General features: G+C 31.7%; 41 protein-coding genes, 1 tRNA gene and 1 other RNA gene. 9 read left to right on the top strand and 34 right to left on the bottom strand.

Annotation, left to right across the window (positions count from 1 at the left end; all coding sequences use genetic code 11):
- The first annotated feature begins 141 nt into the window (after nt 1-141).
- Nucleotides 142-1,638, top strand: a complete 1,497-nt coding sequence (locus Q0409_RS07135) for an acetyl-CoA carboxylase biotin carboxylase subunit (RefSeq protein ID WP_298536443.1) — start codon at nt 142-144, stop codon at nt 1,636-1,638.
- A gap of 102 nt (nt 1,639-1,740) precedes the next feature.
- Nucleotides 1,741-2,655, top strand: a complete 915-nt coding sequence (locus tag Q0409_RS07130; protein WP_298536441.1) for a biotin--[acetyl-CoA-carboxylase] ligase — start codon at nt 1,741-1,743, stop codon at nt 2,653-2,655.
- 187 nt (nt 2,656-2,842) lie between these two features.
- On the opposite strand, the gene Q0409_RS07125 is transcribed toward Q0409_RS07130, so the two are convergent.
- The 3 genes from Q0409_RS07125 to Q0409_RS07115 all read right to left on the bottom strand — a co-directional run bounded on the left by Q0409_RS07125 (nt 2,843) and on the right by Q0409_RS07115 (nt 5,232).
- Nucleotides 2,843-4,003 carry a TIGR03576 family pyridoxal phosphate-dependent enzyme gene (locus Q0409_RS07125; protein ID WP_298536439.1) on the bottom strand — a complete coding sequence of 387 codons (1,161 nt, stop codon included), beginning with the start codon at nt 4,001-4,003 and terminating at the stop codon, nt 2,843-2,845.
- 129 nt (nt 4,004-4,132) lie between these two features.
- Nucleotides 4,133-4,450 carry a hypothetical protein gene (locus Q0409_RS07120; RefSeq protein ID WP_292788048.1) on the bottom strand — a complete coding sequence of 106 codons (318 nt, stop codon included), beginning with the start codon at nt 4,448-4,450 and terminating at the stop codon, nt 4,133-4,135.
- Nucleotides 4,451-4,695: 245 nt separating this feature from the next.
- Nucleotides 4,696-5,232 carry a FumA C-terminus/TtdB family hydratase beta subunit gene (locus tag Q0409_RS07115; protein WP_298536438.1) on the bottom strand — a complete coding sequence of 179 codons (537 nt, stop codon included), beginning with the start codon at nt 5,230-5,232 and terminating at the stop codon, nt 4,696-4,698.
- A gap of 211 nt (nt 5,233-5,443) precedes the next feature.
- Here Q0409_RS07115 and Q0409_RS07110 point away from each other — a divergent pair, with 211 nt between their 5' ends.
- Both Q0409_RS07110 and Q0409_RS07105 read left to right on the top strand, forming a co-directional pair.
- Nucleotides 5,444-7,261: a DUF2070 family protein gene (locus Q0409_RS07110; RefSeq protein ID WP_298536436.1), complete on the top strand. Its 1,818-nt coding sequence runs from the start codon at nt 5,444-5,446 to the stop codon at nt 7,259-7,261.
- Between the two features lie 27 nt (nt 7,262-7,288).
- Nucleotides 7,289-7,414: a hypothetical protein gene (locus Q0409_RS07105; RefSeq protein WP_292788053.1), complete on the top strand. Its 126-nt coding sequence runs from the start codon at nt 7,289-7,291 to the stop codon at nt 7,412-7,414.
- Nucleotides 7,415-7,695: 281 nt separating this feature from the next.
- Here the strand turns inward: Q0409_RS07105 and Q0409_RS07100 are convergent, their stop codons facing one another.
- On the bottom strand, nt 7,696-7,968 hold the full coding sequence (locus tag Q0409_RS07100) for a hypothetical protein (protein WP_298536435.1): 273 nt from the start codon (nt 7,966-7,968) through the stop codon (nt 7,696-7,698).
- 275 nt (nt 7,969-8,243) lie between these two features.
- Between Q0409_RS07100 and rqcH the strand changes: the two genes are divergently transcribed.
- On the top strand, nt 8,244-10,256 hold the full coding sequence (gene rqcH, locus Q0409_RS07095; RefSeq protein ID WP_298536434.1) for a ribosome rescue protein RqcH: 2,013 nt from the start codon (nt 8,244-8,246) through the stop codon (nt 10,254-10,256).
- A 188-nt stretch (nt 10,257-10,444) separates the two neighbouring features.
- On the opposite strand, the gene Q0409_RS07090 is transcribed toward rqcH, so the two are convergent.
- Together Q0409_RS07090 and Q0409_RS07085 are read right to left on the bottom strand one after the other, a co-directional pair.
- Nucleotides 10,445-11,161 (bottom strand): metal-dependent hydrolase, encoded by a 717-nt coding sequence (locus Q0409_RS07090; protein ID WP_298536433.1) that lies wholly within the window; start codon nt 11,159-11,161, stop codon nt 10,445-10,447.
- A gap of 50 nt (nt 11,162-11,211) precedes the next feature.
- A complete protein-coding gene (locus Q0409_RS07085) occupies nt 11,212-13,002 on the bottom strand; it encodes a hypothetical protein (RefSeq protein ID WP_298536431.1) in 1,791 nt (596 codons plus the stop codon).
- 534 nt (nt 13,003-13,536) lie between these two features.
- On the opposite strand from Q0409_RS07085, the gene Q0409_RS07080 reads away from it, so the two are divergent.
- Nucleotides 13,537-13,722, top strand: coding sequence for a class III signal peptide-containing protein (locus Q0409_RS07080; RefSeq protein WP_298536448.1), 186 nt, complete (start codon nt 13,537-13,539; stop codon nt 13,720-13,722).
- 41 nt (nt 13,723-13,763) lie between these two features.
- A complete protein-coding gene (locus Q0409_RS07075) occupies nt 13,764-13,958 on the top strand; it encodes a class III signal peptide-containing protein (RefSeq protein ID WP_298536429.1) in 195 nt (64 codons plus the stop codon).
- Nucleotides 13,959-14,231: 273 nt separating this feature from the next.
- Here Q0409_RS07075 and fwdF read toward each other — a convergent pair whose 3' ends face one another.
- The 6 genes from fwdF to Q0409_RS07045 form a co-directional block, all read right to left on the bottom strand.
- Nucleotides 14,232-15,200 (bottom strand): tungsten-dependent formylmethanofuran dehydrogenase subunit FwdF, encoded by a 969-nt coding sequence (gene fwdF, locus Q0409_RS07070; RefSeq protein ID WP_298536427.1) that lies wholly within the window; start codon nt 15,198-15,200, stop codon nt 14,232-14,234.
- 341 nt (nt 15,201-15,541) lie between these two features.
- Nucleotides 15,542-16,003, bottom strand: a complete 462-nt coding sequence (locus Q0409_RS07065) for a phosphopantetheine adenylyltransferase (RefSeq protein ID WP_298536446.1) — start codon at nt 16,001-16,003, stop codon at nt 15,542-15,544.
- Nucleotides 16,004-16,280: 277 nt separating this feature from the next.
- On the bottom strand, nt 16,281-18,650 hold the full coding sequence (locus Q0409_RS07060; protein ID WP_298536425.1) for a transglutaminase domain-containing protein: 2,370 nt from the start codon (nt 18,648-18,650) through the stop codon (nt 16,281-16,283).
- A gap of 957 nt (nt 18,651-19,607) precedes the next feature.
- Nucleotides 19,608-20,525, bottom strand: coding sequence for a cation diffusion facilitator family transporter (locus tag Q0409_RS07055; RefSeq protein WP_298536423.1), 918 nt, complete (start codon nt 20,523-20,525; stop codon nt 19,608-19,610).
- A 324-nt stretch (nt 20,526-20,849) separates the two neighbouring features.
- Nucleotides 20,850-21,965 carry a pyridoxal phosphate-dependent aminotransferase gene (locus Q0409_RS07050; RefSeq protein WP_298536422.1) on the bottom strand — a complete coding sequence of 372 codons (1,116 nt, stop codon included), beginning with the start codon at nt 21,963-21,965 and terminating at the stop codon, nt 20,850-20,852.
- Between the two features lie 156 nt (nt 21,966-22,121).
- On the bottom strand, nt 22,122-23,891 hold the full coding sequence (locus Q0409_RS07045; protein WP_298536420.1) for a radical SAM protein: 1,770 nt from the start codon (nt 23,889-23,891) through the stop codon (nt 22,122-22,124).
- A gap of 372 nt (nt 23,892-24,263) precedes the next feature.
- On the opposite strand from Q0409_RS07045, the gene Q0409_RS07040 reads away from it, so the two are divergent.
- Nucleotides 24,264-25,877 carry a transglutaminase domain-containing protein gene (locus Q0409_RS07040; protein WP_298536418.1) on the top strand — a complete coding sequence of 538 codons (1,614 nt, stop codon included), beginning with the start codon at nt 24,264-24,266 and terminating at the stop codon, nt 25,875-25,877.
- 138 nt (nt 25,878-26,015) lie between these two features.
- On the opposite strand, the gene Q0409_RS07035 is transcribed toward Q0409_RS07040, so the two are convergent.
- The 10 genes from Q0409_RS07035 to Q0409_RS06990 all read right to left on the bottom strand — a co-directional run bounded on the left by Q0409_RS07035 (nt 26,016) and on the right by Q0409_RS06990 (nt 32,963).
- A tRNA-Ser gene (locus tag Q0409_RS07035) sits at nt 26,016-26,099 on the bottom strand.
- Between the two features lie 146 nt (nt 26,100-26,245).
- Nucleotides 26,246-26,559, bottom strand: an RNA gene (gene ffs, locus Q0409_RS07030) — signal recognition particle sRNA.
- A 247-nt stretch (nt 26,560-26,806) separates the two neighbouring features.
- On the bottom strand, nt 26,807-27,211 hold the full coding sequence (locus Q0409_RS07025) for a CBS domain-containing protein (RefSeq protein ID WP_298536445.1): 405 nt from the start codon (nt 27,209-27,211) through the stop codon (nt 26,807-26,809).
- A complete protein-coding gene (locus Q0409_RS07020) occupies nt 27,186-28,103 on the bottom strand; it encodes a 2-phosphoglycerate kinase (RefSeq protein WP_298536416.1) in 918 nt (305 codons plus the stop codon). Before Q0409_RS07020 ends, Q0409_RS07025 begins: the two co-directional genes overlap by 26 nt.
- A gap of 307 nt (nt 28,104-28,410) precedes the next feature.
- Nucleotides 28,411-29,130 carry a metallophosphoesterase gene (locus Q0409_RS07015; RefSeq protein WP_298536414.1) on the bottom strand — a complete coding sequence of 240 codons (720 nt, stop codon included), beginning with the start codon at nt 29,128-29,130 and terminating at the stop codon, nt 28,411-28,413.
- A gap of 88 nt (nt 29,131-29,218) precedes the next feature.
- Nucleotides 29,219-29,746 (bottom strand): DUF2096 domain-containing protein, encoded by a 528-nt coding sequence (locus Q0409_RS07010; RefSeq protein WP_298536412.1) that lies wholly within the window; start codon nt 29,744-29,746, stop codon nt 29,219-29,221.
- Complete coding sequence (locus Q0409_RS07005; protein WP_298536411.1) at nt 29,743-30,012, bottom strand: DUF749 domain-containing protein; 270 nt, start codon at nt 30,010-30,012, stop codon at nt 29,743-29,745. The genes Q0409_RS07010 and Q0409_RS07005 overlap by 4 nt, the downstream gene beginning before the upstream one ends.
- Before the next feature lie 349 nt (nt 30,013-30,361).
- Entirely contained in the window at nt 30,362-31,246 is an 885-nt protein-coding gene (gene hdrB, locus Q0409_RS07000) for a CoB--CoM heterodisulfide reductase subunit B (protein WP_298536410.1), read from the bottom strand.
- Between the two features lie 21 nt (nt 31,247-31,267).
- Nucleotides 31,268-32,221, bottom strand: a complete 954-nt coding sequence (gene hdrC / locus Q0409_RS06995) for a CoB--CoM heterodisulfide reductase subunit C (protein ID WP_298536409.1) — start codon at nt 32,219-32,221, stop codon at nt 31,268-31,270.
- Between the two features lie 298 nt (nt 32,222-32,519).
- A complete protein-coding gene (locus tag Q0409_RS06990; RefSeq protein ID WP_298536408.1) occupies nt 32,520-32,963 on the bottom strand; it encodes a MarR family winged helix-turn-helix transcriptional regulator in 444 nt (147 codons plus the stop codon).
- A gap of 268 nt (nt 32,964-33,231) precedes the next feature.
- On the opposite strand from Q0409_RS06990, the gene Q0409_RS06985 reads away from it, so the two are divergent.
- Complete coding sequence (locus tag Q0409_RS06985) at nt 33,232-33,966, top strand: archaeosine tRNA-ribosyltransferase (RefSeq protein WP_298536407.1); 735 nt, start codon at nt 33,232-33,234, stop codon at nt 33,964-33,966.
- Between the two features lie 74 nt (nt 33,967-34,040).
- Here Q0409_RS06985 and xseB read toward each other — a convergent pair whose 3' ends face one another.
- The 12 genes from xseB to fabZ form a co-directional block, all read right to left on the bottom strand.
- Complete coding sequence (xseB, locus tag Q0409_RS06980) at nt 34,041-34,271, bottom strand: exodeoxyribonuclease VII small subunit (RefSeq protein ID WP_298536406.1); 231 nt, start codon at nt 34,269-34,271, stop codon at nt 34,041-34,043.
- A 43-nt stretch (nt 34,272-34,314) separates the two neighbouring features.
- Nucleotides 34,315-35,571, bottom strand: coding sequence for an exodeoxyribonuclease VII large subunit (xseA, locus tag Q0409_RS06975; RefSeq protein WP_298536404.1), 1,257 nt, complete (start codon nt 35,569-35,571; stop codon nt 34,315-34,317).
- 685 nt (nt 35,572-36,256) lie between these two features.
- The gene (locus Q0409_RS06970; protein ID WP_298536402.1) at nt 36,257-36,820 is read right to left on the bottom strand and encodes a hypothetical protein; all 564 of its coding nucleotides are present in this window, start codon (nt 36,818-36,820) and stop codon (nt 36,257-36,259) included.
- A gap of 144 nt (nt 36,821-36,964) precedes the next feature.
- Nucleotides 36,965-37,216, bottom strand: a complete 252-nt coding sequence (locus tag Q0409_RS06965; RefSeq protein WP_298536401.1) for a hypothetical protein — start codon at nt 37,214-37,216, stop codon at nt 36,965-36,967.
- 223 nt (nt 37,217-37,439) lie between these two features.
- Nucleotides 37,440-38,345 (bottom strand): hypothetical protein, encoded by a 906-nt coding sequence (locus tag Q0409_RS06960; protein ID WP_298536399.1) that lies wholly within the window; start codon nt 38,343-38,345, stop codon nt 37,440-37,442.
- A gap of 308 nt (nt 38,346-38,653) precedes the next feature.
- Nucleotides 38,654-39,124 carry a hypothetical protein gene (locus tag Q0409_RS06955; protein WP_298536397.1) on the bottom strand — a complete coding sequence of 157 codons (471 nt, stop codon included), beginning with the start codon at nt 39,122-39,124 and terminating at the stop codon, nt 38,654-38,656.
- Nucleotides 39,124-39,306 carry a zinc ribbon domain-containing protein gene (locus Q0409_RS06950; protein WP_298536395.1) on the bottom strand — a complete coding sequence of 61 codons (183 nt, stop codon included), beginning with the start codon at nt 39,304-39,306 and terminating at the stop codon, nt 39,124-39,126. The genes Q0409_RS06955 and Q0409_RS06950 overlap by 1 nt, the downstream gene beginning before the upstream one ends.
- A 1-nt stretch (nt 39,307) precedes the next feature.
- Nucleotides 39,308-39,460, bottom strand: a complete 153-nt coding sequence (locus tag Q0409_RS06945; protein ID WP_298536393.1) for a zinc ribbon domain-containing protein — start codon at nt 39,458-39,460, stop codon at nt 39,308-39,310.
- Nucleotides 39,461-39,595: 135 nt separating this feature from the next.
- Nucleotides 39,596-40,243: a zinc ribbon domain-containing protein gene (locus Q0409_RS06940; RefSeq protein WP_298536391.1), complete on the bottom strand. Its 648-nt coding sequence runs from the start codon at nt 40,241-40,243 to the stop codon at nt 39,596-39,598.
- A 56-nt stretch (nt 40,244-40,299) separates the two neighbouring features.
- A complete protein-coding gene (locus Q0409_RS06935) occupies nt 40,300-41,217 on the bottom strand; it encodes a zinc-ribbon domain-containing protein (protein ID WP_298536389.1) in 918 nt (305 codons plus the stop codon).
- A 25-nt stretch (nt 41,218-41,242) separates the two neighbouring features.
- Nucleotides 41,243-41,572: a hypothetical protein gene (locus Q0409_RS06930; RefSeq protein ID WP_298536387.1), complete on the bottom strand. Its 330-nt coding sequence runs from the start codon at nt 41,570-41,572 to the stop codon at nt 41,243-41,245.
- A gap of 206 nt (nt 41,573-41,778) precedes the next feature.
- Complete coding sequence (gene fabZ, locus Q0409_RS06925) at nt 41,779-42,096, bottom strand: 3-hydroxyacyl-ACP dehydratase FabZ (RefSeq protein WP_366940084.1); 318 nt, start codon at nt 42,094-42,096, stop codon at nt 41,779-41,781.
- Nucleotides 42,097-42,116: the final 20 nt, after the last annotated feature.

Below are 42,116 nucleotides of genomic sequence, written 5' to 3'. Positions count from 1 at the left end.
AATTTAATATTAATATTAATCATATATAATATTATAATGATTGATAAATAATATATAATTACAAACATAATGATAAAATCATAATCATATATTTTTTATCATAATTTTTAAGATAATTTAAATTGAAAAAAGAGGTAAAACATGTTTGAAAAAGTACTTATTGCAAATAGAGGAGAAATTGCTATACGTGTTATGAGAGCATGTCGTGAATTGGACATGAAAAGTGTAGCAGTATACTCAGATGCTGATAAAACTTCTCTTTATACTAATTATGCAGATGAAAGCGTTCCTTTAGGAAACCCTTCTCCAAGCCAGTCTTATTTAAACATTGAAAAGATCATTAATGCTGCAATTGAAACTGGAGCAGATGCAATTCACCCAGGATACGGATTCTTAGCTGAAAATCCGGAACTTGGAAGACAATGTGAAAAGAATGGAATCAAACTTATTGGCCCTAAAGGAGAGCATATTGAAAAAATGGGAGATAAAATCACTTCCAAACAATTAATGAAAGATGCAGGTGTCCCTGTTATTGAAGGTACTCCTGATGGAATCACTGATGTTGAAGAGGCAAAGGAAATTGCTGAAGCAATCGGATACCCTGTAATCATCAAGGCATCAGCTGGTGGTGGAGGAATCGGTATGCGTGCAGTTTATGAAGAGGACGAACTTGTACGTGCACTTGAAGCAACCCAATCAGTAGCTTTGAAAAACTTTGGAGATGCAACCGTATTCATTGAAAAATACCTTGAAAAACCAAGACACATTGAATTCCAGGTTTTAGCTGACGAACATGGAAACACAATCCATGTAGGAGACAGGGAATGTTCCATCCAAAGAAGACACCAAAAGCTATTGGAGGAGGCACCTTCCCCAATCATGACTGAAGAGTTAAGAGAAAGAATGGGTGAAAGTGCAGTTAAAGCTGCTGAATCCATTGGATACAACAGTGCAGGAACTGTAGAATTCTTGTATGAGAATGGAGAATACTACTTCCTTGAAATGAACACACGTATTCAAGTGGAACACCCAATCACCGAAATTGTAACCAATACTGATTTAATCAAGGAGCAAATCAAAATCGCTTGCGGTGAGGAATTGGAATACGAGCAAAAGGACATTCAGATAAGTGGACATGCTATTGAATGCCGTATCAATGCTGAAAACCCACTTGCTGACTTTGCACCAAACCCTGGTAAGATTACTGGTTACAGATCACCTGGTGGGCCTGGTGTACGTTTAGACAGTGGAGTCTACATGAATTATACAATTCCAACTTTCTATGACTCAATGATTTCCAAATTGGTCACAAGCGGCCGTACAAGAAACGATGCAGTCAATAGAATGAAAAGAGCATTGAGCGAATACATTATCTTAGGTGTAAAAACCACTATTCCATTCCATAAGGCAATCCTCAGAAATGAATCATTCCTTGCAGGTGACTTGCACACCCACTTTGTAGATGAGCATAAGAAATGGATTGACGCTGAAATGGAAAAAGTAATTGCAGAAGATTTGGAAAGGGTAAATCGTATGAAATCCACATTTATGCCTGGAAAGAAAATAGCTGCAATCTCTGGAGCAGTTGGAACTTACTTCAATGCTGCTCAAGCGCAACAGCTTAAAAAACAAAAATAAACTGCAAAAATAAAATAAATTTTAATAAAATGAAATTTATAAAATAAAAGACTAAACTCATAAACTAAACTTATAAATTAAACTCATATTTAAGTGATTATTATGAAAAAAGAAATGATAAAGCTTTTACTAAGCCATAATGTAATTTCAGAAGAGGAAGCTAAACGTTTAGACTCAATAAACGATGAAGCTATTGAAGAATCCATCAAGGAATTAGGATTCGGAAAAACTGAACACATTACAAAAGATAAAATTTGCGAAAACCTCGAAACTGAAGAAATCGCTAAGGAAATCCTTTGTTTCAGAAAAGTGTTTTCCACTAATTCAATAGCTAAATTTTTAGCTAATCACGATGCTAAAGAAGGTACCGTGTTGATTTCTGAAATTCAGACTAACGCAAGAGGAAGATTAGGAAAGAAATGGGAAGCTCCTGAAGGCGGAGTATGGATGTCCCTTATCTTAAGACCTCAAGTTCCTCCTGCAAGAATTGGTTTAATCACCTTGGCAACTGGTGTAGCAATAGCTAAATCAATCAGATCTTTAGGTGTTGATGCAAGAATCAAATGGCCTAATGATGTCTTGATTTACGGAAAAAAGATATCTGGAGTATTAACTGAAGTCAATGCAACTTTCAATGAAATCGACTGGATTGTTGTAGGTATTGGAATTGACAGCAACCTCAAATTAGAGGATTTCTCTGAAGACATTAGAATAGGCACAACCACATTAACTGAAGAATTGCCTACTAAAGTCGATGAGAATGAACTCATTGCAATTTTCCTAAATGAATTTGAAAAGGTTTACGAATTATATAAAGATGGTGAGATAGAAACCATTCTTAAGGATTGGAGAGACCTTGCAGATACCATTGGAAAATACGTAAACATTACCCAAACCGGTGGAAAAATCACCCAAGGTTATGTTGTTGGAATCAACAACGAAGGTAGTTTAATCATTGAAAGACAAGACGGCACATTAGAGAAGATCATCTCCGGTGAACTTAGAACCGTTGAATAAAATTAAAAACTATTATTTCAAATTTATTTTAAATTGAAATCAAACAAAAATAGTACTTTAAATAAATAGAATAAAATGAAATTAATTTTTCATTTTATTACCTCTTTTTCTAAAAAATAAATTAAAAAAATAAAAAGACCTAAAATAAAAAGGTCTAAAATAAAAAAAACTCTTTTTTTAACTAATTTTAATAGAAAATCAATTCTTTTGACTTTTCAACATCTTGGGATAAATCCAAGAATCTCTCAAAGGACTGATCTACTTTTTCATATAACTCATTTAAATCGATATCAATTACATCCTGAGTAGATAAATCAATACGAATTGTAGCAGAGGCACCAGGCATGCCAACTGCAGGTATTGTAATTATGCCAAAGTCCTTCAATAAAACCATAGCCCATAAGAAACAGCAGTCCTTTTTTGAAAGCTCTGTTTTAACATTTAGCTTTTCTAATTGGTTTTTCAATGCATCTTCACTTACCATAACACCAGTTGGTGTCTTTTCAAACATCTCGTACTTTTCACTTAATAATTCATAGAACTCTTCTTTTCTGGAAATTGCTTTAACCAAGTTCTCTTCAGTGTAATTCTTGATTCCGTTTACCATAGCTAAAATCAATGGAGGTTGAGCTTCAAGACCAAATTGATTTGCCTTAACCTTTATCTCATCAATCAATTCTTCTCTTCCAGCCATTAATCCGCCTCTTGGTCCTGGCATTAACTTATCTGTACTGGTAACAACCAAATCCGCTCCAAGTTCTGTAGCTTTCGCTTGATTGAAAACAGCAGTTCTGAGCCTTGCACCTGAAGCATCATCAACAAGAACAGGAATATCCTTTTCATGAGCCATATCAATGACTTTCTTAAAGAGTTCCTCATCAATGACCTTATGATCCATTGTTGAGCCGGTTACAACAACCAATGAAGTGTTTTCAGGAATAGTGAACTTATCGATGTCAACGAATTCATCATAGCTTGCCCCTACAATTGCACAAGACCTTGGAATAGATGGGTGAGCTGGAAATTCAGCCAGGAAATGACTTACATGGTCACCTTCATTAACCAATGCCAAAATACTTGCCAAGATCCCGGAACTTGTCCTGTTAACTGCCAAGACCTTTTCTCCTCCAAGATGTTCTTTTCCCACAATTTGGAGCTCATCTTCAAAAATAGCTGGACCTACATAAGTTTCCAAGAGATCCAATTCATCATCATTTGCTATAAAGCCACCGGAAAGTCCAGTAACATCATATAATGAATCCCTTCCATTATCGTTAATGATTTCCTTAATGATTTTCAATGCAGATTCCCTTTTCTTAACTTCATCCAATGAATTATTGACAATCATGATAAAACCTTAAAAAATTCTAAAAACATAAAAATTAACTAAAAAAAGTGAATTAAATTATAAATTAAATTAAAAAATAGATAAATAATTCCAATAATGGAATTATAAAGAAAAAGAATTAAAAAGAAATTAGTCTAAAAGACTTAATTCGAAATCAGAGAATGATTCAATGATTACTTTTAAATCCTTTTCACTGATGTCCATTTGAGTAAACTCTTCACCTTCAGAATAAGCGTATTCTGCATGAACGATGTTTCCATCTGGACTAGTGTATAACATGACGAAGTCTTCTTGCTTTTCAGGATTTTTAGTAGGTAAACTGATTGTGAAAGAAAGACCTAATTGATTGAAGAATTTTTCTTTTTCCTCTTCATCCTTATTGCATTTTTTTAATTTTCTAATTCTTGACTTTAATTTCTTTTCAGCTGCTTCTGCAATATCTGCCATTATATCACCAAAATAATCATAAATTCTTTAAATAATTAATCTGATAAAAATTAAATTAAACTAATATGATAAACTAATAAAATAAAATTAATATAGATTATTATGATATTTAAAATAATTAGTATATAAATATTTACTTATTGATATTTGCATTACTATTTGAAAACAATATTAGTCATAAAGATTAGTCAAAATATTAGTCATAAAGATAAGTCAAAATATTAGTCAAAATATTAGTCAAAATATTAGTCATAAAGACTGTTTCCTTCACTGTCCATCGCTACAATCAATGGGCCGAATGAATCAACATCCAAATCCCAAATGGCTTCAGGCATTCCAAGGTCAAGCCAATTTACTCCTTTTATTTCATTGACCTTATCAACATACAATGCTGCACAGCCACCAGTTGCCACTACATAAACTGCATTGTTTCTCTTTAGAGCTTCCCTGACAGAATCGTCCATTCCACCTTTACCAATGATGATCTTAGCGCCCATATCCAAAACATCCGCTTCATACGGATTCATTCTCATGGAAGTTGTAGGGCCTACAGCAACCATCTTATATTTTGGTTCTGAATCATCTTTGTTTTCTTCTTCCTGAATAATAGGTCCTGCATGGAATAAGACTGCTCCTTCAATGTCAATTGGAGCTCCCTCTTCCAAGATTCTTTTATGAGCTTGATCTCTTGCAGTCAATATTTGACCGGAGATTGCAATAACATCTCCAGCTTTTAATTTGTTAATATCCTCATCAGTAATTGGGGTTTTTAATTCTATCATGAATTCACCAAATAAATTTTATAAATTTTGAAACCTTAAAACATACCCTTAAGAATTTCAAAAATAAATAGAATAAGTTTTATATAAAAAATTTCATATATTATATATTATATTATTTAATTTATTTATTTAGATATATAAAAATAATCTAAATCCAAATAATTTAAATTAAATTAATTTTAATTAATTGAAGAGTAAAGGTTGATTATTAATGTCCAGTATGAGTAATGTAGCAGGATTATCAAAATGGATTAGAACATTGCCTAATGCTAAAAGTTCAGTGCTAATGATAATTATACTAAGTTTTATTATAGGAGTTCTCCTATTTTTATTACAGCCGGTTAGTGTAGGAAACGGATTGGAAGACTTCTTCTACGGAGGGGCATTCGGTTTTGTTGTATTCGGATTGCCTGCAATCATAACCGGTTCCACTGATCAATTATGGGTAGAATCCCTTAATGGAATCAACCTTAAGGCTAAGCACTCCATGTTCTTAGCATTGGTCTCAATGTCCCTTGCAGGAATTGTAGGTATCATTGGAACAGGAGTAGGTCTTATTTTCAATATGAATTTATTCTTTAACTCCATCCTATTCGGTTGTGTTATTGCATTTGGGTTCAATATTCTTGTTATATTAGCCACAACCAGAATAAAGCTCTTCAATTCATTTATCATTGCAATTATCCAACCATTGCTTATGATTGGAATGCTCATTATCACAAGTTTCCTAAACAATATTGATTACATATTCTCACTAGGATATATTACTACAATATTTAAAGTGATTATAGCAAGTGTAATCTTCCTGATTGCAATCTATGCATTCATCAGTGTTGTAGAGTCTCCTATGAAAAAGAATTTAGGATTTGGAGCAATGGAAATCCTAAGTTATTTCATTTTACATATGAATGAGGGAACAAATACAATTGAACAATTGTTTGACAATGCTGGAGAAGCTATTGATACTCTTGTAGGTGTTGCAAGCTTTAGAAGGCTTGACGGAAGCATTAAAGCATTGTTTTTAAGTCCTTGCGTTCACCCAGGACCTCTTGGAGACATTGGAGGTTCCAATATGCCAACAATATTGGCAAATAGCTTTGATGCATTCACTATGGTTGCACATGGTCCATCAACCCACGACTTCAACCCAGTATCAAGCGATGAAATCGTTAAGATAGAAGATGCTGTAAGAAAAGCCTTAGACAATATGGAATACTCTCCAAAGGCAAGTGAATTCATTAGGTATTCCTATAAAAAAGCAAATGTCGGGGTTCAATTCTTCAAGAATGGAACCATTATGCTTTCTACATTAGCCCCATCAGGCAGTGATGACATAGAATATGCTGTAGGGCTTGCAGCAATGATAGAAAGCCAGAAAGAATTAGGAACTGAAAACAATATTTTAGTTGACTGCCACAATTCCTTTAACGAGGAAAAAGGAGGAGTTCTTCCTGGAAACCCTGAATTGTTCCAATTAATCGATACAATCAAGTTAATAGAGCCATTGGATCTGGAACACGACATTAAAGTTGGATGTTACTATACAGACCTCGGTGGATTCGATAAGCATCAAGGAATTGGTGAAAGCGGTTTGAAAACCATGGTCGTTGAAGTTAATGGACAAAGAACTGCTTATGTATTATTCGATTCAAACAATATGGAATTAGGATACAGAGAAACCATTTTCAATGCAGTTGAAGACTTGGATATTGATGAGATTGAAGTTATGACCACAGACACACATACAGTTAATACATTATCTGCAGGTTACAATCCAGTTGGAACTGTAGAGAAGGAAAAGATCATAGAGTTTGTGAAAATTTCAATCAATGAGGCAATTAAGGATTTAGAGCCAGTGGAAGCTGGAACAAATACTGAAAGAATCCTAAATCTTAAGACATTCGGTCCAAATAATTCCACAGAACTTATTTCTACCATCAGTTCCATCGTAGCAGTAAGTAAGATCATTGCTCCATTGACATTTATTGTAGCGATCATCTTTGTAATCATTTGGATATTTGTATTATAATTAATTCTTATATGTTGAGGTGAAAGCATGATTACTTGCAATGTATGTGGACATTTAAATCCTATCGGTGCATTAATATGTGAAAACTGTGGATCTGACCTTTCTGACAGCCCAGATTTAGGTGGATTCGATGAGGATGATGAATATTATTAAAGTTTTTTAATTAAAAAACTTTTTTCTTTTTTTCTATTTTTTAACATTTTAAACTTTTTTAAACAATTAATCATTAATTAATTTTTTATCAACAAACTATTTTTCATAAAAAAATTACAAAAAAGCTCTTTTTAAACATAGACATTGAATAAAAATAAGAAATTAGAAATAGTGAAAAATAGTAAAAAATTAGTAAAAAATAGTAAAAATAGTTAAAAATAGTTAAAAATAGTTAGAATTTAAAAAAATGAATAAAATAAATAAAAAAAGAAACTAATTATTTATAAATAATTAGTTAAAATAGTCCATAAAATGAACCAACAGAATCCGAATGGAAGGATTCCATCCCATAACCAAGTTGAAAATCCTTTAACTTCTTCACCAAACATCTTTTCACAGAATTGGCCTATGAAATAAAGAAGTACTAAACCCACAATAAATGCAAATACATGATTTTTGAATCCTAACATTCCAGTTGTAAATGCAGTGGATATGAGAGCTGCAACTATTGCAGCAACAAGATGAATTGATACAGTTTTAACAGTGACATCCATTAATTTTTCCTCCAATAATAAAAATAAATATAAATAAATTTTGATTTTTTTATTTGATTTTTTATTTTGATTAAATAAAAGTTTTTTAAAGTTTTAAATATAATTAAATCATATAAAAACTATAACTATAATTATATAAGTTGATATAATATATAAAATATTGCATAAAAATTATAGATAATCATTAAAAATCCATTAAAAAAAATCTTTTTAATGTGTTTAAAAACAAATTTAAAAAATAATTCAATCATTAATAATTATTCAAGTGATAAAATATGAAATCAATGACAAATGTTGACATTTACACAATATGTCAGGAATTAAATGATTTGCTGGTTGGAGCAAGAGTGGATAAGTCATTCCAGCCTACTAAGGACACTGTGGTAATGAGATTCCATAAGGCAGGAACAGGAAGACTGGACCTTGTTATACAAGCTGGGAAAAGAATCCATTTAAGCCAATACCCATTGACAAATCCTCAAAATCCACCAAGTTTTCCAATGCTTCTAAGAAAGATAGTGAAAGGAGCAAATGTAGTGAGCATAGAGCAGCATAACTTTGACAGGGTTGTTGAAATCAAGATGAAGAAGGAAGAGACCTACACCCTTATTGTTGAGCTATTTTCACAAGGAAACATCATACTCTTAAACGAATCCAATGAAATCATGTTGCCTCTAAAGAGAAAGCATTGGAGCGATAGGGACATAAGCTCCAAAAAGGAGTATGTATTCCCTCTCGAAAATGGAATCAATCCAATCACATTGACAATCGATGGATTCAAGGAGATTGTGGCTAATGGGGAAGATGAAGAGATTGTAAGGGTTCTTGCTACAAATGGTCTTGGTAGCCTATATGCTGAAGAGATCATGGCGAATACTGAAATAAGCAAGAAAGCATCATGCTCATCCTTAAGTGCTGAGGAAATGAACATCATTTTCAATGCATTGAAATCAGTTTTCGAACCTTTGGAGAAAAGACAGTTCACTCCAATGATTGTAAACAACAAAAAGGAAATAGAGCAATTGGAATTGGAGAATCCTCTCAAGAAATACAAATCAAAGGAAGATGTCATTTCAATCAACTTAAGCCAATATGAAGGATTTGAAGTGGAAAGCTTTGAAAGCTTCAATGAGGCCTGTGACGAATTCTACTCCTCCAAAGTGAAAAATGAAATTACAGGAATTCAGGAAGCGGCATGGAACAAAAAGGTTTCCAAATTTTCCAAAAGGCTTGAAAAGCAGGAAGAGACATTGCATAACTTTGAAAAAACAATTGAAGATTCCCAAATGAAAGGGGAACTTCTCTTTACTAATTACGTTCAAGTTGACAACATATTAAATGTAATAAAAGGTGCAAGGGAAAAGGATTATGGATGGAAGGAAATAGGAAAGACCTTGAAGGATGCCAAGAAATCAGGAATGGCAGATGCACAGATATTCGAATCCATGGATCCTTTAGGAAACATCACATTAAGAATAGATGATGTAAGCATTGCCCTTGACTCCAAGAAATCCATACCAGATAATGCTGAAGTCTACTATGAAAAGGCAAAGAAAGCCAAACGAAAAATCAAGGGTGCATTAATAGCTATTGAAAACACCAAAAGACAGCTTGCAGATATGGAAGCCAAAAAGGAAAAGGCCATGGCAAATATCATGGTTCCACAGAAGAGAGTCAAGAAGAATCTCAAGTGGTATGAGAAATTGAGATGGTTTGTATCAAGTGATGGAATTTTAGTTGTTTGCGGTAGAGACGCAGGTACCAATGAAGCGGTTGTAAAGAAATATTTGGAACAAAACGATATTTATTTACATGCAGATATACATGGTGCTCCTTCCGTTGTAGCAAAAGTTCAATCCGATTCATTAAATGACAATTTGCTTAAAGAATTAGGTGAGTTTTCAGCTTCCTTTTCAAGTGCTTGGTCAAAAAACTTCACATCTCAAGACGTCTATTGGGTGGAACCAGACCAAGTTTCAAAAACCCCCGTTTCAGGGGAGTTTGTGCCAAAAGGCGCATTTATCATTCGTGGACATAGAAACTATATTAGAGGAGCAAAACTTGAGATATCCATAGGCATTGTTGAGTATGATGGTGAAAAGCGCATAATGGCTGGACCAACTGATGCAATGAAACATCATACCAATAAATTTGTAACAATAAAGCCGGGCTTTACCAAAAAGGAAAAAATAGCTAAGGAAATATTATCCAGAATCAATGAAGATAATCTATTGAGTCTAGATGATATTGTAAGGGTATTGCCTAGTGGAAAATGTGATTTTGTTTAAATCCATTTTCTATACTTTTTTTAAAAAAATAGGGATAATAACTAAAAATAAAAAAAATAGATAAAAATAGCTAAAAATATAAAATATAACTAAAAATAGCTAAAAATATAAAATATAACTAAAAATAACTAAAAATGAAAAAAATAGATAAAAATAATTAAAAATATTCAAACTTTTTAAAGTTTGAATTATTCTTCTTTTTCAAAATCTGGTTTGTAATATTCCAATGGATTCATGACTACAACATCAACTCTTGGATGAAGTTGATTTACAAAATTGGAAAATACTGCAGGATCCTGTTCAATTACAGGAAAAGTGTTGTAATGCATTGGAATTACAACTTTTGGAGCTAACCACATTGCTGCAAGCGCTCCTTCAAATGGACCCATAGTGAATTTGTCTCCAATTGGAACCATTGCAATATCAGGCTTATAGATTTTACCTATGACATTTTCCATATCAGAGAACAATCCAGTGTCTCCTGCATGGAATACTTTTGTACCGTCTTCAAAAGTGAATAGGAAACTTCCAGGGTCACCAGCAGGACGAATCTCTTCAGTGAAATCAATAGAAGAAGAATGTTTTGCATCTAACATAGTGATTTTAATTCCTTGAATAAAAACAGAACCTCCAGTGTTCATGCTGACACAGTCAAATCCTTGTTCACCTAAGAATAAAGAGATCTCATGGTTTGCAACAAGAGTTGCATTTGTATTGTTAGCTATTTCCATCGCATCTCCAAAATGGTCAGAGTGACCATGAGTTATGCATATGATGTTTGCTTCCAATTCCTCAACAGGAAGAGGGCAAGCAGGATTATTGCTAATAAATGGGTCAACCAATATCTTTACTCCTTCATCACTGATCAATTCAAATGCGGAATGACCTAACCATCTAATTTCCATAATTTCACCTTTTTCAATATCATTAGTAAATAAAAGTAAAAAAATTAATTTTAATTATTGTTTTCAACAAGTGCACTGATATCCAAGTCATTAGCCAATTTCCAAGAGGATTCAAACAATACCTTGATGTTTTCCACTGATTCCACATCATCATAAACTGCACCATATTCGAAATCATCCTCATCTATACTATTGGATATCAATAATGCATGGGATGTGTCTCCAATCAAGTTAAATGATTCTACAGAAGCTAAAGTCTTGATTTCAACTCCTTTCTTAATAAGGGAACTTAATAGAAGAACATAGGAAATATCCTCCAAATCAAATTCCTCAATGATAACTCTTGATTTGATTTTTGTAAGGCTTGAGAGGAATCTGTCACCCATATCCTTAATGGTTGGAGCTTCCAGTAAAATCTCTTCTTTGGAATGACTTGCAACCTCTTCAAAAGCTTCCTGTGAAGTTAAGATTCCCTTTTCACAAATGACATAACTGTTCAATAGTTTTGGAATAGGAATTGATTCCGGATTGTTAGGGTCAATTGTAATTGTCTCATCAGGAGTACCTGCTATTTCAGAAACAGGTGCAACTGGAAGTTCCTCTGCCACAGCGGGTGTGTGGACTTTTGGAACAGGTCTAGGAATTTCCTCAACCTTAGCTTTAGGTTTTGGAGCCTCATCTATGAAAGATTTCTTATGAGGTCTGGATAAGTTTGCACTAGCATCTTTCTTAGAAGCTATTGGATTTGTAGAAGCAATGGATGTTGGTCTTGGCAAGTTTTCAACATCAATGGCTGAATCAGGAGTTATATATCCCAAATCATCAGACACTTGGGCATCAACTGGGGAATCCTCTTCAATTGGTTCTTCCACATAATCATCGTAAACTATGCCATGCTCCTCCCTATAACCTTCATCTGCATAGATTGGAGTTATGAAATCCTCTTCGCTGGATTCATCATAAATCACATTATTATAGAGAGTATTTCCAGACTGAGACAAATTATAAACCGGCTCTTCTTGTGGTTCTAAATCAATCTCATCAATAGGCATGATGATTTCTTCATCAATGGTTTTAGGCATTAGGCTGTAGCTTTCATCAGATACATCGTTGTCATAGACTGTTTCGGCATCACCAACACTTGCCAAAGCCTTTGAAATCTCAAGAGACCTTTTAGGAGCATCAGCAAGATTAATTGTTTCCTTGGATTTCCTTTTAGGCCTGCGAGTAACTCTCATAGGCTTTTCATAATTAGGTGTGAAGTAGACAGTATCAGGATTGGATTCCTCTTGATCTTCTAAATAACCATAACTTCTTTTTTTAGGGTTGCTAGACTTTCTAATAGATGGGAGCTTGAATTTAGGCTTTTCTTCATTTACTGGTTTAGTCTTGAGAACCTGTTTGGATTGATCCACTGGCTCGCTGAATCTTGTCTTGGTTTCTGCTTGTTGACTGTTATTTAAGTACTCATCAAGAGTCATTGAAGGTGAATCATCATGACGTTTTAGAATTGATTTGGATTTTGAATTGGAATTGGAACTGCCATCCAATTTGGAATTAACTAAATCCTCGACCTCTTTAGCACTTTCTATTACACGAGAAAAAGTGTCATTTTTAGATCTTTGATTCAATCTATTGCGTCTTGAGTTTCTATTCAAGCTTCTTGAATCTAAAATTCTTAAGATAAATGCTGGAAGTAACTTGTATAAACCGAAAATGGTGATTAAAACACCTATGATTAGAATTAAATCTATTAGACGATAAACGATACTTCCATAAACAAGAACTAAACCAATGACTGTTAATAAAATACCAGTAAATATATCTAACGAATCTGCCAATTAACCCACCTAAAAATATCAAATAATAATCAAAAAATGGTTAAATTAAGCCTATAATAAAAAATTAACCATTATTAATATTTATATATAATATTAATCATTTATATAATTTTGTTTTTAATTAATAAAAAAAGGCCTAAAAATTAGTAAAAAAACTAAATTATAATAAAAAATCGATTAAAATAAAAAATCTGTGATAAATTCATAGTCTAACAATAAATAAAAACAAAATTAAATAAAATTTAAGAGAATGGGCAATTTATATGAAGATTGTAAAATCCAAAAATGATTATAATATTTTAAAATAAATGAAAAAGACGATATGAATGTTAAATTTATTTTAAAGAGTAAATTATACTTTATTTGTAATATTAACCTCAAATTATTTCCTAAATTAGAAAAAAAGACAATATTTAAATAATAAGTCATTAAGATTATTTAACAAAAGAGGTGAAATGAATGATTTTTAAAAAATATAAAAATGAAATTGGCACAAGCATAAGTGAAAGCATAAAATATAATCTTAAATCAAGCATTGAAGCTATTTCAAAGGATAATAGAGGCCAAGGAGCTGCAGAATATATTCTGTTATTCGGAGGAGTGATTGTAATAGCTTTAGCAGGACTGTTGATTTACAGATCTTACTTCAGCAATAATGCAAGCGGATTGAATGCAACACAGGATATAAGCTCCATTAGAAACAATGTAAGCATTTATTGAATTACAGAAAAAAACTTGTAAATCTTAAATGGTAAAATATAATGAATGAACTAGAATATCTTAAATTGGACAATAGAGGCCAAACAAGTGTTGAAGTAATTTTATTGATAGGTTCCATTTTAGTGATTTCAATCATTTGCGGAACTTACATCTATAAAATCAATTTGGAAATCAATGATCTATTCAATGAAACGCTTTCTAAAGGAAGACTTTTTTTGCTTAATAAATTAGATTAAACTAAAAAATCCTGGTAAAAATCCTAAAAATCAATTTTATACAAAATAAAACAGCTGAAAAAATGAAAAAATAGACTAGTAATGTTATAATAAGTAAAAAAAGTTAAAAAAAGTAAAATAATTAAAAAAAGAAAAAATAATAAATCTTTCTAAGTAAATAGAAAACCCCCGCAAACTAATTGTTAAATGGAGATTTATTATTTTATAAATATGACAATATGATTGATTGAAAATAAAGAATTTAATTGAATAGAATTAAATAATTCATTCAATCTAATCAAGTAATCTTTCTAAAGTTGCTTTCCAAGAAGCTGATGAAACATTGGTTAATTTCATGTCAGTTCTTTTGACAACAATTCTTTCTTGAGGACATACTTTAGTACATGCACCGCATAAAACACAGTATTCATCATTGAACTTAGCGACATTATCTTCAAGAACAATTGCATTACATGCACAAAGGTCTACACAGGATCCACAACCTACACAGTCCTCTTCAGTAGTGGTTATTTCACCTTCAAATGGTTTGGTAACTTCTGCTGCATCTACAGGGCAGATTTCCTTACACCATCCACAGTTGATACAATCGGATCCAATGAATATGTCACCGGTGATTTCAGGCTTTTCGATTTCATCGCTATGCATACAGGTAACACATACTGTTTTGATTGCTTCTTGAGGACATACTCTCTTACATACTCCACAGTAGACACATTTATCCTCATCCACTTCAATGGAACAAGCTTCAGGAGTATTTACAACAGTGATTGCATCTGCAGGACATAATTCAGCACAAGCGCTACAGTAGATACATTCCTCATCGTTTATTGAAATTTCACCTTTCAACAAGTCATTTCTATCAGGCAATTCCCTTTTGAACAATATTGCATCTTGAGGACATGCTACAGTACATCTTCCACAGAATTCACATGCTTCATCATCAATTGCAGATTCATGAGTCCAAGTTGGATAAGCAGCCAAGTCTTTGGAACTTGAACCATCAATTTCAAAGTCCAATGCTCCAAATGGACAAGCAGATGCACATAAACCACAAATAACACAAGTGTCTTCATCTATTGCAAGCTTGTTTCCATCTATCTGACCTCTTGCAATACCTAAAACATCCCCTAAATCTAAGGAGCTGGTTGGACAAGAGTCAGCACATATTCCACATGCTAAACATACATTATTATCATAAGATAATTTTCTTGTTTCGCTTCCATCTCTTTGAATAAAAATCATAACAATCCCACACTTAAATAAATATCTAATTGTTATATCATATAAAGTATACTAAATAATTTTAATATATTTAATACTATATTTATCGACATGAATATATAAACATAACGATTTAATTTTAGGGAGCGATTAAATATTTTTCTAAATTTCATGAATTTTTAAAAAATACTTAATTTAAATAGGTTATACAAATAAATTAAAGAAAAAAATGATTTAAATTAAAAATAAAGGATAAACTTCCGAAAAAATTAGTAATAAAAAATAAGCAAAAATGAATAAAAAATAATAAGAATCAGGAACTTAATCCATAAAAGTAATAAAAAATGAAAAAATGGAATTGCTTATATCAATTCACCTTTCTGATTGATTTTTCCTTGACGTATACGAGTGGAAGAAATAGGTATTCCATCATCTGCCAAGACAAAGCTTACGACAACTATATCAAGTGGCTTCATGCCTTTACTAACTCTGATTTCATTGATTTTTATAGCATTAGGTTCAGTTTCCTCACTAACAACAATTGCATCATAATCCTCATCATGAATAGTTGGACCATAAGGATCATCCAAACGTGAAATATGGAAATTCTTATACTTTGTACCTAAGAATTCATTTAAATTAGCCATACGAACATTGCAAGAGTCTATATCCCCTTCCTTCTGACCTGCGAAAACATTGGAAGTGACTCCTATTTCAACATTTTCACCAATTTCAAAAGCCTTGGCAATCAAGCTTCTATGACCATAATGAAATTTGTCAAATGTTCCCCCAACAGCTACTCGTTTATACTTTGCCATAATAATCAACAAATATTCGTTAAAAACAGTTTTATAAAAAAATCAATTAATCTACAATTTAAATTTAAATTTAAAGTTATATAAACTTAATGAAAATAATTTAAAAAATATCCTATAAAACAAAATAAGTAAAGATTTAAAATTAATTAAAATAAATAAAAATAGAATTAAAATAAATTAAAATAAATAAAAATTTAATTAAAAAATTTTTAAAAAAAATAAAAATTATAGAATAAAACTTTAAAAGAATTATTCTATCTCTCCAATCAAATAATAAATAAATCTAGAATGGTATAAGCGCATAATTCTTAGGTATGCTATAAGATTTGGTATTCCAATTCTTAATGTTACCTAATTCATTTCTGCGGCTTGTTGCATCAGCAGTATACCAGGTTTGTGATATTGGATCGTAAACTTGAGCCCATACGTGACCAGTATTTAATCCGCTAGCGAATTTACAGTTCTTTGCATGGGAATATCTTGCATAAATACCTACAGACCTGCACATTGCTACAATCAAGTTAGCCTTATCACAACAGTTACCGCCTTTGGAACTTAAAGTACCTTTTGCTCCTTTTAATGAATTTGTATAGAAATTGTATCTGATGTCATCTCTCACAAATTCAAAGATAGCATTTGCCTTAGCCTTAGGGCTTGACAATCCAGCAGTTAATTGTTTCGCTTTCTTTTTAATAGCATCGTTAAGTGCGGATTTACCGCCTGTTTTCAAGTATTTAGCAAATACATCTGAATCGAATATCTGCCTATAGTTTAGGATTTTACCATTTTGACTAATGGAAATGGAGTATCCTCCTCTAACCAAACTGGTTTTAACTGTTACGTAAGAAGGCAATTTTTTATGGTTGCCATAATAATCCAATGCAGCAGTAAACGCATAAATGTAAAGGTTTGCTTCCATTTTACCTAAATTAGTTGGCTTGTAATTAGGAATACGTTTATTTTCATTAACAAAGCTTGTAACATTCTTTGCTAACTTAAGGTATTCCGCTTTATATAACTTACCACTAATCTTGCTTCCAGAGGAATTGTAATTATTTGATAAATCCTTAATTTTAACATTTGCTTTTGAACCGCTATTAATGTTGGTTATAGCACCAGCCATAAGATATGCAAATTCATCCATAGTGTACTTTCTGCCATCAATATTTACGCTGTATTGCTTATTTAGAATATTGATGTATTCGACACGGACCTTTAAATCCTTAGCTGCAGTAATGATTTTTGATATGCTGATAGATGGTTCAACCACTTTAACCTTTGTTGAAAGCTTGGATGAATCATAATACTTATTTCCAGCATAGCTCACTTCAATAGGATAAGTTCCTAATTTGTAGTTCATTACCAAACTAACTTTACCTTTTGAATTGGTAGTTTTGGTAAAGGTCTTGCCGTCAAGGGTAATGGTCACTTTCTTATTTGACAATGCTTTTCCAGCAGAGTTCTTTAAAGTGATGTAATAATTAAATCCTTTTCCAACAGAACTATCAGAACCTTTTATCTTGGTAGATCCCTTTTCAACAGTCAAATCAGCATTTGCAGAAGATTTGACAAACATATCATTTCCTGGGAAACTAATTTTCATTTTTAAAGTACCGAGATACTTTACAGGAACAATTGCCTTTCCCTTTGAATTAGTTTTCAGTTTGTATGTTACATTCTTATTGGTTACCTTAACAATGAGCTTCTTGTTCTTTACAGGATCGCCATTGGATTTTTTAAGGTTTACAACAAAATCTTCACCATACTTCAAGGAAGTAGAGGAATATGATAATGCTGTTTTACACTTAATAGGTTTTACATATGATTTTGTTGAGGATTTGTATAAATTATCATTACCTGCATAACTAATGATAACAGAAAAACTCTTTTTAGTGGTTACGAAAAGTTTTGCTTGACCTTTGGAATTGGTAGTTATCCTATAAATTTTATTATTAAATGTAGGAATTCTAAACTTAATCTTTTTACCACTTATAGCTTTTCCGCTTTTCTTATTCACTAAAGTGACAATCAACGGAGTTGATCTTGGAACAGTGGTATTTTTAACTTTTAGACTGGTTCCGCTTTTTAAAACCTTAATGTATTTTGTGATTTTAAAAGCCTTAAAGGAACTGTCTCCTTTAAATTGGATAATAGTCTTAAAAGTTCCAATCTTATGGTAATTAAGCTTTACCTGTCCTTTTGAGTTAGTGGTCATAGTAAAAACTTTTTTCTTACTAGGTACACTAATTTGAACTTTTTTACCACTTAATACTTTACCATTCTTATCTTTTAATGTAATAACTATAGGAGTTCCAGAGTAAATTTTAGTCTTTGACACAGTTATGCTGGTTGCAGTCTTTACAGTTGATGATGAGGAATTTGTATCTTCAAATATAGCCTCATGGCTATTGTCCTCTTCCCCTTCACTTAAAGTGGAACTAGCATCATTAGAAGCGTCAGCAGCACTTGAACCTAAACTGGAAGTAGCTTCATTAGATAATTGATCAGTATAAGAATTTCCAACTGACTCTTCAGATTCAGAATCGATAGAATCACTAAGAATATTAGAGTTATCTGGATTATTCGACATATCTAAGGCATCACTTGCAGACACTCCACTTATTGCAATGAAGAATAAGCAGAATATTGCCAAAAGCAATGCTCTTTTCTCTAACGAAATTTTTTCACCTCAATACACTAAAAAAATACAAATTTAAAAGTTTTAAAAAAATAACTCTTAAAATCAAATATCTTTAAAATTATTTTTTATTTTACTAATGCAATAAAAAATATGAGTTCCTCAATAAGAATTAAAAAAATTTCATATTTTAGAAATTTCTATAATATTAAAATCTTATTAAAAAATCTTTATTAAATGAAATAAAAACTCATAGTATTTTATTGAAAATTTATCCAATGAAATACTAAAAATAAAGATAATTAAACTATTTTTAGATAATATTTTTTTAATGTTATGTATAATTAAGGTATAATACCTTATAAATCTTTCCCATAAAAATTTTAAAAAATAAGAAAGGTATACTCTTTAAACTAATTGAATCTAATTATATTTAGTTGTTTTTATTTTTAAATATAAAAAAATTATTTAAAATAATAATCTAGTTAAATTAAACTGTTACAAATAAAAATAGCTATTTAGAATAAATAATAATAAAAAAAGGTTAATAATTCGAATTAAGATAAAATAATGGCTAAAATTAATTATTTTATTAAAATTTAATAGGATAATAATTGAATAATTAAAATATAAACAAATATTTATTATTTAACTTTAAAAAGAACAATAAATATACTAAATAAATAAAATAATTCAAAAATAATAAACCTATATGAAAAATCAATTAAAATCATTTAAATAATGAAAAAAACTAATAATATTTGTCCTTTATATTATTTATACTCGATTTATTTAGCTTTAATTGAAAAATAAACCTTATTTAGCTAGAAAAGGAAAAATAATTTAAAATTTTAATTTATTAAGAAAAAATGTTAAAATTTTAAAGAAAAATAATTTAAAAAATAAACAAAAAATTGAAAAATTTTTTTCTATGTTTTTTATGCTTAAGCCATATTTTGATGATGATCTTAATCATTCATCAAGTTGTTGATCATGGTCATATTCCAAACCGAATGGACATGCATGAGCAGTTACTCCATGAATAAGATCTATATCCTCCAAAATCTTATTCTGAACCAAATGAACAATCTTATGGGATTCATCTAAACTCATTTCCGGCGGAAGCTCAATGTGCAAAGTGACTGTAGCATATGAACCTAAATAGTTCACCCTTACATCATGTGTACCGCAAACCTTGTCAACGGAATTGGAAACCTCTATGATCTTATCAACCAAATCTTGAGATGGAACCTTCCCCATGATGTTATCTAGGTTCTCACGGACAACCTCAACTGCTGTTTTAACAATCAATAAACCGATTACCAATGCAATCAATGGGTCCAAACGAGGGTAACCATATTGGGCAATGAGGATACCGAACAATATTGCAAGTGATGACATTATATCAACTCTTTGATGCTTTCCATCAGCAACAAGTGCAGGACTGTTTGCCATTTGTCCCAATTTAATGATATACTGACTCATTGCAAAATTTACAATAACACCAGTAATCGCCATGACAATAGCTATAGGTTCTGGAATCGCAAGTGTACCTCCAAAGAACAATCTATATAGGGCACCAGTAATGATTTCGTAAGCAATGATTGCCAAGAATACTACAATAACCAATCCTGCAATTGCTTCAGCCCTTCCATGACCTAATGGATGCTCAGCATCTGCAGGCTTGCTGCCTATCTTGAATCCAACATAAGCTATTACTGAGGTAACTATATCAGATATTGTATGGGCCCCTTCAGATATAAGCGCATAACTTCCGGACATTATCCCTACAGCGATGTTGAAAACAGTCAGGAAAATATTTCCTAAAATAGCCACATAAGCTGCCCTTTTTCCTAACCTTTCCCTATCCTCTTTTTTCATATTATCCATTCTTTATGTTCATTGATTGATTAAATAAATATTCAATACTTAATCTTGTTATCAAATTACCATTTATCCATTTATTAATTTATATTTTACTGATTGATTTAGTTTAAAAATAATAATAATCTTATAAAAAAATCCATTATGTAATACAAAATTTAATATTTTTATTACCACTTAATATTCTGTAAGTTTTAATATATAATTCTTATTAAAAAAAGTTGAAAAAAATGCAAAAAATAAAAGATTTTTAATTATAAAAATCTCTTAAAATAAAATTTAAATAAAAATTTAAAGCAAAATTGAAAATAAAATTAAATGGATTAAAATCTAATAATCCAAATCCTTTAAGATATCCATTGCCTTTTCAATGTTTTCATATGAATTAGCATAGGACATTCTTACATGCTCTTCTCCTAAGCTTCCAAATGGAGATCCTGGAACTGAGATGACTCCAGCTTCTGCAGCAGCCTTTACAAATTCCATAGGCCTATCAACTTTAGGGAAAACATAGAATGCACCTTTGCAGTCCACTGTTTCATATCCCATATCGTTTAAGCTTGAAACTATCAAGTCTCTTCTTCTTGAAAACTCAGACACCATATTTTTTACAGAGTCTTGTGGTCCAGTAAGAGCTTCAATAGCTCCAACTTGAGAAACAGAAGGTGCATTTGCAGTACAGTATTGGTGAACCTTAAGCATGTTTTCAGTCACTTCATCATTTGCAACCATATAGCCTACTCTAAGGCCTGTCATTGCATAGGTTTTGGAAAATCCATTAATGGTTATTACATTGTCACAGTATTCCGCAGGAGAGTGGTTTTTGGTTCCATAAATAATCTTTTCATATATTTCATCTGAAATGATATAAAAGTCATGGTCTGTTGCCAAGTCTGCAATTCCCTTGATATCCTCCTTATCCATTACTGCACCAGTTGGATTTGAAGGTGAGTTGATGATCAATCCTTTTGTGTTCTTGTCAATCTTTTCCTGAACGTCTTCCACTTTCATCTTGAATTCATTTTCCATTGGAGTGGTAAGTTCAACCACATTAGCTTCAGCCAATTGCACACAAGTGTAATATGACAGGAATCCAGGATTTGGAACAAGCACATTATCTCCTTTTTCAAACAAAGCCTGTGCAGCAGTGTATAATGATTCACTTGCACCGCAAGTTACTATAACGTTTTCAGCATCAGCCTTTATATTGTTGTCCTTAGCAAGCTTATCTACAATAGCTTCTCTAAGTTCAATCAATCCTTTGTTTGAAGTGTATTTGGTGTATCCTTCATCAATAGCTCTTTTCATTGCATCCTTGATATTTTGAGGAACATCAAAGTCAGGTTCTCCGATTCCTAGATTTACTGCATCAGGATTAGTGACTTCAAACATCTTTCTAATTAGAGATAATTCTATTTCTTCAACTCTTTTTGCAGGATTTAACATAATAACACCTTTAATAAAAAATAACAATTAATAAGATAATTTAATCGAATTTGAAATTGATTATTGAAAATTAAATTTTAAATTGATTATAAAATTGATTATTAAAAAATAATAAATTTATACATTAATATATTGGAATTAATATTTTATATATTTTTAATTGCAAGCTCCGCAATTGTAACATATTCCCTCTTCACACCAGGGAGTCTGTTCACCAGTCCTAATCTTTTCATATTCTGACTTCAAGAACTCCTTGCTAACGCTTACATTGATTGAATCCCAAGGCAATTCATCTTCCAAATCATAACTTGGAGCATTTTCACCCCACTCTCTAATGCTGATCTTCTCATTCAATGCCCTTTCGATAAGGTTTCCGATATCCTTGTCTCCACAAGACAGCACATATTGTATAAGTCCCATCTTGGCACTATCAAACTTAATGTTCAAACCCTTAAGATTCTTCTTGAGATATCTTATCTTTGACTTGATTTCCTTCATGTCATAGCTTTCCCACTGAAGAGGGGTATGTGGCTTTGGAATTACAGGGTTTACACTAAAGCTAATTGAAACCTTAGCCTTTTTCTTAGACTTGGATTTTTTATCCTTTTTCCTTGATTTTTTAGATTTTGAAGCACTTGAAACAGCATCATTTTCAGAAGACGAATTAGGTATTGATTTAATTGAATTGTCGTTTAATTTAATTGAAGATGTTGAATTTAAATCAATATTATACTTCATGGAATCAATTTGCTTCATCATATTTGAAAGTTCTTCAATATCGTCTTCAGACTCATAGGGCAAACCGATTAAAAAATACAATTTAATATTAAAACCTAGTTCAACAGCATCACTTATTACCCTTAGGACTTCCTCATCCTTGATGTCCTTATTGATTCTGCGCCTTAGGGAATAAATTGATTCAGGAGCTATTGTCAATGTCTTCAATCCACTTGACTTAAGTGCAGTCAAGGTTTCCCTTGTGATTGATTCAATTCTCATAGAGGGGGTTGATACCTGAAATCCCCTTTCCTTCAATCCTTCTGTCAAGTCATTTATCCGTGAGTAATCGGATACAGCTGCACCAATCAATGATATCTTATTCAAGCCAGTGTTTTCTCTAGCTTCCTCTGCAATTGAAAAGAGATCATTCAAATTGGTTTCCCTAAGAGGCCTATACATATAACTGGACATGCAGAACCTGCATCCTCTTGTACATGCCCTTGAAACATTCAATAGAATTGAATTTGAAAATGCAGGAATGAAATCCTTATCATCGGTTTCTGTAACGATTGGACAAGTCAGATGATAAATGCTTTCCATATCCTCTGACAGCACTATATTTGTTTCATTGTTGAATTCAGATATGTATAAACCTTCAATGTCTAAAAATGGAGCCAAATCCATTTTATCATCAATGCCATCTTCATTTTCATTGATTTTATTATTTTTACTCTTTTTACTCTTTTTAGATAGCTTTAATGAGGAATACAAATCCAAAAAGTCATACATTACAGCTTCCGCTTCCCCAACAACAAAAATGTCTATAAAGTCAGATAAAGGCAATGGATTAGCACTAGCGCAAGGACCTCCAGCAATGATTAAGGGATCATCTGATGTTCTGTCTTCCCTTCTAAGTGGGATGTCAGCTTCCCTCAACATCTCCAGCACATGGAAATAGTCCTGTTCATATTGAAGGGAAAATGAAACAATGTCAAAGTCAGACAATGGACTGTTGGTCTCCAAACTTCTTGTGGAAGGATAAATGATTCTTTCAGAGTATGTATCCTCCCTTTCATTGATATAATTATAAATGATCTGGTAACCTAAGGAACTCATTGCAGTCTTGTAAACATTTGGATAAACCAATCCAAAACGTATGTCTGCCTTAAGTGGATTCTTTATAATTATATTCTTTTCCTTAAACATGCTTTAGTCCTTTTTAAAATACTTGTTTTTATTAAAATCAATATAAAGTTTGTTTATACGAATATAATAAATTTTACTATGATTAAACTTAAATTTTGATATGAAATTTACGAAATAAAATCAATTTAATAAGCAGAATATAAATCTTAATCTCATTTTAATATTTATTTCAAGATATAAGTAATATATAAGCTTTTTTATGGAAACAAAAGTGTGATTTTACACAAAAGCACAATTAGAAAATATATTTAAATTAAAAAGTTAAAATATGAATTAACTAATCTTTAAAATAAAAAATAACAATTTTAAGGATAGTTTAAAAAATAAAAGGAGGAGAATAAATAAAAATGAGGTGTTAGCATTAGAACTAAAATGATTATTTTAGCTTTATTGGTAGTGCTGTTTTTCAGCATAAGCAGCATAAGCGCTCAAAGCGTGAATAATTCTAATGATGTGGATAAGAATATCCTTAAATCCAATTCTTCAAGCAACAAGGCTGCTGTAAATATTGCCTCTAAAGCAAAGACAAAAAGCACTAATAAGACAAGCACAACTAAAACAAGCACAAGCAAAACAAAAGCAAATACAACAACAGTGAACAAGAAGACATTGGCAAAGACATCTACAAGCTTTATGAACTATGTGGAGAAGAATGGGAAATTCCCTAAAGTTAAAATCAGCAATAGGAACTATTCAAATACGGAATATTTGTATCTGATGACAAAGGCAGTTGAAAACAACTCAAATTCAAAGATTGTGATTAAGAAGAATTTAGTTAAGAAGTACAGCAACACAAATTCAAAATCTGTAAAAGGAACCTTGAATAAGACGGAATATGTTAAGATAGCCAGCAAAACCAGAAAATTCATTGATAAGAACAAAAGAGCTCCTAATTGGGTTTCATCATCTAAGGGAAATATCCCATATAACCAGTTGATTCTTTCATACAGCAAATGCTTGGATTTCTTCAATAAAAACAATAGATTGCCTAATTCAATAAAGCTTGATGATTTGGATTTGGATAAGATCAATTCTAAGATAAAAAAGAATGCCAAATCCACTGTAAATTCCAGTGCAAAGCCAAGCAATAAAACAACAAATAAAACTACATCCAATACTGTAAAGAGCAATAAAACTAAAGCGACAAATAAAACAAAAAACACTTCAAATGAGCCCTCCAATAATGAGGATAGATCTGTTAAAGAGGAAAGCTTAGCTGAAATGGCACTGAGTAATATCCATAATATATTGAATAATATTTTAGATAGGCTGGATCCTAGCAAATACCTATTGGATTTAACTAAATCTGATGAGGCTAACATTAATCTTAATACCAGCAAAATCAATGTGGACATAAATGGAAAATCAACTGTGAATGTTAAGGTTTCTGCCAAGAATGCAACAAAGACAACAAAGGCAACTACAAAGAAAACCACAGCAAGCACTAATAAGGCAAGCAAAACTAAAGCAAGTGTTTCAAAGACTGCTACCAAGTCAGTAAGCTCAAGCAAGACCACCATCAGTGAAGCTTTAAGGAAATACCTTTCAAGCACTAAAAACTGCCAAGTTAAGAATAAGGATATTCAGGATTTGGCAAAAACACTTACTTCCAAACTCAAAACAGATTATGAGAAGGGTAAAAAGCTATTCAATTGGGTTCGTGACAATATCCAGTATAAAAAATATCGAAACACATTGAGAGGAGCTGTAAAGACTCTCAAGGCAAAAAAGGGAAATTGCGTTGACCAAAGCCATCTATTGATTGCATTGTCAAGAGCTTCCGGAATTCCTGCAAGATATGTCAAGGGAGGAGGCTGCAAGTTTACCAGCGGCTATGTTTCCGGTCATATCTGGACTCAATTATATATAAACAAAAAGTGGGTGGTTGCAGATACAACAAGCCCAAGAAACACTTTAGGAAAAATCAGAAACTGGAATACAAAAAGCTATAAGTTATATGGCCAATTCTGTTCCATAAGCTTTTAGATTACTCAATCAAATTATTAATCTTTAGTTTTAATTGATTATTAAGCATAAATAATAATCGGTTAAAACTCTTATTTTTTTAAAAAATTATATTAAAATAGCTATTAGAAAGTTAAGAATAAAAATAGTTTAAAAAAGCGCCGGGACGGGGATTTGAACCCCGGTGATCTATTGATCATCGGATTAGCAGTCCGACGCCGTACCAGGCTGGGCCATCCCGACTATATATTAAAAAAAGTAATTAAAAATACGTGTATAAAATACAACATTACTATTTTATATTTACTTATTATATAAACTTTTTCTTTTTAAGAATTGGATATTTTTATCTTTATTAAAATTGATTAAAAATATTAAAAAAAGTCATTTAAGTGGCACATAAAGGAGTGGACACCCTTCATCAAACACGGTTATCTGAAAAACTAACTCCACCCCGCGGTTCTACAAGCATCAGCTGTAAGCGGTAGAGCTGCTCCTTTCCAGGCCTGACACGTTCCCACAATAAAGTCAATTAAATATTACCCTCCAGTAATATCCCTGACACCATTGATCCTGCAGGACGAGGCTTCGACATCAGCTTCACAGGCCATGATTGAATCCAAATGCCGCCTCCTTTATTTCGACTGCACCAAAGGAGATTTGTGCTTACAGAGGACTCCTAACCCTCCAGTCTAGCCAATTATAATATATTAGATTAATCTTATATAAAGTTTATTAATTCAAAAACATTTCAATTAGAATAGCCTTATTTCAAGAAACAGAAGATAACTAAGAGTATTTTTTAAAATAGAACAAAAAATGATAAAAACAAGCTAAAATAGGTTAAATAAATAAAATTAATTATGAAATAAAATTATAAAAATAGAAATATGATTAAAGATAAGAAAAGGGAAATATAATTAAAATAAGGAAATGAACAAAAAATAAATTTACAAGTATTCTTTTAATATCTTAATAATATCTCCATCAGATATGATACCTACAAGCTCACCATCGTCAACTACAGGCAACTGGTTTATGATGTTATCTCCAGGAGCATTATCAAACATGACAGAAACAGCATCTTTAATGGTATCTTCAGAAGATACGCATGCAACATCCTTAACCATAGCAGATTTCACTTTGGTACCATATTGATAATTGTCTAAAATCAAGTTATGCCCTAAATCTGTAGCGGTTACGATACCAACCATTTTTCCATTGTCAACAACAGGCATTGCACTTATCTTATTCTTCATTAGCTTTTCAAAAGCGAAAACAGTTGCTTCTTCACATTCAACTGTTAAAACGTCTTTTGTCATTAAGTCTTTAACTTTTGTCTTTTCTAACATTATTCAAACCTCCATATGTTTCAGCGATTGAATTAATTATAAAATCTATAGTTGTAATTCTATCTATATTCTCAACAACAGGAACTCTTTCCTTATTTCCTTGATCTTTAATGTACTTTTGGATCTTTCTGATTGCCTCAAAGTTATCCAAATACTTCTGCAGGGACCTATGGGCCCAACCGTCACTGCATCGTGAATAAAGTCTGCTTTTATGCATTTCCTCATCTTCAAGGCTTAATACAAACATTAAAACATTATCCTTTTCCATCAGGTCTTTACGGATAAATCCAGGAACTATATGGACTCCTTCAATGATAATGCTTATTCCTTCAGTCAATGCCCTTTCAATGACAGCTTCCACACCAACGCTTACATTTGTGACATGATCTTTAAATCCTGCCAAAACACGATCGAATTCAGGTGGAGGAGCCACCCTTAAAGCTTCATGAGCCATAAATGATGATTCATGGAGCACAGGACTTAATTCCTTCGATACAATCTTTCGCATGACTTCTCTAATCATATCAGTGTTCATCATGCCTTTAATACCCAATTTTCTGGATATCTCATATGATATGGATGAAGTTCCGATACCGGAAACACCGCCAATTAAAATTATCAATGGTGCATCTGTCTTTCGTATCTTTCTCCAATTCAGATAGTTTTCAGCAAATAAAGGGTCTTCTTTCTCCAATAAATCTACAATTCTTTTAACTATATCATCAGTGGTAATTGAAGAAATATCATTTTCCATCAAGTCTGATTCTATCTTATTAGCTATTTCATAAGCTTTGCTAGGATTTAATTCTGCACGTATAAGTGTACGTGAAAGAATCCCTTTTGAAAAGGGTTCAGTATATACTTTCCCTTTAAGTTCTCGACGAACTAGAATCATAAAATCACACCTTAATTGACATAATTCAAAGAATTATAAACTGTTTTTTCATCATTTAACTATTAATTAACTAATAAATTAAAAAATAAGCATTAAATTATCTTATTTAAAGCCCATACTAAATAAAAGCAAAAATAGTTAAATTTTGAAAATATAGATATGTCTTTAATTATTAATAATATTTACTATTAACATTTTATAAAGTTTTATATTTGATTTTTGTATGAAAATGAAAACATGAAGATATAGTAAAAAAAATAGTAAAAAATAGAAAAATTCTGGAAAAATAAAAAGAAAAGGAGTAGATTTACTCCAAGGAAACAATTCCTATAGTGTACATAGCGTTTTCATCCACTTCAATTAAGACTGCATGCCCTTCTTCTAATCTTCCTGGGTTTGCAACAGTGGTATTTCCCACCATGTCAATGGAACATGCTTCGTGTACATGACCACAGATGTTTATGTTAGGCTGGAATTCATGAATAGGCTTTTTAACACCTTGACTTCCCACATGAGCACCGCTTTCAATGGTGTCCGCTTTAGTGTCATATGGAGGTGCATGAGTAAGCAAAATGGTTACTCTAGGAACTGCATCGTTTCCAATATAGTCATATTCAGCTAAAAGCTCATATACATGGCGATAGATTTTGTCATCATCGATTTCACCAGGAGTGTTGAATGGAGTAGGATTGGATCCTCCATAACCCATGATTACCACATTCTCATAAGCTATCAATTGGTCATGCAAACAGAATGCAGGTCTTTCATCAGGACCGCTTTCCTTAATTGCATTACAGATTCCTGCGGGGTCACAGTTACCCGGAATTGCAAATACATCTACATCACATTCTTCAACGATTTCATCGATGAATGGTTTTACAAAACTTAACGGTTCAAATTCAGTAATGCTGAAATCTGTAATATCTCCAGCAATCAATACTAAAGAAATATCATCATTTTGTTTTAGGTAATTGATTAAGCTTTCACTCTTTTTACCGTGTACATCACTAATTGCTAAAATTTTCATTTTAAAACGTCCTTAAAACTTTAAAATTACGTAAAATTATAATTATAAAAAAATAATTTAAAAAAAGAATATTCATTTTATATTATGTTTATTCAGCGAAAAATGGAGCCATTTCCTTTAAAGCCAATTGGATATTTGATTTTTCACCATACAATGCAATTGTTGAATCGGTGTCAAACTCCATTATAAGTCCATAATATTCAGCTATTTCCTGTACTCTATCTTCTGCAATTGGATTTCTTAAAGTAATCTTTGCATATGATAATCCTGGAGGAACATTTTGAATGAATCTAGATTGGGTATCTGAAATCTTAAATATCTCTTCTCCCCTATTTGCTCTTTGAAGCTTATCTAACCATTCCTCATAAAAGTCCTTGTCATAACTTTCTGCAAGAGAGAGCAATATTCCTTGAATCTCATTTAAGGACATGTCCGCTTTAGCCATCTCATTGATCATATCCGGATGAGAAGGGTCTTTCTTGTAAAACCCAATTTGGGATTTGACCAAACCTAAGTCCTTATTCAATTCCTTTGGAATTGGAATGCCTTTCTTGTGTAATTCTGAAGAAAGGTTAGCTATAACCAACCAGGATTGTTCTATAGGCAATGTACTCATAAATGTCCTTCCAATATTTTTAAGGTAGTAACATTAACTTTTGCGTCTGCTTCTCTTAACTCTCTTTTGATTTCATTAAGGTTATTGTATTTATCTAAAAAGAGGACATGGTGACTACCTGTACCAGTAATGTCTAAAATAGCGATTTCATCTTGATCATCAATTTCATCTCTACCTTCAATAGCTGCTTTGAATTGTACATAAGGACCATATTCTTCAGGAAGGTCTTTAAATTTAAATATTCCACCTAAAATTGCAATAAACATATTATTTCTCCAAATTCTTAATTTATTAAAATCATCTAGTAAGACCAGTATCATACCAGCAAAACTAGTTTAATTATTATCCAAATCTCATATAATTTTCATATTATTAAATTATATGAATATATTTTTAGTTATAGTAATTAATATAGTTTATTATTATACTAATAATTTTTATACAATGTAATAATTCAATTTTATTAAATCAGTTTATCAATATACTAATTATTTTTGGATCATATGACAAAAAATTAAAAAAATAGTGGTTTTGACAATTAGTAAAATAATTAGTTAATATGCGAACTAAAAAAAATTGTTTAAAAAAAAAGAAAAGATAAGTAGAGTAATCTACTTATTCAATTTTTTCTAATACAGGAGCTGCGTCGATTAATTGTGCGTCGAAAGTTAATTCGTCTGCGCTTAATCCCATAGCTAATCCGTATAATTGAGCTAAGTGCATTACAGGGAATGCGAAGTCAGTTCCGTATTTTGCGTTTACTTCAGTTTGACCTACATCGAATTGTAAGTGACAGAATGGACAAACTTCTACAATAGCGTCTACACCAGCTTCAGCCATAGCGTCGAGTTTTTCTTTGGTGTAACTTAAGGTTACATCAATATCTCTTGCTCTTAAACCTCCACCTGCACCACAGCACATCATTTTGTTTTTGTATGGTACGGATTTTGCACCAGTGATTTCTACTAATTCATCTAAGATGGTTGGGTTTTCTGCGGATTCTTCAATACCTACTTCTGCGGTAGGTTTTAAGAAGTGGCATCCGTAGTGTACAGCTACATTAATACCTAAGTCTTTGGTGAACATTTCAGATAATTTGTCAAGACCTACGTCGTTGTATAAAATTTCTGCAAAGTGTCTTACTTTGGTTTCACCTTTGAATTGTTTGTCAGTAGTTTCAGCTAAGATAGCGTTAATTTCGTCTTTTTTAGCTGGGTTTTCTTTTAATAAGTGGTCACATTCACGTAAGGAACCGAAACATCCGTTACATTCGGTCATGATTTCTGCACCCATTTCTTCTGCAATAGCGAGGTTACGTGCTGCAATAGTAGCCCAGGTGGTTTGGTCAAAGGATCCGAATACACCAGGTGCAGGACAACAGGATGCTCCTTCCATGTCTTTTAATTCAATGTCTAATTTATCGAATAAGATTCTGGTTGCTTTTTCGATACCAGGGTAACGGTTGTTCATGATACAACCTAAGAAATATGCAATCTCCATAATAATAACTCCTTAATCAATTTATTCTAATTCTCCAGTTTCCATGTTGAAACCGATTAATTTATCAAATTCACATGCTGCACAGATTTTTTGTACTTCTTCTAATGCTTCAGGGAAAGCATGTACAGTTGGAGGTAATTCAGGAAGTCCAATATCTGCTCTTAAAGCTTTGGTTTTGTCGTTGATAGGTACACCGTGACCGGTTTTAATTACGAAGGAACCAGTTGCTTTGTGTGCGTCAGCCATGTATCCAGCTTTTGCAGCTTCGTTACGTGCCATTTTGATGATGTCTACGATTTTTACACTTCTAGGACATCTTTCTTGGCAGGTGTAACAGGTAGTACACATCCATAATGCAGGATCAGATACTACTTCTTCTCTGAGTCCTAATAAACATTTTCTTACAATTTGTCTTACTCTGTAAGGAGTTCTTCTACCAGAAGGACATCCTCCACCACAGGTACCGCATTGGAAACAGTGGTCTACAGTTTCAATTCCAGCATCAACGAATTTTTGAGTAAATTCTTTATCAATATCATCCATTGAATATATATCATTTTCTTTTAATAAAGTCATATTATCGCTCTCTTCATTTTCTTCTGAAGCTTCTTCTTCAACTGCTACTTCAACAGCTTCTTCAGGAGCTTCATCTTCTGAAAGTTTATCATCAATTGATTCTTCCGCATTATCTAAAGAAACTTCCTCTTCAGGAACCTCTTCAACTGCTTCTTCAACAGCTTCTTCTTCAACAGGAGCCTCTTCAGCTTCAACTTCTTCTTCAGCTTCAGCTACCTCTTCAGCAGCCTCTTCTTCAGAAATAGTTTCAGAATCAGATTTGGTTTCAATTTCCTCTTCTGAAGATGTCTGTATAGCGTCAGCAGCTTCTTCAACAGACTCTGCTTCTTTAGATAAATTCTCTTCTATATCTTTATTTGCCCTACCGATGAGGGATTTAAGAGTATCTAACACAGACATTGAAAAACACACCTAGGACAATCATAGGTTTACCTCACGTCCTTAATTATAATTATATTAGAATAGTATATAAAGGTTTTGTAAAATTTTGAAAGTGTAACCTAAAAGGTTACACTCTTCTTAAAGTTTAGGTTAGCCTTAAATTGAAAAAATAATCGATTAAAATAGAGATAAAAAATTAGAAAAATTTTAAAAAAATAGGGTTTAGTGAAAAAATAATCAAAAAATAGCAGTATAAAAAAATAGAATTTATTAAAAAAAATATTGAAAAAAAGTAAAATAAAAAAATATTAGCTGTCTAGGATAAGACATCAACTGAGTTATCGGAAAGCTTTTTCAAAGTTCTTGCAAAAGCAACCATCTCATCTGTAGGAATGTCCCCGATAGTTGCATCTTTCCATTGATCAAATATGTCAAGCAAAATTTGGCAAGCCTTTTTTCCATCTTCAGTTAGCAATAATATTTTTTTGGTATTGTTTTCAGCATCAATGGTTTTAGTGATTAAACCTTTAATCAATAGGTTTTTAGTTGTTTTACTAATGTTAGCTTCAGTCACATGGAATTGCCTTACAAGATCAATTTGATTAAGACCTTCATTTGTATAAATTTCCATAAGGATTGGTATTTCGCCAATATTGATATCTAAATTTTCCATGTTTTTTCTAAAAAACATTTCATAGCTTTTCAATAGGTTCATTAAGTAATTTACTTGTTCTGGAATAATGGTTTCATTTTCATTCATTAAAATCCCCCCTTACTAAGGGAATCATTTTGCAGTTAGCATATAATTTTACGTATTAAAGATAATATATTTCTTAATATATAAAAAGTTTACCTAAGTTAAGTTAATTAAGTATTTTTCTAAACATTGTTATAAAAATTTTAAAGATTTTTAAATACAGTGATAACTGCTAAAATAATTAAGAAATAAGTGAAACTTGCAAAAACATTAATTATAAAAAGGAATAGATAATTAATTGAATCATTAAAAATAAGGAATTGCGGATAAAATGAAACAATTTGAAATAAAAAGCCATGACGGTCCTGGAAGATATGGAAAGCTTGGAGATTTGGAAACTCCAGCAATAATCGATAAGGATGACTTTTCAATAGCTGATGATGAATCCTCAGCTTATGATGTTGAAAAGGAAATTGCAGAGTGGAGCGTTAATCAAACCATTGAAAAAGCGAAACTGGTTGAAGATAAGGAAATAGCTGTTATCCAAGGAAGCAAGTACATCGACTTGCGTATCAAATGCCTTAAGGAACTTGAAGAGCTCGGATACAATGGATTCATTATAGCGAATGCAGATGATTTGCTCCTTCATCCAAGAGACTTGGTTGACTTGATTGTTGCACTTAGGCAAAACATGAAAGCATCCAGCTACTTGATATTCCCATTTGCTGAAGCTCAATTCATTCCACTTCTTGCATATATGGGAGTTGATGCATTCTTCGATGACATTGGTGAATATTACAGTTATATCAATGTTCTTATGAGTCCAACTAAAAATTACGATTTAGAGACCTACAATCTTTATGAGATGAGTAGGAAAGAGCTTGAAGCTTACAATAAGAACACAATCGACTTCGTCTTAAGGGAAGTTAGGGAACATATGAAAAACAGCAGCTTGAGAAACCTTGTGGAAGAAAGGTCTGCTACAAGCCCACAGTATGCTTCTGCACTTAGAATACTTGATAAGAATTACTCTGATTACTTATTGGAGTATACTCAAGTTTATTAGTAAAATTATTAAAAAAAGTTAAAATAAATTAAAAAAAGAAGATTGAAAATCTTCTTATTTCTATTTTTAAAAAATTATTCATTTACTTCAAATTCAACTACTTCTTTATTGTCATTCACTATTTTTGCAATAGCTTCTTGAGCGCTATTCAGTTTTTCATCACATTCCTTGACTAAAACCATTGCTTTCTTAAACTCTTCTATTGCATCATCCAAGGAAACTTCACCGGTTTCCAAGTTGTTTACGATTTTTTCCAATTCAGCTAATTTCTCTTCAAAACTAAAATTCTCGTTTTCTTCAGCCATCATATCACCTTTGATTTAATCTTTTTAATTTTCAATTCTATAATTATAAGACTCTTGTATTTACTTTGCCATCCTTAAATTCTAATTCCAATTCCTCATCTTTCTTCAAATCTTTTGCATAAGAGACTACCTTTCCTTTGGATCTTGCTACCGCATAACCTCTTTGTATAGTCAATAAAGGATTTAAAACCTTTAGCTTATCGATATTCCTTGATAATGTAATTGTTTTCTCATCTAAAATTGACTGAGGATTCCTGAAAACATTAGAACTCTTGACTTTAGATAATCTAATCTGATTTGAATGAATCATCTCTTTTGAAGAAGAGACTAATCTGCCTTTAATGAAGTCCAAATCCATTCCTCTCCTTTCATGAATCATATGAGGATTCTTGAATAAAGGCCTATTTTTTATCCTTTCGAATTTCTCAAGATTATCATTCAATTGCTTGGCCATAACATTGCTTGCCCTTGAATCCAAATCATCCACTTTTGAACTTATTTCCCTAATATCCGGAACAGCAATTTCTGCAGCTGCAGTTGGAGTTGCTGCCCTTTTATCTGCAACATAATCTGCAATGGTCCAATCGATTTCGTGGCCTACTGCACTTATTACAGGAGTTTCACATGCAAGTATTGCCTTTGCAACGATCCGTTCATTAAAGGCCCATAAGTCCTCTATGCTTCCTCCACCTCTCCCTACAATAAGTGTGTCCAATTCAAATTCATTATCAGCAACATATATTTGCCTTACCATATTGTTTGCTGCCAAATTTCCTTGAACAAGAGATGGGAATAAGATAATTTCACATAAAGGCCATCTTCTCTTGATTGTTGTTACAATATCCCTAATGGCTGCTCCAGTTGCAGCAGTGACAACCCCTATCCTTTTAGGAAACTTAGGTATTGGCTTTTTTAGAGAATCATCAAAATAGCCCTTGCTTTCCAGTTCCTTCTTCAATTGCTCAAATGCAATATGCAATTCACCTAATCCATCTTCAATAATCCTTTGAGCGTACAATTGATAGTTTCCACGGGATTTATAGACATCAACATATCCTCTAACCAAAACCTTCATTCCATTTTTAGGTTCAAATTTAAGTTTGGAGGCAAATCCGTAAAACATGACCCCCGGAATAACACTACCTTCATCCTTTAGGCTGAAATAGCAATGCCCAGACGAATAACGCTTAAAATTAGATATTTCTCCTCTTACATAGACTTGCTTCAATCTAGAGTCTGAATTGATCAGTTTCTTTATATAGTCTGTAAGCTGAGACACTGAAATATATTCCTCTTCCATTACATAACCCCATATTTTAATACAAAGTTTATACACTTGATTATTTATAAATATTTGCTATTTTATAGATATTTTTTTAATGATATAATAAGTTTGTTAAAATGAGATTGGGATATTTTGAAAATAAGTTAAAAATGCTTAAAAAAAGTTAAAAATAGTAAATTATTTATAAAAAGTTAAATGAATTCTAAAAAGAATTCAAATAACAATTTACCCAACAATAAATTTTAGGATTTGTATTTCAAAGGAAATAAATCCTTTTCAATTATAATATTAATTTTATAATATATAAAGTTTTTTGAAAAACTCAAATCAATATTATAATCCATTACAAAAAGGGATGAAAAAGCCACCTAAGGAAAAATCTTAAACCTACATTTTTTTATAAAGTTCTACAATGCAATACAATTAAGCTAAGAAAAGTAAAATGATTTTGAGAATTTCAATGAAGAAATTCAAAACCAATTCTATATCCAGTTCCATTGTATCACCTCCTAGAAATTTATCGTTGGGAATAATTTTTTAAGGTGGCAAAAACCCAAAAATAGTTTTATTTGAACCCATTTATAAAATTAACGAATTTTAAACAAGTATTTTTCAAAATAAAGATAATTTAATAATTAGATTGTAAAAATAAGTTATTTAATAAAATTATAATGTGATTAAAAAATTAAAATAAAAAAAGTTATTTTACAAAAATATTTAAAAATTCAATATTCTCTTCATCAATATGGTCTTCTATTGATTCTAGAATATTATCTACAGTTCCATCAAAAATAGCATAGGAAAGTGGCATATGCTCATAATCCCAATAATCAGATCTTTGTAAAAATGTCAATAAGCTTAAGGCTTCAAGCAAATCCAAATCCTTTTTCGAAAGTATTTTCTCCCAATCTGCCTTAAGCTCCACATCATGCTTTTCCTTAAGCAGATTCACATACTCATTATAGTCTTCAATAGCCAATTTGTATTTGAATAGAATATTTACAAGAAGGTAATTCAATCCATCCAAATCATAGTCCTTGCTTAAAACTTCCTTCTTGAAGTCATATTCCAGAATGTATTTTTCCTCCAAGTCATTTTCGCTTCCTATTTTTTCTAAAAATAAGAGATAATCATCATTGTATGAATCATAATACTCTTTAAGATATGCTCTGAATTTGACTAATTCATTTAACCTCTCTTCCCATGACAGGTTTTCCTCTGGAATCTGTAGAATCTCATTTGCTATCTTGTAAAAATCATTCATTTTATGGCCCTGGAATTTGATATGAAATAATTGAAATAATGATTAATTAAATAATATTTTTAAGTTAAATTATTGATTTTAATTAAGAAAATATTTAATTTAATTAATATTAATATTTTTTCTTAATCGAACATGTAATCTGGTCTACATCAACACTTCAAAAAACTCTTTGTTTAAGTAATTTATATGTGTGATCAGCTGTCTTCTTTTCATTTGAAGCAGTTTATGATTGTACATCAAATCATCATATCTTTCCTTATCGTACTCCTTTCCCATGTCCTTATTGCATTGAAGTTTCCAGATTTCCTTGAATTGCTTGCTCATCTGTTCCTTTATGATTTGCAGTTGCAAGGTAGCTTCATTGATTTCTGAAGTTAATTCATCTATTCTTCTCATAGAAAGCCTCCTAAATAAATTAACCCATTTTAAAAAAAAGTTAACCATATGTAAATTAATGTTGGATTTAATTGCTTATAAATAAAAAACAAGAGCATGTGGAAAGTAATGTTCTAATCAAAATTTTTCAAAAGGGATTAAATCTAAGCATTTTGAATCCAATGCTCTTTAAAAAAAGTTTGCAATAATATAAAAGTAAAAAAAGAAAAAATTTAAAAAAGAATTATTTAGATTTGCATAACTGGGCAATCTTGGCTTTAGGCAAACCTGTGGCTCTAGAAGTGTCTTCCAATGAAAAACCTTCCTTAATCATATTAACAGCAATGATATCAATACCTTGCTCAATACCCTGTTCAATACCCTGCTCAATACCTTTTCTCACTATCCTATCATAAAGTTTTTGAGTACTAGGGGGTAAAACAACCATATCAGAACCTCCATAACTATTTTCAACTTCCTTATAACACCATTTATTGGCATAAATCAATACAATCTTGATCATATCCTCATATTCCTCATGAGAGAGATCCTTTATTCCATAAAAATTATTCAAAAGCGCATTTATAGCTTCAGCCTTATTCCTTAAATTCATCATAGGACTTGCTAAAAACAAAGCCTTTTCCTTATCTGACAACCTAAACTTGTTTCTTATTTTATATAAACTATTATTTAAAGTTTGTTTTTGATTTAAAGCCTTTAACGATATTATAAGCATGGTAAACTCTTCACAAGGACCTACCCTATGTCTGAAAAGTTTGTGATTATTGTGAACCGTGCTAAAAACAACCATTCGTACATCTTTCTTATGCTTAAAATGTAAATTGGCCTGATATTCGTAAAACACTGTTTTTCTTTTATAATCCAATCTTGATGACTGGAACTCAAGGCCAATGACCAAATCCTCGAAAGTGTCAAAGGGACAGTCCGGAATAAATCTTTTTCCATCTTTTGTGAAAAATTCAGTTTCCAGTTTCTGCTTGAAATTGAATCTGAATAAATCGCTTTTCATTAAATCATCAGGACATGCATTAAGAATCTCTTGGGGAAAAGTGTTCCAAAATGCCTTTGGATAAAAGTCCATAATCAGCTCTGGAAAGTTTTCTGCAATCACATCATTGACAATGTCCAATATCCCTTGAGGATAGGTGTCAAAGATATTCTTGAAAATGCAATCATAAATATGAAATACTGCCTTAACACCTCCAACAAATTATTGTTTAATCTTAATTTGTTGAAACAAGTATTTAAATTAGTTAGTTTAATTTAATTATAATTTTACAGTCTTATTTTAATATTTCAAGTCCATACAATATTTTAATAAAATCATAGGACTATAAAAATAGTAAAAAAAGTGTTTCCACTTCATAAAATAGTCAGATATTAAAAAATTATAAAAAAAGTGAAAAATGTTAAAATGTTAAAAAAATAGTGAAACAGTCAATATCTGACTGTGCTGATCATGCGAGCCATGGTTTCATTGTCCTTGCATACAATGATCACATTGTCATTTGTGTTCTCTGGAGAGAAGAATGCAATGTAATTGCTGTCCTTGCTATTGTACCATACAGTATGGTTGGACAAGCTAATCTGCTCAGCCCCCAGCTTATAGGCTTCCTGTGTGTATAGATATTGGGAACCGTCTCCTATCAGGTCCATTGTAGACTCATTTCCCATATTGAATGATGTGATTTCAATATTGTTTTGGGAATCATTCACAATATGCATATGCGGACTCACTTGTGTCTTTGTCACATTGTCAGATATTGGAACATCCAGTGAAAATGTATCTGTTATGTTTACAGTGTGGTATATTATCTGCTCTTCTCTAGCTTGATTATAGGCGCCAATAGCTAGAAATGCTATTATTATGAGTGAGAGAATTATGATGATTATGTCTTTCCTATCCATTAGCGTTCACCATACCAATACTCGTATATATTAACCCCACAATTAGGGCAAAGAATTTCAGAACTATCTATAAGCACGCCACAAAAAGGACATTCGTCATCAAAGGGTCTTAAATCCGCTCCGCAATGTGGGCAGGTTAAGTCCCTATTGGTTACATTTTCTCCACAGAATGGACAATTCATATTATCCCCCCATTAACCATATGTCATTGTCGTCTTGGTTTTCTTCGTCAAATTCACCTTCGTACTCATCGTAGTAGGAGCTTAAATCAGCTCCACAGTGTGGGCAGATCAAGTCTCCGTTAGTTACGTATTCTCCACAAAAAGGACAGTTCATAATTGTCCCTCCCTTTACTTCTAATTCTAATATTGTTGAAGGTGCTTATAAATGTTTTTAAAAAAAGAAAAAAAGAAAATATTAGTTTAAAACTAATATTTTAATAAAAATGTTATTAATTCCACAATAATTCTGTTAGGATGCAGAATGCTGAGCAGTAGTAATTGATTTTGCAGTTACAGTTCCATTTCCAACAGCTACTTGAGTACTGTCATCAGTATTTAAAGAGATATCTGCACTGTCTAATTTATTTCCCTCATCATCATAAAGGGTTACAATTGCATGGCTAGGATATAAATCATATGAATCTTTACTTTCACAAACAATATCCCCATTTGCATCAACAGTTTTTACACTTTTATCCCCATCATTCAAATCAGTACCATCACGACTGTATAAAATATCTACAGTGACATTTTCATCTGTGTGATTTGAGCCTACATTAATTGTACAATATGTTTTTGAATCAAGTGAATGACCAGTAGAAAAAGTAGTGTTAACAATATGAATTGGCTCTTTATCGTTAAATAAACCACCATTGAAGTAGAGCATAGCCCCTGCAATAGCTGCTAAACATATGATAGCAACAATAGCAATTATTATAATATTTTTTCTGGATTTTGACTGATTTTTATGCTCACTTGTAAATATTGAAGAACCTTGAGCATCAGAGACAACGGAAGATTTTGTAGAATCCTGAGCATCCAACTCCACACCACATTTTTTACAAAACTTTGCACCTTCACCATTTTTTTCTCCACATTTAGGACAAAATATAACCATAATTAACATCCCTATAAATAGTTTTGCTAAAATAGAAGCGAATAAAACACTTCCATTTAAGCTAAAGTAACATTTTGCACATAAAACGGTTCATCTTCCATATCATTCTTTAATGAAATTTGCGCTTTATACGGTTTTTCTTCTTTCATATAGAATGCATCAAACTGATAAGTTTTGCCTGCTTCCACAGTAGTATCCATAAGAGCATAAGTTGTATCCAAAACCTTGCCATTTGCATCAAGGAACTCTACTTCCATAGACACATAATCTAAACTAGTGTCAAAATAGATGTCTCCTTTAAGATCACCATCATAATAACCATATGAATATGCAATAGTGTTTTGAACATTGCTAATGCTTACTTGGTCAGCAAGCTGGCTTTGATTATAATCACCTACACCTACCATCAATAATGCAACTAAAAACATTAAAATAATTGTAAATACAGGTAAAGCTAATAATACTTTATTATCAATATTATATTTTTTAGTTAAGAAAATAGCCAATATTCCTGCAATTATAAAGATTATACAACCGATTAATGCCATATTTCCAATTAAAAAGGTCATTATTATACCAGTTATTATAAATTGGATACCTGCAATAAGATATTCTTTTTTGAACTTAAATAAGTATATACCGAGACATCCACCCACAACAGCAATGACCATTTCAGTCATAATATTTATCCATCCAAATAACATTGGACAACTTAAACCTTCAGCAAGTCCGACGATTACTCCAATTATTCCTAAAACCAAAGGTATTAAGACTAATTTATTATCTGCTGTTGCAGATTCTGTTTTATTATTAGAATTTACAGTACTAGTTTCAGTGTGTTCTAAATCCAAGTCCCCATCAGGTTTGATTTTAGAACCACAACCTTTACAGAATTGATCGTTTTCATCAATTTCCTTTCCACAATTTGGACAAATTCCATCAATTAGATTTTCTCCACATTTTTCACAAATCATACACGTTCTCCATTATTTTACGATTTTAAAAATCAGTTTCTATTTTTATAACAGTCATTTCTTTGTTCCATGGTGAAATGGAATTTTTAAAAACACCTGTAATTTTTACTTCTTTTTCCAAATTCTCTAAAAGTTGAGTTTCAAGTTTTTCATCAAATTCCAAAAGAAAAGATACACGATTTTTGCTTAAAGGATTTTCAATTAAAACAAAATTATCAACTTCTTTTGAAAGCACACCAACAACAACTATTTCTTCACCAATATTTATTTCTCCCAAATAAGAATGATTATCAATCAAAATCTCCACAGGTTTCACAATTAGAAGTTGTTCTTTTTCGTTTACAGTAACTTCCAAAACCTCTGACTGTGTTTCTGGCTCTTTTTTTGTAGATTTACACCCCAAAACACAAAAAAATACCAAATGTTACAATCGATATTTTTATTTATTTTCAACAAGTTACATTAACTTTAATTGTTAAGAAAAACTTAAAAACAAGGGATAAAAAAACTCCTGAAAATGCATTAGCAAATATCAGGAGCTTTGTTTTAAGTAATATAGTCTTACTTTGTTATCATTGCTGTTAATTCGGCTTCGCAACACAATGTATCACCGATATAAGCCTTACCCTCAAATACAAACACGTTTGCACGTCCTTTTATTTTCTTTACGTGCATTTTAAGTAATGTATCCGGAACAACGGGGTGACGGAATTTTACGTTGTTTATCGACATAAAAAATACACCTCTTTTAGTTTCTTTGTAGTCGGGCATATTTTCTATAGCAACGCAACCGGCAACCTGAGCCATTGCTTCAATTTGCAAAACACCCGGCATAACCGGATTTTCAGGAAAATGTCCCTGAAAAAATCCCTCATTCATTGTAACATTCTTAATGCCGA

The sequence above is a fragment of the uncultured Methanobrevibacter sp. genome, assembly GCF_937898925.1.
Taxonomy (GTDB): Archaea; Methanobacteriota; Methanobacteria; order Methanobacteriales; family Methanobacteriaceae; genus Methanobrevibacter.
Note: the sequence above shows the minus strand (reverse complement) of the source record. Positions and strands in the feature narration are given on the sequence as shown.

What these genes read in the sequence shown, in the direction of transcription:
- Q0409_RS07110 (WP_298536436.1), top strand. Translation starts at nt 5,444, where the DNA reads ATGTCCAGTATGAGTAATGTAGCAGGATTATCAAAATGGATTAGAACA.
- Q0409_RS06950 (WP_298536395.1), bottom strand. Translation starts at nt 39,306, where the DNA reads ATGAATTGTCCATTCTGTGGAGAAAATGTAACCAATAGGGACTTAACC.
- Q0409_RS06990 (WP_298536408.1), bottom strand. Translation starts at nt 32,963, where the DNA reads ATGAATGAAAATGAAACCATTATTCCAGAACAAGTAAATTACTTAATG.
- Q0409_RS06985 (WP_298536407.1), top strand. Translation starts at nt 33,232, where the DNA reads ATGAAACAATTTGAAATAAAAAGCCATGACGGTCCTGGAAGATATGGA.
- Q0409_RS07015 (WP_298536414.1), bottom strand. Translation starts at nt 29,130, where the DNA reads ATGAAAATTTTAGCAATTAGTGATGTACACGGTAAAAAGAGTGAAAGC.
- Q0409_RS06970 (WP_298536402.1), bottom strand. Translation starts at nt 36,820, where the DNA reads ATGAATGATTTTTACAAGATAGCAAATGAGATTCTACAGATTCCAGAG.
- fabZ (WP_366940084.1), bottom strand. Translation starts at nt 42,096, where the DNA reads ATGAATGAGGGATTTTTTCAGGGACATTTTCCTGAAAATCCGGTTATG.
- Q0409_RS07050 (WP_298536422.1), bottom strand. Translation starts at nt 21,965, where the DNA reads ATGTTAAATCCTGCAAAAAGAGTTGAAGAAATAGAATTATCTCTAATT.
- Q0409_RS07135 (WP_298536443.1), top strand. Translation starts at nt 142, where the DNA reads ATGTTTGAAAAAGTACTTATTGCAAATAGAGGAGAAATTGCTATACGT.
- Q0409_RS07125 (WP_298536439.1), bottom strand. Translation starts at nt 4,003, where the DNA reads ATGATTGTCAATAATTCATTGGATGAAGTTAAGAAAAGGGAATCTGCA.
- Q0409_RS06945 (WP_298536393.1), bottom strand. Translation starts at nt 39,460, where the DNA reads ATGAACTGTCCTTTTTGTGGAGAATACGTAACTAACGGAGACTTGATC.
- Q0409_RS07090 (WP_298536433.1), bottom strand. Translation starts at nt 11,161, where the DNA reads ATGGAAATTAGATGGTTAGGTCATTCCGCATTTGAATTGATCAGTGAT.
- Q0409_RS07055 (WP_298536423.1), bottom strand. Translation starts at nt 20,525, where the DNA reads ATGGATAATATGAAAAAAGAGGATAGGGAAAGGTTAGGAAAAAGGGCA.
- Q0409_RS07130 (WP_298536441.1), top strand. Translation starts at nt 1,741, where the DNA reads ATGAAAAAAGAAATGATAAAGCTTTTACTAAGCCATAATGTAATTTCA.
- Q0409_RS07040 (WP_298536418.1), top strand. Translation starts at nt 24,264, where the DNA reads ATGATTATTTTAGCTTTATTGGTAGTGCTGTTTTTCAGCATAAGCAGC.
- Q0409_RS07045 (WP_298536420.1), bottom strand. Translation starts at nt 23,891, where the DNA reads ATGTTTAAGGAAAAGAATATAATTATAAAGAATCCACTTAAGGCAGAC.
- fwdF (WP_298536427.1), bottom strand. Translation starts at nt 15,200, where the DNA reads ATGATTTTTATTCAAAGAGATGGAAGCGAAACAAGAAAATTATCTTAT.
- hdrB (WP_298536410.1), bottom strand. Translation starts at nt 31,246, where the DNA reads ATGGAGATTGCATATTTCTTAGGTTGTATCATGAACAACCGTTACCCT.
- Q0409_RS07020 (WP_298536416.1), bottom strand. Translation starts at nt 28,103, where the DNA reads ATGATTCTAGTTCGTCGAGAACTTAAAGGGAAAGTATATACTGAACCC.
- Q0409_RS06955 (WP_298536397.1), bottom strand. Translation starts at nt 39,124, where the DNA reads ATGGATAGGAAAGACATAATCATCATAATTCTCTCACTCATAATAATA.
- Q0409_RS07075 (WP_298536429.1), top strand. Translation starts at nt 13,764, where the DNA reads ATGAATGAACTAGAATATCTTAAATTGGACAATAGAGGCCAAACAAGT.
- Q0409_RS07005 (WP_298536411.1), bottom strand. Translation starts at nt 30,012, where the DNA reads ATGTTTATTGCAATTTTAGGTGGAATATTTAAATTTAAAGACCTTCCT.
- rqcH (WP_298536434.1), top strand. Translation starts at nt 8,244, where the DNA reads ATGAAATCAATGACAAATGTTGACATTTACACAATATGTCAGGAATTA.
- Q0409_RS07100 (WP_298536435.1), bottom strand. Translation starts at nt 7,968, where the DNA reads ATGGATGTCACTGTTAAAACTGTATCAATTCATCTTGTTGCTGCAATA.
- Q0409_RS07120 (WP_292788048.1), bottom strand. Translation starts at nt 4,450, where the DNA reads ATGGCAGATATTGCAGAAGCAGCTGAAAAGAAATTAAAGTCAAGAATT.
- Q0409_RS06940 (WP_298536391.1), bottom strand. Translation starts at nt 40,243, where the DNA reads ATGGTTATATTTTGTCCTAAATGTGGAGAAAAAAATGGTGAAGGTGCA.
- Q0409_RS06935 (WP_298536389.1), bottom strand. Translation starts at nt 41,217, where the DNA reads ATGATTTGTGAAAAATGTGGAGAAAATCTAATTGATGGAATTTGTCCA.
- xseA (WP_298536404.1), bottom strand. Translation starts at nt 35,571, where the DNA reads ATGGAAGAGGAATATATTTCAGTGTCTCAGCTTACAGACTATATAAAG.
- Q0409_RS07010 (WP_298536412.1), bottom strand. Translation starts at nt 29,746, where the DNA reads ATGAGTACATTGCCTATAGAACAATCCTGGTTGGTTATAGCTAACCTT.
- Q0409_RS07105 (WP_292788053.1), top strand. Translation starts at nt 7,289, where the DNA reads ATGATTACTTGCAATGTATGTGGACATTTAAATCCTATCGGTGCATTA.
- Q0409_RS06965 (WP_298536401.1), bottom strand. Translation starts at nt 37,216, where the DNA reads ATGAGAAGAATAGATGAATTAACTTCAGAAATCAATGAAGCTACCTTG.
- Q0409_RS07115 (WP_298536438.1), bottom strand. Translation starts at nt 5,232, where the DNA reads ATGATAGAATTAAAAACCCCAATTACTGATGAGGATATTAACAAATTA.
- xseB (WP_298536406.1), bottom strand. Translation starts at nt 34,271, where the DNA reads ATGGCTGAAGAAAACGAGAATTTTAGTTTTGAAGAGAAATTAGCTGAA.
- hdrC (WP_298536409.1), bottom strand. Translation starts at nt 32,221, where the DNA reads ATGTCTGTGTTAGATACTCTTAAATCCCTCATCGGTAGGGCAAATAAA.